Origin of the sequence: Mesorhizobium sp. LNHC229A00, from assembly GCF_000502415.1 — a bacterium.
Lineage (GTDB): Bacteria > Pseudomonadota > Alphaproteobacteria > Rhizobiales > Rhizobiaceae > Mesorhizobium.
The window spans coordinates 1-53,947 of record NZ_AYWQ01000028.1 but is presented as its reverse complement, the minus strand read 5'-3'; the positions used below and the strand labels follow the sequence as shown (position 1 = coordinate 53,947).

At 62.8% G+C, this 53,947-nt stretch carries 51 protein-coding genes and 7 pseudogenes; 36 read left to right on the top strand and 22 right to left on the bottom strand.

Annotated features, from left to right (window positions below; translation table 11 throughout):
- Window positions 1–73: 73 nt before the first annotated feature.
- Window positions 74–435 (bottom strand): annotated as a pseudogene (locus X742_RS01000000170880) (transposase); the annotation flags it as partial.
- Window positions 436–683: 248 nt separating this feature from the next.
- Between X742_RS01000000170880 and X742_RS0138775 the strand changes: the two are divergent.
- Window positions 684–998 (top strand): hypothetical protein, encoded by a 315-nt coding sequence (locus X742_RS0138775; protein ID WP_031248629.1) that lies wholly within the window; start codon window positions 684–686, stop codon window positions 996–998.
- 109 nt (window positions 999–1,107) lie between these two features.
- Here X742_RS0138775 and X742_RS0138770 read toward each other — a convergent pair whose 3' ends face one another.
- Window positions 1,108–1,311, bottom strand: coding sequence for a hypothetical protein (locus X742_RS0138770; RefSeq protein ID WP_031248627.1), 204 nt, complete (start codon window positions 1,309–1,311; stop codon window positions 1,108–1,110).
- Window positions 1,312–2,431: 1,120 nt separating this feature from the next.
- Here X742_RS0138770 and X742_RS142080 point away from each other — a divergent pair.
- The 6 genes and pseudogenes from X742_RS142080 to X742_RS1000000176210 form a co-directional block, all read left to right on the top strand.
- Window positions 2,432–3,202 (top strand): amino acid ABC transporter ATP-binding protein, encoded by a 771-nt coding sequence (locus tag X742_RS142080; RefSeq protein WP_023775161.1) that lies wholly within the window; start codon window positions 2,432–2,434, stop codon window positions 3,200–3,202.
- Between the two features lie 40 nt (window positions 3,203–3,242).
- Window positions 3,243–4,055, top strand: coding sequence for a transporter substrate-binding domain-containing protein (locus X742_RS142085; RefSeq protein WP_031241470.1), 813 nt, complete (start codon window positions 3,243–3,245; stop codon window positions 4,053–4,055).
- A 77-nt stretch (window positions 4,056–4,132) separates the two neighbouring features.
- Complete coding sequence (locus X742_RS142090; protein ID WP_023775159.1) at window positions 4,133–4,873, top strand: amino acid ABC transporter permease; 741 nt, start codon at window positions 4,133–4,135, stop codon at window positions 4,871–4,873.
- A gap of 1 nt (window position 4,874) precedes the next feature.
- Window positions 4,875–5,558, top strand: a complete 684-nt coding sequence (locus X742_RS142095; protein WP_023775158.1) for an amino acid ABC transporter permease — start codon at window positions 4,875–4,877, stop codon at window positions 5,556–5,558.
- Between the two features lie 197 nt (window positions 5,559–5,755).
- A pseudogene (locus X742_RS1000000173335) lies at window positions 5,756–6,320 on the top strand (IS630 family transposase); the annotation flags it as partial.
- Window positions 6,297–6,574, top strand: a pseudogene (locus X742_RS1000000176210) (FAD-dependent oxidoreductase); the annotation flags it as partial. The pseudogenes X742_RS1000000173335 and X742_RS1000000176210, both read left to right, overlap by 24 nt.
- A gap of 181 nt (window positions 6,575–6,755) precedes the next feature.
- Here the strand turns inward: X742_RS1000000176210 and X742_RS142105 are convergent.
- The 3 genes from X742_RS142105 to X742_RS142115 all read right to left on the bottom strand — a co-directional run bounded on the left by X742_RS142105 (window position 6,756) and on the right by X742_RS142115 (window position 10,502).
- Window positions 6,756–8,003 (bottom strand): FAD-dependent oxidoreductase, encoded by a 1,248-nt coding sequence (locus X742_RS142105; protein ID WP_031241465.1) that lies wholly within the window; start codon window positions 8,001–8,003, stop codon window positions 6,756–6,758.
- Window positions 8,004–8,217: 214 nt separating this feature from the next.
- Window positions 8,218–9,000, bottom strand: a complete 783-nt coding sequence (locus X742_RS142110) for a GGDEF domain-containing protein (protein ID WP_023775154.1) — start codon at window positions 8,998–9,000, stop codon at window positions 8,218–8,220.
- 521 nt (window positions 9,001–9,521) lie between these two features.
- Window positions 9,522–10,502: a LysR substrate-binding domain-containing protein gene (locus X742_RS142115; protein WP_245275644.1), complete on the bottom strand. Its 981-nt coding sequence runs from the start codon at window positions 10,500–10,502 to the stop codon at window positions 9,522–9,524.
- Window positions 10,503–10,688: 186 nt separating this feature from the next.
- Between X742_RS142115 and X742_RS02145 the strand changes: the two genes are divergently transcribed.
- The 7 genes and pseudogenes from X742_RS02145 (at window position 10,689) to X742_RS1000000174385 (ending at window position 14,961) form a co-directional block, all read left to right on the top strand.
- Window positions 10,689–11,951: an FAD-dependent oxidoreductase gene (locus tag X742_RS02145; RefSeq protein ID WP_023775151.1), complete on the top strand. Its 1,263-nt coding sequence runs from the start codon at window positions 10,689–10,691 to the stop codon at window positions 11,949–11,951.
- A gap of 56 nt (window positions 11,952–12,007) precedes the next feature.
- Window positions 12,008–12,614, top strand: a pseudogene (locus tag X742_RS1000000176200) (IS110 family transposase); the annotation flags it as partial.
- Window positions 12,615–12,778: 164 nt separating this feature from the next.
- A complete protein-coding gene (locus X742_RS142125) occupies window positions 12,779–13,222 on the top strand; it encodes an antitoxin Xre/MbcA/ParS toxin-binding domain-containing protein (RefSeq protein ID WP_023775149.1) in 444 nt (147 codons plus the stop codon).
- The gene (locus tag X742_RS142130) at window positions 13,222–13,683 is read left to right on the top strand and encodes an RES family NAD+ phosphorylase (protein ID WP_023775148.1); all 462 of its coding nucleotides are present in this window, start codon (window positions 13,222–13,224) and stop codon (window positions 13,681–13,683) included. Before X742_RS142125 ends, X742_RS142130 begins: the two co-directional genes overlap by 1 nt.
- A gap of 206 nt (window positions 13,684–13,889) precedes the next feature.
- Window positions 13,890–14,363: pseudogene (locus X742_RS0138760) on the top strand (helix-turn-helix domain-containing protein); the annotation flags it as partial.
- 80 nt (window positions 14,364–14,443) lie between these two features.
- Complete coding sequence (locus tag X742_RS1000000174390; RefSeq protein ID WP_023775146.1) at window positions 14,444–14,614, top strand: hypothetical protein; 171 nt, start codon at window positions 14,444–14,446, stop codon at window positions 14,612–14,614.
- A gap of 74 nt (window positions 14,615–14,688) precedes the next feature.
- On the top strand, window positions 14,689–14,961 hold the full coding sequence (locus X742_RS1000000174385; RefSeq protein WP_156939473.1) for a hypothetical protein: 273 nt from the start codon (window positions 14,689–14,691) through the stop codon (window positions 14,959–14,961).
- Window positions 14,962–15,082: 121 nt separating this feature from the next.
- Here X742_RS1000000174385 and X742_RS1000000174380 read toward each other — a convergent pair whose 3' ends face one another.
- Together X742_RS1000000174380 and X742_RS142135 are read right to left on the bottom strand one after the other, a co-directional pair.
- Window positions 15,083–15,247 carry a hypothetical protein gene (locus X742_RS1000000174380; protein ID WP_023775143.1) on the bottom strand — a complete coding sequence of 55 codons (165 nt, stop codon included), beginning with the start codon at window positions 15,245–15,247 and terminating at the stop codon, window positions 15,083–15,085.
- A gap of 122 nt (window positions 15,248–15,369) precedes the next feature.
- Complete coding sequence (locus X742_RS142135; protein ID WP_023775142.1) at window positions 15,370–16,272, bottom strand: GNAT family N-acetyltransferase; 903 nt, start codon at window positions 16,270–16,272, stop codon at window positions 15,370–15,372.
- A 239-nt stretch (window positions 16,273–16,511) separates the two neighbouring features.
- Between X742_RS142135 and argE the strand changes: the two are divergent.
- The 6 genes and pseudogenes from argE to X742_RS142160 all read left to right on the top strand — a co-directional run bounded on the left by argE (window position 16,512) and on the right by X742_RS142160 (window position 23,030).
- A pseudogene (gene argE / locus X742_RS02170) lies at window positions 16,512–17,575 on the top strand (acetylornithine deacetylase).
- A gap of 12 nt (window positions 17,576–17,587) precedes the next feature.
- A complete protein-coding gene (locus X742_RS142140; RefSeq protein WP_023775139.1) occupies window positions 17,588–18,511 on the top strand; it encodes a glyoxylate/hydroxypyruvate reductase A in 924 nt (307 codons plus the stop codon).
- A gap of 23 nt (window positions 18,512–18,534) precedes the next feature.
- A complete protein-coding gene (locus tag X742_RS142145; RefSeq protein WP_023775138.1) occupies window positions 18,535–18,888 on the top strand; it encodes a cupin domain-containing protein in 354 nt (117 codons plus the stop codon).
- Window positions 18,889–19,037: 149 nt separating this feature from the next.
- The gene (locus X742_RS142150; protein WP_023775137.1) at window positions 19,038–20,501 is read left to right on the top strand and encodes an aldehyde dehydrogenase family protein; all 1,464 of its coding nucleotides are present in this window, start codon (window positions 19,038–19,040) and stop codon (window positions 20,499–20,501) included.
- A gap of 10 nt (window positions 20,502–20,511) precedes the next feature.
- Window positions 20,512–21,555, top strand: a complete 1,044-nt coding sequence (locus X742_RS142155) for a tartrate dehydrogenase (RefSeq protein WP_023775136.1) — start codon at window positions 20,512–20,514, stop codon at window positions 21,553–21,555.
- Between the two features lie 17 nt (window positions 21,556–21,572).
- Window positions 21,573–23,030 (top strand): NAD-dependent succinate-semialdehyde dehydrogenase, encoded by a 1,458-nt coding sequence (locus X742_RS142160; protein WP_023775135.1) that lies wholly within the window; start codon window positions 21,573–21,575, stop codon window positions 23,028–23,030.
- Between the two features lie 27 nt (window positions 23,031–23,057).
- Here X742_RS142160 and X742_RS142165 read toward each other — a convergent pair whose 3' ends face one another.
- Together X742_RS142165 and X742_RS142170 are read right to left on the bottom strand one after the other, a co-directional pair.
- Window positions 23,058–24,332 (bottom strand): FAD-binding oxidoreductase, encoded by a 1,275-nt coding sequence (locus tag X742_RS142165; protein ID WP_023775134.1) that lies wholly within the window; start codon window positions 24,330–24,332, stop codon window positions 23,058–23,060.
- Window positions 24,333–24,348: 16 nt separating this feature from the next.
- Window positions 24,349–25,017, bottom strand: a complete 669-nt coding sequence (locus tag X742_RS142170) for a haloacid dehalogenase type II (protein WP_023775133.1) — start codon at window positions 25,015–25,017, stop codon at window positions 24,349–24,351.
- A 320-nt stretch (window positions 25,018–25,337) separates the two neighbouring features.
- Between X742_RS142170 and X742_RS142175 the strand changes: the two genes are divergently transcribed.
- The 7 genes from X742_RS142175 to X742_RS142205 all read left to right on the top strand — a co-directional run bounded on the left by X742_RS142175 (window position 25,338) and on the right by X742_RS142205 (window position 33,733).
- Window positions 25,338–26,177, top strand: coding sequence for a GNAT family N-acetyltransferase (locus X742_RS142175; protein WP_023775130.1), 840 nt, complete (start codon window positions 25,338–25,340; stop codon window positions 26,175–26,177).
- A 13-nt stretch (window positions 26,178–26,190) separates the two neighbouring features.
- Complete coding sequence (locus tag X742_RS142180; RefSeq protein ID WP_023775129.1) at window positions 26,191–27,564, top strand: aspartate aminotransferase family protein; 1,374 nt, start codon at window positions 26,191–26,193, stop codon at window positions 27,562–27,564.
- Between the two features lie 232 nt (window positions 27,565–27,796).
- Window positions 27,797–28,519 carry an HAD-IA family hydrolase gene (locus X742_RS142185; RefSeq protein ID WP_031248624.1) on the top strand — a complete coding sequence of 241 codons (723 nt, stop codon included), beginning with the start codon at window positions 27,797–27,799 and terminating at the stop codon, window positions 28,517–28,519.
- Window positions 28,520–28,583: 64 nt separating this feature from the next.
- A complete protein-coding gene (locus X742_RS142190; RefSeq protein ID WP_023775127.1) occupies window positions 28,584–30,194 on the top strand; it encodes an ABC transporter substrate-binding protein in 1,611 nt (536 codons plus the stop codon).
- 88 nt (window positions 30,195–30,282) lie between these two features.
- A complete protein-coding gene (locus X742_RS142195) occupies window positions 30,283–31,233 on the top strand; it encodes an ABC transporter permease (RefSeq protein WP_031248622.1) in 951 nt (316 codons plus the stop codon).
- A gap of 2 nt (window positions 31,234–31,235) precedes the next feature.
- Complete coding sequence (locus tag X742_RS142200) at window positions 31,236–32,081, top strand: ABC transporter permease (protein ID WP_023775125.1); 846 nt, start codon at window positions 31,236–31,238, stop codon at window positions 32,079–32,081.
- The gene (locus X742_RS142205; RefSeq protein WP_023775124.1) at window positions 32,078–33,733 is read left to right on the top strand and encodes an ABC transporter ATP-binding protein; all 1,656 of its coding nucleotides are present in this window, start codon (window positions 32,078–32,080) and stop codon (window positions 33,731–33,733) included. Before X742_RS142200 ends, X742_RS142205 begins: the two co-directional genes overlap by 4 nt.
- Window positions 33,734–33,748: 15 nt before the next feature.
- Here the strand turns inward: X742_RS142205 and X742_RS142210 are convergent, their stop codons facing one another.
- Entirely contained in the window at window positions 33,749–34,225 is a 477-nt protein-coding gene (locus X742_RS142210) for an Lrp/AsnC family transcriptional regulator (protein ID WP_031248621.1), read from the bottom strand.
- Between the two features lie 219 nt (window positions 34,226–34,444).
- Between X742_RS142210 and X742_RS142215 the strand changes: the two genes are divergently transcribed.
- Window positions 34,445–35,770: an FAD-binding oxidoreductase gene (locus X742_RS142215; protein WP_023775122.1), complete on the top strand. Its 1,326-nt coding sequence runs from the start codon at window positions 34,445–34,447 to the stop codon at window positions 35,768–35,770.
- 44 nt (window positions 35,771–35,814) lie between these two features.
- Here X742_RS142215 and X742_RS142220 read toward each other — a convergent pair whose 3' ends face one another.
- The 5 genes from X742_RS142220 to X742_RS142240 all read right to left on the bottom strand — a co-directional run bounded on the left by X742_RS142220 (window position 35,815) and on the right by X742_RS142240 (window position 42,542).
- Complete coding sequence (locus X742_RS142220; RefSeq protein WP_023775121.1) at window positions 35,815–37,182, bottom strand: NAD(P)/FAD-dependent oxidoreductase; 1,368 nt, start codon at window positions 37,180–37,182, stop codon at window positions 35,815–35,817.
- Complete coding sequence (locus X742_RS142225) at window positions 37,179–37,481, bottom strand: (2Fe-2S)-binding protein (RefSeq protein WP_023775120.1); 303 nt, start codon at window positions 37,479–37,481, stop codon at window positions 37,179–37,181. The genes X742_RS142220 and X742_RS142225 overlap by 4 nt, the downstream gene beginning before the upstream one ends.
- Entirely contained in the window at window positions 37,478–39,463 is a 1,986-nt protein-coding gene (locus X742_RS142230) for a hydantoinase B/oxoprolinase family protein (RefSeq protein WP_032925075.1), read from the bottom strand. The genes X742_RS142225 and X742_RS142230 overlap by 4 nt, the downstream gene beginning before the upstream one ends.
- Before the next feature lie 5 nt (window positions 39,464–39,468).
- The gene (locus X742_RS142235) at window positions 39,469–41,547 is read right to left on the bottom strand and encodes a hydantoinase/oxoprolinase family protein (protein ID WP_023775118.1); all 2,079 of its coding nucleotides are present in this window, start codon (window positions 41,545–41,547) and stop codon (window positions 39,469–39,471) included.
- Window positions 41,548–41,636: 89 nt separating this feature from the next.
- Window positions 41,637–42,542: a LysR family transcriptional regulator gene (locus tag X742_RS142240; RefSeq protein ID WP_023775117.1), complete on the bottom strand. Its 906-nt coding sequence runs from the start codon at window positions 42,540–42,542 to the stop codon at window positions 41,637–41,639.
- A 96-nt stretch (window positions 42,543–42,638) separates the two neighbouring features.
- Here X742_RS142240 and X742_RS142245 point away from each other — a divergent pair, with 96 nt between their 5' ends.
- On the top strand, window positions 42,639–43,760 hold the full coding sequence (locus tag X742_RS142245; RefSeq protein WP_023775116.1) for an FAD-dependent oxidoreductase: 1,122 nt from the start codon (window positions 42,639–42,641) through the stop codon (window positions 43,758–43,760).
- A gap of 502 nt (window positions 43,761–44,262) precedes the next feature.
- On the opposite strand, the gene X742_RS142250 is transcribed toward X742_RS142245, so the two are convergent.
- A complete protein-coding gene (locus tag X742_RS142250; RefSeq protein ID WP_031248620.1) occupies window positions 44,263–44,613 on the bottom strand; it encodes a RidA family protein in 351 nt (116 codons plus the stop codon).
- 153 nt (window positions 44,614–44,766) lie between these two features.
- Here X742_RS142250 and X742_RS01000000170865 point away from each other — a divergent pair, with 153 nt between their 5' ends.
- Window positions 44,767–44,970 (top strand): flavoprotein, encoded by a 204-nt coding sequence (locus tag X742_RS01000000170865; RefSeq protein ID WP_023775113.1) that lies wholly within the window; start codon window positions 44,767–44,769, stop codon window positions 44,968–44,970.
- 94 nt (window positions 44,971–45,064) lie between these two features.
- Here the strand turns inward: X742_RS01000000170865 and X742_RS1000000174375 are convergent, their stop codons facing one another.
- From X742_RS1000000174375 to X742_RS142270, 5 genes are all read right to left on the bottom strand, one after another.
- The gene (locus tag X742_RS1000000174375) at window positions 45,065–45,223 is read right to left on the bottom strand and encodes a hypothetical protein (protein ID WP_156939471.1); all 159 of its coding nucleotides are present in this window, start codon (window positions 45,221–45,223) and stop codon (window positions 45,065–45,067) included.
- 395 nt (window positions 45,224–45,618) lie between these two features.
- Window positions 45,619–46,083, bottom strand: a complete 465-nt coding sequence (locus X742_RS142255) for a recombinase family protein (protein WP_023775110.1) — start codon at window positions 46,081–46,083, stop codon at window positions 45,619–45,621.
- Window positions 46,084–46,092: 9 nt separating this feature from the next.
- On the bottom strand, window positions 46,093–47,814 hold the full coding sequence (locus X742_RS142260; RefSeq protein WP_051407787.1) for a SulP family inorganic anion transporter: 1,722 nt from the start codon (window positions 47,812–47,814) through the stop codon (window positions 46,093–46,095).
- A gap of 74 nt (window positions 47,815–47,888) precedes the next feature.
- A complete protein-coding gene (locus X742_RS142265) occupies window positions 47,889–48,161 on the bottom strand; it encodes a helix-turn-helix transcriptional regulator (protein WP_023775108.1) in 273 nt (90 codons plus the stop codon).
- Between the two features lie 382 nt (window positions 48,162–48,543).
- Entirely contained in the window at window positions 48,544–49,344 is an 801-nt protein-coding gene (locus X742_RS142270) for a fused MFS/spermidine synthase (RefSeq protein WP_156939470.1), read from the bottom strand.
- A 125-nt stretch (window positions 49,345–49,469) separates the two neighbouring features.
- On the opposite strand from X742_RS142270, the gene X742_RS142275 reads away from it, so the two are divergent.
- The 5 genes and pseudogenes from X742_RS142275 (at window position 49,470) to X742_RS142285 (ending at window position 51,458) form a co-directional block, all read left to right on the top strand.
- Complete coding sequence (locus X742_RS142275) at window positions 49,470–49,781, top strand: helix-turn-helix transcriptional regulator (RefSeq protein WP_023775106.1); 312 nt, start codon at window positions 49,470–49,472, stop codon at window positions 49,779–49,781.
- A gap of 18 nt (window positions 49,782–49,799) precedes the next feature.
- A pseudogene (locus tag X742_RS1000000176825) lies at window positions 49,800–50,074 on the top strand (hypothetical protein); the annotation flags it as partial.
- Between the two features lie 26 nt (window positions 50,075–50,100).
- Window positions 50,101–50,328: a DUF983 domain-containing protein gene (locus X742_RS1000000173320; RefSeq protein ID WP_023775105.1), complete on the top strand. Its 228-nt coding sequence runs from the start codon at window positions 50,101–50,103 to the stop codon at window positions 50,326–50,328.
- Complete coding sequence (locus tag X742_RS142280; protein WP_023775104.1) at window positions 50,315–50,713, top strand: DUF983 domain-containing protein; 399 nt, start codon at window positions 50,315–50,317, stop codon at window positions 50,711–50,713. The genes X742_RS1000000173320 and X742_RS142280 overlap by 14 nt, the downstream gene beginning before the upstream one ends.
- Before the next feature lie 4 nt (window positions 50,714–50,717).
- A complete protein-coding gene (locus X742_RS142285; RefSeq protein WP_023775103.1) occupies window positions 50,718–51,458 on the top strand; it encodes an arginyltransferase in 741 nt (246 codons plus the stop codon).
- A 288-nt stretch (window positions 51,459–51,746) separates the two neighbouring features.
- Here the strand turns inward: X742_RS142285 and X742_RS142290 are convergent, their stop codons facing one another.
- Window positions 51,747–53,429, bottom strand: coding sequence for a relaxase/mobilization nuclease domain-containing protein (locus X742_RS142290; protein WP_023775102.1), 1,683 nt, complete (start codon window positions 53,427–53,429; stop codon window positions 51,747–51,749).
- Between the two features lie 270 nt (window positions 53,430–53,699).
- Between X742_RS142290 and X742_RS1000000175255 the strand changes: the two genes are divergently transcribed.
- Window positions 53,700–53,947, top strand: a 248-nt coding sequence (locus tag X742_RS1000000175255) for a hypothetical protein (RefSeq protein ID WP_032925070.1), incomplete at its 3' end; no start/stop codon positions are given.

Here is a 53,947-nt window from a genome sequence, read left to right as displayed (position 1 = left end):
GTATACATGGCCGCAACCGACCTGTTCACCAAACCCGATCCGATACCCTTGACCCGCAGGAGCCATCCATACACGGGTTAAATTCAGGACTGTATGGCGGTAACAAGCTGAATCTCGCGCCGTCCAGCTCCGTCGCGTCGCGCACTCCTGCCGCCTTATGCGCCGGTAAGTTGTCCATGATGACGGCGTCGCCCGGCTTCAGGTTGGGAGCGAGGACCTGCTCGACATAGGCTCGGAAGACGGTGCCGTTCTTGGTGCCGTCATAGACGAACGGCGCAGTCATGCCGGTCAGCCGCAGAGCCCCGTGAAGGTGGCGGTCTTCCAGTGGCATGACGCACGCCAGCCCGGCAACGCTCGCAGCGTGGCGCACGGCCGCGCAGCCGCGCCATCTTGGTCGAGAGGGGTTTCATCGATGAAGACGAGCCGGGTGGGATCCGCGGCGAAAACTGCTCAACCAAATCGCGTGCAGGCTTCGTCCCGCAGGAACTAGCCAATTGGGCAGCTCTTAAACTTCCTCTTTGCCGGCCTGTCGCTCTCGACATCCGGCAGCTGGGCCAATGCCGTGGCGTCATGCGCGGGCGCGCGCCGGCTGCTGGCGTCGCATTGACGCGGAGGGCTTTGGCTATAAGGATGTTAACCACCTGTTTACCACGGGTCAGTCAGCGCGCTGGCGAAGGGAGGGAATGTGGAACCTTTTCTGGGTGCGAACCGCCTTTAATTGGGATGATAGGGCTGAACTGCATTCGACGGACACGACCGGCAGCTACCAGATCGAGAATGTGTCGGCCGGCGGATCCAACCTCTTCCAGCTGGAAGCAGGCGAGGTTGGCGATATCGTCGGCAAGGATATTGTCCATTTGCAATGTCATATCGTGCTTGACACGATTAGCTTGAAGAATCTCGGCGCGGGGGCGTTACTGACCTCGACTTTTCACCGACGGCGATCGCAGCTGCGCGGGATTTTGCTGCAAAGGCAGGGGCCGATGTGCGCTTCGTAGAAGCGCGATTGGCGCCACTGATGTCCGGCGGCTGCAAGGGTAAGCGCCCGCGCACGGGTCAACCGGCTGTTCATGGATGCTATTTCTGTGGCTGCGCGACCACCGCACCCTAGCCAGAGACAAAAATCCTGCGAACCTTTTTCACGACGCGCGGTTTGGGCTTGGGCGGAAGGGCAGTGCTCGCTTCTTGAGCGAGACGCGCCTCTTTCAACCGCGCTTTTTTCGCGGCGCGCCTGGCGCGTTCCTCGTCGACAATAAGGGCCGCCGCTGATGTGGCCTGGTCGTTGCGCCCGTCGTCACTGGTCCACGGCATATTGGGGCCTCGCGTTGGCCCGTAGGTTTGGGCGTTCGATTTTGTATCTGCATTCGATCGAGACTAGGTCGATCGCCCCGAACTTCGGCGTCCCGCATGTGTTCCCGACAGGCATGCGGATGCAACGTCTCAGGATTGGTTTTGAACGAAGGCGCCAAAGTATCCCTGCGCTCTCGCTCGGACGTCAATGAGTTCACCGGGTGCGAGCGCGTCGAAGCTGCCCTATTTGATCGGATCGTCAGGAAGCACGCGTCAGCCACAGGCCCGGAACGAATGATATGGAGTAGGCTCGGCGGCTGAGGGAGCTAATCGCCGGCCTGACTGGCGGCGTCCACCACCTTGGAGAATTGGGGATCGTTGCCAGCTTGCCAGACAGCTCTCATAGGGGCTGCCCGGCTCGCGTCATTCGAAAAGACGAGCCGAGAACCCGACAGACAGACAAACGCTAGGCGCTATTTCCGTTGTAGGGCCCCCATGCCGGACGCCGGGTTAAGCCGCGGCTGATTCGCCTCGTGGGAAAGAAGGCGAAGCATGCGAACGAACGCCCGCTCGATAGCCAGCGGGCGCGAGAAGCTGAGTACAACGCCACAAGGTCGGCATCACCAGAGACGAAGCGCGCAGCATGACCCTTGAAGCCCAAATGCCGAAGCTTGTCATAGCACGCAAGGACGGCAGAATGGGAACTAGGTCTCAAACCGGCCTTTTTCCCACCGGGCTTCGAAGGGCAAGGGCCACGCCGTCACGCCTGATGTCGCATACGCATGCCACTCGATGATTTTTGACGCGCCGTCCCTCTGCCACGTTACGGCAGGCGCGTCTCAAGCAAAGCTTTCATCGACGTGGGAAGGAGCGACGAACGGCCGGCAACAAATCGGGTCTAGTTCGGGCAAACCCCACAAGCCTCTCGAAGAAACTGCTTGTTTTGGTCAGTTCGATCGGATTTCATGACGACGTTTCCGAGAGATCAGAGGCATTGGGTGATAAATGACCGCCGGCTCTCGAACCAGACGATCCGACGGCAAAATTGATACGCCCGAATGGGGGCACTGAATGTCTACTGGGGGAACCCTTGGCCTAACACAGAACCTCAATCACGACGCTAACCTGTGCTCGTGATGTCGTGAAAATTACGCCTGGTCAGGATCGCAAGCCGATCATCGTCGCTGAAGACGTCCGCAAGACCTATCGGTCCGATGATGGCCGTTCACACCTAGCGCTGGCCGGGGTCACCACTGCAATCGGGCATGGCGAGGTGCTCGTTGTCTTCGGACCTTCAGGCTCCGGCAAGAGCACATTCCTCCGCACCATGAACGCACTGGAGACGATCGATTCCGGGCGGATCGTCATTGATGGCGTCTCGCTTTCTGAACCCGGGGCTGACCTCAACAGGTTACGCGCCGAGGTTGGAATGGTCTTCCAGTCATTTAATCTGTTCCAGCATCGAACGGCGCTCGACAATGTCGCATTGCCGCAAACTGTGGTGCGTCGCCGCTCACGGACGGAAGCATTGCGTCGAGCACATGAATTGCTCGAAAAGGTGGGCATAGATGACCGCGCGGGGCACTACCCGAGCCAACTGTCCGGTGGACAGCAGCAGCGCGTGGCCATTGCCCGTGCTCTTGCCATGGACCCCAAGGCGATGTTGTTCGACGAACCGACCTCGGCGCTGGATCCGGAAACCGTCACGGGCATTCTCGACCTGATGAAGGTTTTGGCATCTGAAGGGATGACGATGGCGGTGGTTACCCACGAGATGGGCTTTGCGCGTGAAATCGCGGACCGGATGCTGTTCATGGACGGCGGATTGATTGTCGAGGAAGGCACCCCTCAGCAGATTTTCCACTCGCCAAAGCAGGAACGAACAAAGCAGTTCCTCAATCAGATACTGTGATTTTGGAATGTCAGAGCGCAATCAACAAGGGAGAGAGAAAATGAACAGCAGTTTAAAAACCAGATTGACCGGCGCGGCAGCGAGCTTGGCCGTGATCGTGGCAGCCTGGTTCACGCTAGCGAGCGGCGCGCGAGCCGACGAAATGGACGATATTCTGAAGCGGGGGGAACTGGTCGTCGCAGTCCAGACACAGGGCCCGCCTGTCAGCTTCGTCGACAAAAACGGCGAGCGCACCGGTCTCGCCGTCGAGTTCGCCAAGCAGATGGCGGCCGATCTCGGCGTTAAGGTTGTGTTCCAGGATTACGACTGGAAGGGCCTCATTCCGGCGCTTCTGGCCGGCAAGGCGGACATGATTGCCGGCGACATGACCCCCACGCCGCAACGCGCGGCGCAGCTTTTATTTTCCCGGCCGATGTTCTTCAACGATACGCTGGCCTTTGCCGCAAAGGATTCACAGTACAAGTCGTGGCAGGACCTCAACAAGGAAGGCGTGACGGTGGCGGCGCTGCAAGGCAGTACTTATGCCGATGCGGTGACCAAATATCTTCCGAAAGCGACGCTGAAGGTGTTCGCAGGCGGCGGCCCCGCGGTAGCGCAGACGTTGACGATGGGGCGGGTCGACGCGATGGTCGGCGGGCAGGATTATAATTCCTACGTGCGTCAGTTCGAAAACCTCAAGCCGCTCGAAGGCACAATGACGCGGGAGCCACTGGCCTTTGCCACCCGCCCCAACGCTTTCCACCTCAAAATGTGGCTGGACAACTATGTCGAGCTGAAGACCGCCGACAATTCGCTGCAGACACTCCTGGCTTATTGGTGGACCACCGACGCCTGGGAGAAGGATCACAAATAGCGCCTGGAACCGATCGACGCGGCGATCCTGCGCCGCCTCGATCGGACGCCCCTTCTGCGCATAACCGGCGATCTGGCTTGGTCGCCTCGGCTGCCAATGCCTGGCCCCAACGCGGAAACCGGATGAACTTCGTCCTCGAGTTTTACAACTATCGCATCGTCGAGCAGTATCTCGGGCGCTTCGCCGAGGGTCTTGAAAACACCCTTGTCGCGGCGGCTGTCAGCCTCATTGCCGCCGTCATACTTGGCACAGCGTTGGCCCTTTGCCGCATGTCGAGCCGCGCAATTCTATGGCGCCCGGTAGCGGGCTATGTCGCGTTCATTATGGCGACCCCGCTGCTGGTTCAAATCTACCTTATCTACTACGGTCTGCCGATCCTGGTCCCCGAAACGGGCCGCTGGAGCGAGATGACGCTCGGTATCATGGCGCTCTCGTTGCACAATGCCGCTTATATAAGCGAGATCGTGCGCGGCGGCATCGCGTCGGTCTCGCGGGGACAGATCGAAGGCGGCAAGGCGGTTGGCATGACCTACCTGCAGCGGCTGCGATACATCGTCCTGCCGCAGGCATTCGCCAATACGCTGCCACCCCTTCTTGGCCAGACCGCAGTGCTGATAAAGGACACCTCGCTCCTTTCGATCATTGCAGTGTTTGATTTCCTCAGTGCCGGCCTGTTGCTGAATAGCGAAAGGGTGCGGCCCAACGAGAGTTTCCTCACCATAGCCGCCGGCTATCTCGCCATCTACGCCGTGATGATGGGCTTGTCATGGATCGTCAAACGCTGGCTCGCGGGCCCCGAATGGAACGGCGGAAAGTAGAATGCAACATTATGTCGAGATAGTCGTCGCGATCCTGCCGTTCTTGTGGACCGGTTTCGTGCAGACGTTTTGGGTCTCGCTCATCGCAATCGTCGTCGGCTCCGTGCTGGGCTTCCTGATCGGCGTCGTGCGAAGCCAACGAGTGCCGGTGTTTCACCAGCTTTTCGCCCTCTATATCCACGTGCTGCGCGGGACACCGTTCCTGGTGCAACTCTACGTCTTCTATTTTGTGCTGCCCAACACTGGCATTGCCGCACTGCAATGGAGTTCCGAGATGGCGGCGTTCGTGTCGCTCTCCGTCTATACGTCCAGCTATGTCGCCGAGATAGTGATGGGGGCTATCGACGCTGTTCCGAAGGGGCAGTGGGAGGCTGCCACCTCGCTGGGTCTCAGGCGCCTCCCGATACTCGCCTTGGTCGTCCTGCCGCAGGCCCTGAAGCTGACAGTGCCGCCAATGAGCGGCGTCTATGTCAACATCATCAAGAACACAGCCATTCTTTCGGTGATCGGCATCTCGGAGCTGACGCGCCAGGGTGAGATTTCGATCATGCGGTTTCCGCGCGACGTGCTTTTCGTGTACGGCGTGATCGCACTGATCTACTTCGCCTACTGCTACCCGGTCCTGCGTTTCACCCGTTGGGCGGAGCGTAAGGTCGGCGGCACCCGTTTCATCAACCTCGATTGAGCCAGCGTGGCCGGCGGGTCCAATGACGCCCTATGTCGATACCTACTACACACGCACGCTCACATCAGAGGCTTCCTACCCCGTGCTGTCTGGCCGGCATGACACTAGAGCAGTTCAGATTTTGACTGAATCTGCGGGAGTCCCGTGAGAGTGGTTTTGTGATTCAAGATGCTGGCTGGATCGGAGGCCAGCATCAGATGACGGCTCCCCTTTCGAACGATCTACGTGAGCGTGTTGTTGGCGCGATCGAGGCTGGCGAGAGCTGCCGCTCGGTGGCGGCTCGTTTTGGCGTGGCGGTTTCGTCGGCGGTGAAGTGGTCGCAGCGCTATCGGGCGAATGGGTCTGTGGCACCGGGTAAGATGGGCGGCCACCGCAAGCGCGTTCTGGAGCCGCACCGGGCGTTCATCGTGGAACGGATCAACCAGACGTCGCATCTGTCGCTGCATGGGCTGAAGGACGAACTTGCGGCGCGCGGTGTGAAGGTCTCGCACGACACGGTATGGCATTTCCTGCGGCGCGAAGGATTGCGGTTCAAGAAAACGCTATTCGCCCTTGAGCAAGCTCGCGCCGATGTTGCCCGCCGACGACAACGCTGGCGTTCCTGGCAGGCGGGTCTCGATCCGGAACGGCTGGTTCATCGACGAAACCTGGATCAAGACCAACATGGCACCGCTGCGCGGCTGGGGACCATGCGGCAAACGCCTGCGCGGCTTTGCTCCGCACGGCCACTGGCGCACGCTGACCTTCCTCGGCGCCCTGCAACGCTTCTGTCAAAATCTGAAACGCTCTAGCGTGTGCATCGTCGGCGGCGGCCTCGCCGGACTGACGGCTGCGCTCGAGCTTGCCCGCGCGGCATTTCGGTGACTGTTCTTGAGGCACGCCGAATCGCTTGGGGTGCGTCCGGCCGCAATGGCGGTTTCGTATCTCCGGGCTGGGCGGCGCGCGGCGACCAGATCCGTAAGCGCGTCGGTACCGACGATGCCAAGATGCTGTTTCGCCTTTCCATGGAGGGTGTCGCCATGGTCTCCGACGCGATCCGCGACCGGGCGAGAGCGACCGCTATCGCGCGTTTGCGCCTTTCGGTTTTTTGTGGAACGGCGGCCCGTTCGGCACTGCCGCTGTTCAAATGACTTACTGGGCCTATTAAGGTATGGACCTCGTACGTGAACGCCGCTCAGTGCGCGTTGCTTAGGCGTTTCAGAAGCGGTCAGGCGAATATGGCGCGGGGTCGATATGGGTCCGATTGGCGGTGACGAGTTCGGCGATCAGCCGTCCTGTCGAGCCGCCGCCAATCATGCCCGTATGACCGTGTCCCGTCGCGACAAAGAGGGAGCGATGTCCCCGCACCTGGCCAATCGCCGGCACACTGTCAGGCAGGGAGGGTCGAAAGCCCATCCAGATCGTAGGCTCTCCGCCCTTCAGATCGGGAAACAACGCTCGAGCATGGGTGAGCAGGATCTCGGAACGCCGTTCGTCAGGTGGGGCTTCCAGGCCGGCAATCTCGACCGTGCCGGCAAGCCGGAGGCCATGTTCCATCGGCGACAGCGCAAAACCCCGATTTTTCATCTGGACCGGCATCGGCAGTTCGATCGACGGGGAAGGGATCATCAGGTGGTAACCACGTTCAGTCTCGAGCGGCAATTCGGCACCGAGCGGCTTGAGCAAGCGGTTCGACCAGGCGCCAGCGGCGATAATCACCGCGTCCGCCCTTCGGTTGGCTGTGTTCGTCATAAGCGTGTAGCCACCGGCTGCGCGAGGGATAATCTTCAGCACGCGTTCCGCTTCGAACACGCCGCCGGCTTGCCGCACCCCGTCAGCAATGGCCATGACCAAGCGATGTGGATCGATCGTGTGGGCGTTGTGGGGATAGAGGAGCCCGCGTTTTGCAATCTTTGAAATACCCGGCAGCAAGCGCTCCAAATCCGAGCGAGCCAACGGTTCGGTGACGACGCCTTGCCGCTCGTTGATTTCCGCAGTGATGCGGTCGGAGACGTCAACGGCGTCACTTTCCCAGACCTGGATACCGCCTACCTCACGGATCAGGGCTGCGAATGTTGGACCGCCGATCAAATCACGATAGCATTCGAGGTTGCCCCTATGAAGGTTTAATAGCGCATCTGCTGCCCTATTGACGCTGTCCATCCGTCCGGCGCGAATCCATCTGAGCAGCCAAGGCGCTGCCTTCAATGCATAGTGAGGCTTCAAAACTAGCGGCCCCAGCGGATCGGTGAGCCAGCCTGGCACTTTCCGCAGCATTCCAGGCATGGCCACAGGCACGTTGCAGTCGTGTCTGACCATTCCGGCATTGCCGAAGGACGTCGCGGTGCCTGGCGACAACGGGTCGATGACCGTGACGTTCAGGCCTGCCCGCTTCAAGTAAAGGGCTGCGCTGACGCCGACGATGCCCGCTCCAATAATTACCACTTCCTTGCCCAATTCCGGCACGTGGACGGTCACCTAATTCAATTGATTTAAAGTCCACGAACATAAATTCGGGCACCGTTGTCAAGCTTGGACGACAGGGCCGCGGTCTCGTGAAACTGCAACGGCAGCGGACAAGCAGGGCGCCTCGCAAAGGGCGGGAGGTGATTGGACATGTCCGGGACTCCCAGCGATTTGGGGTGGCGAAGGATAATCGCACTCCGCGTGTCGCGCACGATCAGTGAATGCGGGCCTGATCCTCACGCGACGAAGCGTGAATGATCTCAACTCGGTTGCGACCGTTGCGTTTGGCCGCATACAGTCGCTGGTCGGCAAAGCGGTAGAGTTCGCTGAACGAGGCGTCACGCTCAAATACCACCCCGCCAACGCTCACCGACAAACGGCAGCTCTCTCCTTCCAGCTTGAGTTCGGTGTCGTAGACCGCGGCCCGGATCCGCTCAGCGACTTTGCCAACCGTGTCTGGGCTAACACCAGGAAGCAGGACGCTGAACTCTTCACCGCCGATCCGGCCGACGACGTCGTATTCTCGCACGCTGCCTTTGATGATTTGCACGATGAGCTTTAGGGCCTCATCACCTCCGTCGTGACCAAACCTATCATTGACCAGCTTGAAATGGTCGACATCGATGACCAGGAGGGCGCCCGTCCGTTCGGTCTTTCGATTGGCGACCCGGTCCAGGAAGCCATCCACCATCGCCATGAACGCCCGCCGGTTCAGACACAAGGTAAGCGCGTCGGTCGAGGCGACTATCATTAGCTCACGATGAGCGATGGCAAGTTCACGCTGTTTGCCAAGAAGGTAGCCGAAGAAAGGTGGGGCAAGCACAAGGGGGATGATCACATTGTTCAGGGGGCTCTCGCCCCAACGCCAAGCGCCTGTTGTCAGTGAATAGCTGTCAATCGCGAACGCCACAGCAATGCAGCACAGTGTGCCAATCGAGCTGAGCACGATGACGCGACCCCAGCCAAAGGTAGAGAGATCCATGATCTGCTTGGCCATTTTCCTTCGCCTCATGGCCTAATAGAGATGGAGCAACATAGGTCCAGATCGTAAACCCTTTCACAAATCGTCGGTTCGTCACCCCTTTGATGGAATGATGGTCAACAAAGGGTTATCGAATGCCAAAGCCGTTTTCGCAGCCAGCGACGCCTGAAATCGCGACAGTCTCCCCTTGGTGGCGGACAGACGCGAAGACAAGCAAATCGGCTCACAGCCCCTTATCCGCGGCCGATTGCGCCGACAGCCGACATGGCGATCTCATCCTGAAGCGCGAAGATATCGTCGGAGCTGCGGTCATACCGCTCGGCTCGTGCGGAGGAAGCGAGGACAGCTGCTGCCCGGGTGCTCGAACTGCACCCAACTTTTCGCTACAGCCGCCAGTTTGCGGGCGTGAACTGTGCTCCAGCGCTGGCGGAATGCCTTGGTGATGCTTTGCAGACCGCCGGGCTGTCAGAGTAGCGCGATGCTCGATAGATATATTCGACACGGGCTGGCCCCGGCTTCACGAGCGACGGCAAGCGTTACACCATAGATCTCATCCAAGCGGAGAAGGCCTCGATATTGGATTGCTGGGGGTGGTCGGGGATATACACAAGATAGAAGCCGTAGCCCGGAAGAGAGAGGCCGTGTGCCTTGACCAGCGCTCCGCCCTTGAGTTCGTGGCTGACCACTACGTCGCTGCAGATAGCGATACCCTGGCCCGCAGCGACTGCGTCGACCGCATGCAGTTCCTCGCGAAAACTCAGATCCCACGCCTTGTTGGTATCCGGAATGTCGGGATTGATAGAGCGGGCCATCGCCAGCCATCGCGACCAGGTTGGCGCCTCGCGATCACGGTTCATCCAATCAAAATGGATGAGCGGATAGTGCAGCAAATCGGCGGCCCGCTCGATCCGTCTGGCGCCCTTCGCCAGCAATTGCGGGCTGCATACCGGAAAGAACGTGTCCCGAAAGAGTTCCTGCGCAACAAGATTCGAAGGCATCCTGCGCGCGTAGCGGATTGCAACATCGGCGCTACCGGCGCCCAGATCCAGAACCAGGTCTGTTCCGATAATCTCCAGCGGAATATCCGGATGCTGTTCCCGCCATTGTGGCAGATGCGGCACGAGCCACCGGCTGGCAAATGCGTTCGGGCTCGTTACCCGCAGCGGACGTTGGCCAACGCTGGCCGAAGCGGCGGCAATTGCTGTGGCAAAGGCGTCGAAGCCGTTGCGAATTATCGGGAACAGCCGTTCCCCCGCGCCGGCAAGCACGAGCGGCCGGGGGCGGCGTCGAAACAAAGGTTGCCCACAAATGACCTCGATCATTCGAATCTGATGACTGATGGCTGTGGGCGTCACACCGAGCTCGTTCGCAGCCTCCCTGAAGCTCATGCGCCTGGCAGCAGCCTCGAAGGCGCGAAGGGATCCGAGCGGCGGAAGCTTTCTCATGAAAGCCAATCTAGATGAATCCAGCTCATCTAGCGACTGAGATATTCGACTTTGCGGCGAATAAAGGCCCATGAGATCATCATATCCGGGCAGTCCTGCGACAACGAAGGGATCCTCTCGATGAGCATGCTGGAGGTTATGGACAATTCCAGTGCGGGGCCAGTCCTGCAGGCGACGGACATCTTACGGCTCAGGCACGCAATTCGCGGAGATCTGGTCCTTCCCGGACGATGCTGGTTATGACCCGGCACGCAAGGTTTGGAATGGAATGGTCGACAAGCGACCAGCAGCGGTCATGTACTCGCCGACGCCGATGACGTCGTCACGGCCGTCAACTTCGCCCGATCGCAAGGCTTCCTCCTCGCCGTTCGCGGCGGTGGCCACAACGTCGCCGGCAGTTCGGTGTGCGACGGTGGCGTGGTGATCGATGTGTCACGCATGAAGTGCATCGAGGTCGACCCGGTCCGCCGGATTGCACGCGCGCAGGCCGGCCTGAGCCTGGGAGAGTTCGACACGGCCACGCAAGCCCATGGCCTCGCGACGACCATGGGCGTCAATGGCGATACCGGCATAGCAGGACTGACGCTCGGCGGCGGGTTTGGCAAGCTTGGCCGCAAACATGGCCTGAGCTGCGACAATGTTGTAGCCGTCGAAATCGTGACGGCGGACGGGCGGTTGCTCCGGGCAGACGCAACCGAAAACTCGGATCTGTTCTGGGGCATTCGGGGCGGCGGCGGCAACTTCGGAATCGTTACGAGCTTCGAATACAGGCTTCATCCCGTGGGTCCGCTGCTCATCGCGGGGTCCGTGCTGCACCGCTACGAAGAAGCCCGCGAGGCGATGAGATTCTACCGCGCGTTCTCAAGCAATGCCCCAGATGAGCTGAGCCTGGACGCGGCCCTTGTAACGGCGCCCTCTGGCGAACGGTTCTTCAGCATCTCGGCGTGTTACATCGGCCCGCTCGTCGAGGGCGAACAAATCGTCCGACCATTGAAAGAATATGGTACGCCGGTAGAAGACCGAATTGGCCAGGTAAAGTATCTTCAAATCCAGTCGGCCGGGGACGCCATCTTTCCACGCGGTAGGCGCTATTACTGGAAGGCGCAGTTCATGCGCGAAATCACAGACCAGGCGATCGACACGCTCCTTGCGGGCTATACGACTGCACCCAGCGAGTCGCTTCTTGTCTTTCAGCAGGTTGGCGGCGCTATCTCGCGTGTACCGATTGCCGAAACCCCCTACGCAAACAGAGATGCGCTGTACGATTGCTTCCCGATCTCGATCTGGGACAATCCGGCCGATGACGAGACCCACATCCGTTGGGCGCGTGATTTATGGGATGCGATGAGACCGTTCTCGACTGGCGGCGTCTATGCAAACAATCTTGGCGAGGAGGGCATGGACAGGGTTCTGGCGGCTTACGGCGAGAACTATCCAAGGTTGGCCGCTTTGAAATATAAGTATGATCCTACCAATTTCTTTCGCCTGAATCAGAACGTCAGGCCGGCGGCATGCGTCTGAAGCGCTCCGGACGCCCGTGCTGATGCCGGGCGCCAGCGCGAGGACCGGCTGACCGGAGCCTTTCGCCAGGTGGGGGCGAGAGAATGTCGAGACACCTCGTGTCTGGGGGCGACATTCCGGGTTTGCTCGATCACGTAGCAGAGCTGCAACGAAAGGCTGAAGTCCGGACAGCGCAGCGTTTCCGGGTCACATCAATCCAGGAAGCTGGTCTGGATGGATTCTGGATACATCGGCTCCTCGAACGCGAAGGATCGAGAGTTATGTCGTAGACCCGGCATCCATTGCCGCGTTGCGTTGCCGCCGGCGGGCCAAGACCGACAGGATTAATGGGGAAGCACTGGTTCGAGCGTTGTTGGCCTACAACCGCGGCGAGCCTCGGGTTTGCGCGATTTTGCGATCGCCAACGCCGGAGGAGGAAGACCGTCGCCGGTTGGTGCGGGAGCGGAAGGCATCAGGCACGTCAACAGGATAAAGGGCCTTTTGTTCAGCCAAGGTGTGTCCGGATACGAACCGTTGAAAGTCGATCCACGCAAATGCCTCGACGTGCTCACTACCGGAGATGGGCGTCCACTGTCGTCAGCGCTCATGGCGCAGATCAGCCGCGAGCTTGATCGCATCGAGTTGCTGATCCAGCAGATCAAGGAATTGAAGAGGCACGCGACGCCTTGCTCGTCGCGAGAGATATGCCAACACCGGCCCTGCTGCTCAGCCTCCACACGCAAGGGCAGGGCGTCGCATTTCGTCGCCTCGGCGTGCGCCGGCAAGCCGTGCTATTGCATTTCCGGCAAGATGTCCTAATTTCTGTGGCAGATTGCCGGAGTAAGAAAATGGCCACATCCAACGCAGTGATTGAGGAAGTCGCCCGCAAGCTGGGCGGCGTGACCGTGCTTGGAGCGGACGTTCGCTCGCAGGCCGATCTTGCGACCGTAGTGCGGCGCCGGCTTCCACTCGCCACGCTGAAAGGGCTTGCTCTCGCCGGCATGAGTGAACAGGAGATCGAGCGTTTTGTCATTCCGCAGCGCACGCGCAGACACCGCGCCGAGAAGAACCAGCCGCTGACGATAGACGAGTCCGATCGGGCCGTGCGCCTTGTCCGCATCCAGTCGCTTGCGGAAGAGACGTTTGGTGATGCCGGCAAGGCGAACCGTTGGCTGCGTAAAGAGTTGGCTGAGCTGGGCCGTGAGACGCCGCTAACTGTAGCCCAGACCGAGGCCGGCGCGCGCGTTATCGAAACCATTCTCGGCAAGATTGCCTGGGGTGCCGCTGCTTGATGCGGCTTTGGCGACTTTCGAGCGTGCAATTCGCGGACGCCTTCGACGGGGGCTACGGTCTGCGGCTCGACGGCCGGTGGAACACGGTGGGCCGTCCTCTGACATACGCCGCGACATCGCCATCGCTCTGCGTTCTCGAAAAGCTCGTTCATGTTGAGGACCCGGAGCTGCTGCCGGCGCTCGCGATGGTGGTTTATGAGGTGTCAAATGAGATTCCCGTTGAACACATCACTCTGGCGGATCTTCCCGAGGATTGGCGTCGGCGGGAGGCGGAAACGCAGAGAATCGGAGATGAGTGGCTCGCGAGCAATCGAGCGGCAATACTGTTCATTCCGTCTGCGATCGTTTCGATTGCGGACAGCCCCGACCAGAACGTGATCATCAATCATCGCCATCCCGCGACCTCTGGGATTCGGATAGAGCGGATTGAAGCCTTTGACCTGGATGTGCGGTTGCTGTAGTGCGTAAATTAGCCTGTCGTCTCAATAGTTTACAAAGTTCCCAGTTACGCGACTTTCATCTGTAGCAGCTATTTAGTAATGCGACAGTTGCCCCAGTTAGAGATGCGACACTTCCTGCTTCCGAGGCTGGTCAACACGAAGCTGGAAAGGAAGGCTGGCGACTTCACAGAGCCTGGCGTGAGGGCGGGCTTATTGCGGGAGCCGTCATGCCTTTGGTCACCTTGTCGCAAAGAGAGCTGCATCGTCTCGAAGCCATCCAGAAGATCCGTGACCGGCGGCTGAGCGTCGTCAAGGCGGCGGAGCTTCTTCATCTCAGCCGCAGTCAGGTTCACCGGCTGTTGCAAGCCTATGACCAGGACGGCGCCGGCGGCCTGGCCTCGAAGAAGCGCGGCCGGCCGAGCAATCGACGCCATGATGAGGACTTCCGCAACGCCGCATTGGATCTGGTGCGCGATCACTACCGGGACTTCGGCCCGACGCTTGCCCGAGAGAAGCTGCTTGAGTGGCACCAGATCGCCGTCAGCACCGAGACGCTACGCAAATGGATGACGGAAGCCGGCATCTGGACATCGCGCCGGGAGCGCAAGAAGCAGCTTCACCAGCCACGGGGTCGGCGCGACTGCCTCGGCGAGTTGGTTCAGATCGACGGCTCGCACCATTGGTGGTTCGAGAGCCGCGGCNGGGTCGGCGCGACTGCCTCGGCGAGTTGGTTCAGATCGACGGCTCGCACCATTGGTGGTTCGAGAGCCGCGGCAACGGCATGTTAATCGTGAATGAGCGGCAAATCGATCAAACGTGGCCGCTGCTCGCGCCATTCGACCCGCCGCCGTTGCGCATCGACAAATTCGACCACTGGAATCTTGGCACGTACAACTCTGCAATACTGGCCGGGATCGCGCAGCGATCGGCTTTCATCGAGAAATTGGGTTAGAGAACATCCTGGAGCGCCTTCAGGAACTAACCCGCTACTGAATCAGCCTCGCCCGCGACATACCTGGTTTCCGATTGCACCCGCTGCTGGACACGCCGGAACTTGGCGCTGTGAGTCTGTTCTCTATTGAAGGCCTGGATATGAAAATCCTCGAGCGAAAACTGAGGGACGACCATAAAATTCATGTCAAATATAGAATGGTCGAGCATTTGGAAGGACTTCGAGTGTCGCCGCACATCTATATGCTAAAAAGCGAAATGGATGATTTTGTTACAGCGCTTGCGGATGCCACACATCTGCTAAGGACAAGGTATCCGCGATCCGCGATGGCAGTTGCGGTAAGCTGACCGCCAAACGATAGCGGCTCCTGCGGGCGGAGCATCTCCATCTCCTCATGGATCTTGCCGCGCACGACTTCGTCGGCGACCACCTTGCCCAAATGCGGCGCGATCGTCACGCCACTATGCGTCACAGCCAGTGGCCGGAGATGTCCGGCATGGCGCCGGCGCAGGTGTAGCCATCCTCCAGGAACGGCCGGACAGTCGTGCGGATTGCTTCCACACCTGCGGAGCGAAGCGAAGGCAGGATCTTGCTCGCTGCCTCCAGAAGAGTCACCGCCTCAGGCAACTTCAAAGGCAGAGACAATTCCACTTTGGCCTGCTGTGTTTAATCCAGCATAGCTTGCAGAAAACTGTACGTGGCTTCGATGTCTTCCCAGGCGGCGCGCGTGGTGCGGAGCCGCGTCCTCGGCTGACTTATCCGAGGGTTTGACTGGCAAGAGCATAGGTTACCGATGTAGCTGCACCGTCGGCGGCAAAATCGGTGAGGCGTTTGCCCATCGACATCGTCAGCACAGTGTCGAAGACCGGTATTCCGCTGCGCGACAGAAAGGCGGCGAAATCGCCATTCCCCATGTGAGTGTCGACCCTGAGGAAAGACCCCGAATGGTCGGCTACATGCGGTCCGACGATCGCCACGGCGTCTGCGTCGCTTTCCGCCACGACCGGCCCCACGACATGGCCTCGCCCGAACGGCCGGCAGAGCGCGAAAGCGCTCAGCGTGTCAGCCTTGAAAAGACCATAACCGGCCGAGTGCGCGAAAAGCTTCTCGATGAGGGCCGCCCGCCTCACACCGAACCCTGCCGCGTCGAGCGCGATCACGGCGGGAATATCATTCTCGATCAAACTCCGGACATCGCCTCGGGTATTTTCCCACTCAACGATCGTCTGCGCACGGGCGATGCCCTGGCATTGATAGACAGTCTTCTCTGGCTGGAAGTCGAGCGAGAGATAGAGACGCCTTGCCGCGCGTGTTGCATTAAGGCGCAGATCGCAACCGGCGACCTTGTCGAAGACCCGCTTCATCAGCCATTGCCCAGCACCCAGCGTCTGGAGTCGCGGCGAGGTGATAACCATGCCCACGGTCGCGAAATTGGTGCTATGCGCGAACCACATCGCCGAAGCGAGAACCCGGCCGATCTCGTCAAGCGCCACGAACCCCTGTCCTTGCTCGCGCAGGAACTGCCAGTCCTCGGCCCGGTGTGGCCATCCCACGGACAGAGAGAGCGCGTGCAACCGCTCCAGTTCGATGTCTTCGATGTCGCCGATGCGCACCGAGAAGGTGTCGATTTTCAAGCGTCCGGACGGCTTCAATTCCATGCCCCTGCAAGATTTCCGCACCAGAGCGCCACGCACTGATGGCCACCCACTGCAGCCAACGCTAAACGAGCAGACCGATACGATTTGCTCGAATGCCGCGCAACAACGCAAGATTCAACTGAAACATTTCAGCTTTCGGCACGCAATCGCGAAAGAACGCACGCATCCTCTTTGGAAATCTGGCAGCATATGGTCGACGGCACCGAACCCGGCGAACCTAACACGCTTTGAGGGCTGGAATGGACGTCTTCGACATTCTCGATCGTCTCGTCGCCTTTCCATCGGTCGCCGGCAAGCCAAACGCCGATATTGCCGGCTGGATCGAGGCCTATCTCGCGGAGCACAGCACGCGGGTCACCTTGCTGCCGGGACCGGAAGGCGATCGTTCCAATCTTTTCGCGACGATCGGCCCCGCCAATGTCCCGGGCTACATACTGTCCGGCCACATGGACGTTGTTCCAGCCAGCGAGCCGCAATGGAGTTCGAGCCCTTTCGCGCTACGCCGGGAGGGCGAACGGCTCTACGGACGCGGCACTACCGACATGAAAGGGTTTCTTGCTGCGGCACTCGCGGCCGTGCCCATGCTGGCTCCACTGCGCCTCGCCAAACCGATCCATCTCGCCTTCTCCTACGACGAGGAAGTGGGATGCCGCGGCGTGCCACATTTGATGGCCCGGCTTCCCGAGCTTTGCGCAAAACCGCTCGGCGTCATCGTCGGCGAGCCGAGCGGCATGCGCGCCGTGCGCGGCCACAAGGGCAAGGCGGCCGCCCGCGTAACCATCAAAGGGCGCTCGGGCCATTCCTCGCGGCCTGATCTCGGGCTCAACGCCATCCATGCCATGGCCGGTGCGCTGAGCGCGGCCGTGAGCGAAGCCGAGCGGCTGACGCACGGTCCGTTCGACCCTGCCTTCGAGCCGCCCTACTCCTCGCTGCAAGCGGGCTTGGTGGCAGGCGGACATCAGGTCAACATCATCCCCGACACCTGCACGCTGGACGTGGAGGCACGCGCCATACCTGGCGTCGACCCGGCGATCCTGCTGGCGCCCATCAAGGCAAGGGCAGNTCGCTGCCGCCAGACGCGCCTCTTGCGGGACTGCTGCGCGAATTGACCGGCGAGGTGCCGCTAGCCGCCGTCAGCTACGGCACCGAAGCCGGGCTCTACCAGGCCGCCGGCTTCGATGCGATCATCTGCGGCCCAGGCGACATCGGTCGTGCCCACAAGCCAGACGAATATATTCTCGCCAGCGAACTCGCTGCCTGCCAGCGATTGATCGAGACGCTCGGCGCCCGCTGCGCGGCTTGAAGGGGAACCGGAATGACATTCCTGTTCAATTCCGATGCGCGGCGCGGAGCGGTCTTTGCCGACGCCTTCGCTAGAGAATTGCCGGACGTCCCTTTTATGATGGATGCCGCAACGGTCGATCCCGACGCGGTGCGATATCTCATCACCTGGACCGCGCCAGAAGACCTCGCGCGCTACTGCAACCTGGAGATCCTGTTTTCCATCGGTGCCGGTGTGGACCAGTTCCGCCTCGCCACCATACCGGAACAGGTGAAGATCGTGCGTACGGTCGAGGAAGGCATCGTGCGCATGATGCAGGAGTATGTGACGCTTGCCGTGCTCGCTTTGCATCGCAACCTGCCGGAATATCTGGCACAGCAACGCGCTGGCGATTGGCACGACATCCCGCAACTCCAGGCCGGGTCGCGCCGGATCGGCGTGCTCGGCCTCGGGCAGCTTGGGCAAGCCGTCCTCGACCGGCTAAAGCCCTTCGGCTTCCCGCTTGCAGGATGGAGCCGCTCGCCACGGCAGATCGAGGGCGTGACCTGTCATCATGACGAGGCCGGGCTGAACGAGATGCTCGCGGCCAGCAACATTTTGATCTGCCTGCTGCCGCTGACCGAGGAGACACGCGGTTTCCTCGATGCCGACCTGTTTGCGAAGCTGCCCAAGGGCGCAACGCTTGTCCATACGGGCCGGGGGCCGCAGCTCGACCACGAAGCGCTTCTCGCCGCGCTCGACAGCGGACAACTCTCGGCCGCCATGATCGACGTGACCGATCCTGAACCGCTGCCCGCGGGCCATCCGTTCTGGTCGCATCAGAAGATCATTGTCACCCCGCATGTCGCCAGCGTCACCCAGCCAGCGACCGCTGCTCGGGCCGTTATCCAAAACATCCGACGCCACCGCGCCGGGCTCGACCCCATCGGGCTCGTCGACCGCTCGCGCGGCTATTGAAGTCCAACCAGAGAGGTCATCCTTTGCCCCTGCTCAAAACCGTCGATACCGATCCAGCCTTCCCGCCACGCGTATCCAGGGCGCTGCCCGAACGGCTGATTGCCGGCGAGCCCGCCTTCAAGACCTGGGCGCAGGATGCCGCCAAGAGCGACCTTGTCCATACCGGCGTCTGGGAGGCGACGCCCGGGGAAACGCGCTCGATCAAGGGAGAGACCTTCGAGTTCTGCCACATTCTCACCGGCGTGATTGAAATCACGCCCGATGGCGGCGAGGCGGTGACCTACCGCGCCGGCGACAGCTTCGTGATGAAGCCTGGCTTCACCGGTGTCTGGAAGACCATCGAAACAGTGCGCAAGATCTACGTGACCGTCGGATAACGGAACCCGCGTGAGATGCCGGCCTGCGCGGAAGATTTTGCCGTCTCTCACGCCTAGCACGCAACATTCGTCGGCGGCGGATCGCCGAACAGCGCATGCTGCGTGCCAGCACGCGCTAAGCTCCGGGCGATGCCGCAGAGTGATTGTCGATGAGCCTGAGCTTCGATCCCGATAGAATCCCCCTTCCCGTCGGCCACTTCATCGGCGGGGACCTAATCTCGGCCGAGGGCGGGATCGAAATGCGCCGCCCCTCGGACAGCAAGTCATATACCGCCTGCCCAGTGGCCGGAACAGACATCGTTGACCGTGCAGTGGAAAGCGCCAAGGCGGCGCTGAAGACCAGCAACTGGGGCGGCGTCCGGCCACGCGAGCGCACCAGGGCGCTCCAAGCCTGGGCTGACCTGATCGAAGCGGAAGCCGAAACGCTGGCCAGGATCGAGGCGCTGTGCTCCACCCGGCCTGTCGGCCAGCTCGTTGCCGGCGACATCGCCATCACCGCCGAGCAGATCCGCTTCTTCGCCGAGTTCGCCGACAAGGAAGGCAGCGAACTTGTGCCGACCGACGACGCCACTCTCGGCATGATCATGAGCGAGCCCTATGGCGTGGTCGGCGCGATCACGCCTTGGAATTTTCCGATCTCGATGGCCGGATGGAAGCTTGGTCCGGCATTGGCCGCGGGTAATGCGGTCGTGCTGAAGCCATCGGAAATGACGCCCTTTTCGGCAGTCTATATGGCGCAACTAGCCGTTAGGGCAGGCCTGCCGGCAGGGCTCGTAAACGTGGTGCTGGGAGACGGCCCGACGACCGGCACGGCGCTGACCGGCCATGCCGAGATCGCCAAAGTCAGCTTCACCGGCTCGACCCGCGCCGGATCGGCGATCATGGAGAATGTCGCTCGCACCGGCGTCAAGCCGATGACGCTGGAACTCGGCGGCAAGAGCCCGCAGATCGTCTTTGCCGATGCCGATCTCGAGAAGGCCGCAATGGCCATTGCCGGCAGCGTCACCTTCAATGCCGGCCAGGCCTGTGTAGCCGGCACACGCCTGATCGTCGAGAGGAGCGTGGCCGACAGGCTGACGGCCGCTATCCTGCAACGGATGAAGATGGTGCAGCCCGGCCCGACCTGGGACGACGCGACCCAATATTCGCCTGTTATCTCGGAACGGCAGAGGGCGCGCATCGACGGCATCGTGCGGGCCGCGATCGAGGCTGGCGGCGAATGCCTGACCGGAGGCGGAGTCATGGACAGCCCAGGCTATTTCTACGAACCGACGCTGATCGCAAATGTCGACCAGGCCAATCCGGCGATCGTCGAGGAAATCTTCGGCCCGGTCCTGACCGTGCAGACCTTCGAGACCGAGGAAGAGGCGCTGGCGCTGGCCAGCCATCCGACCTACGGGCTGGCTTCCGGCCTGTTCACCACTGACATCTCCCGCACCATCCGCTTTGCACGCAAGCTCGAAGCAGGCACCGTCTGGGTCAACCGCTACAGCCGCTCGCGCGACCATATCCTGCCGACCGGCGGCTACAAGCGCTCCGGCATCGGCAAGGATCTCGGCCGCGATGCCTATCTCGCCAACCGCAGGACCAAGAGCGTCCTGATCAGCCTGTAAAGAGATGCCGATGAGCTCCTATTCGATCGCCCTGATCCCCGGTGACGGCATCGGAAGCGATGTGACCGCCGCCGCCTGGACGGTGCTGGAGACCGCGGCCAAACACGCAGGCTTTGCCTTGACCGGAACCGAATTCCCGTGGTCCTGCAAATTCTACAAGGATACCGGCCACATGATGCCCGAGGACGGCATCGAGACCTTGCGCGGCTTCGACGCCATCCTCCTCGGCGCCGTCGGCTGGCCGGCGGAGGTGCCGGATTCCGTTTCGCTGCACGGTCTGCTGCTACCGATCCGCAAGGCATTCGTGCAATATGCCAACATCCGGCCGCACCGCCTGCTGCCGGGCGTGATAGGCCCGCTGCGGGCGGAAAACTTCGACATATTGTGCATCCGCGAGAACACCGAAGGCGAATATTCGGGCGCCGGCGGGCGCGTGCATCAAGGCACGCTGGACGAGGTCGCCGTGGAGACCTCGATCTTCACCCGCGCCGGCGTCGAGCGCATCCTGCGCTTTGGCTTCGAGCAGGCGCGGTCGCGTCGGGGCAAGCTGGCCTCCGTCACCAAATCCAATGCGCAGAAATACTCGATGGTGTTCTGGGACGAGATCACGCGAAAGTTGGAGGCGGATTATCCTGATGTCGCCGTGACCAGCTATCATGTCGACGCGCTCGCCGCGCGCATGATCATGGCGCCGGAGAGCCTCGATGTGGTCGTCGCTTCGAACCTGTTTGGCGACATCCTGACCGACATCGGCGCTGCGATCCAGGGCGGGCTCGGCTATGCCGCCTCCGCCAACATCAATCCCGACCGCTCGGCGCCGTCGATGTTCGAGCCGGTGCATGGCTCGGCGCCCGACATCGCCCATCTGGGCATCGCCAACCCGATCGCCACCATACGGTCCGGCGCGATGATGCTCGAACATCTCGGGGAAAAAGACGCAGCTGGTCGCGTCATTAAAGCGCTCGAAGCCACAACCGCGCGAGGCGTTGGAACCGTCGCCGGCAAGGACAGCACGAAAGCCATCACGGCCGCCATCGTCGCGGCGCTCACTTGATTGCAAGGTCGTATCCGATGAAAAACCTGAAAGACAAAAACCTCTTCCGCGAAGCTGGCCTGATCGGCGGCAACTGGATCGCTTCCGGCTCCGGCAAGACGGTCGATGTCATGGATCCGGCGACCCAGGCAGCGATCGGCACAGTGCCCGACATGGCCGGTCCGGAGACCCGCGCGGCGATAGAGGCCGCGGCTTCCGCCTATGGCGACTGGAGGAAGAAAACCAACGCCGAACGCGCTACTCTTCTGGAAGCATGGCATGGCCTGATGCTGGCACATCTGGACGATCTGGCACTCATCCTGACGACCGAACAGGGCAAGCCATTGGACGAGGCCAAAGGCGAGATCCGTTACGGCGCGTCCTTCGTCAAATGGTTCGCCGAGGAAGCGCGCCGCATAAACGGCCACACCATCCCCTCGCCCACGCCAGATCGGCGCATCATCGTGCTTAAGGAACCCGTCGGGGTTTGCGGGATCATCACGCCGTGGAATTTTCCCAACGCGATGATCACCCGCAAGGTCGCGCCGGCGCTGGCCGCCGGCTGCACCGTGGTCATCAAGCCGTCCGAGTTCACGCCCTATTCGGCGCTGGCGCTTGGTGTGCTCGCTGAACGCGCGGGCATTCCCGCCGGCGTCATCAACATCGTCATCGGCATGCCGGCCGAGATCGGCACCGAGATCATGGCGAACGAGACGGTGCGCAAGATCTCCTTCACTGGCTCGACGCGGGTCGGTTCGCTGCTGATGCGCGGCGCCGCCGACAGCGTGAAGCGGCTCAGCCTCGAACTGGGCGGCAACGCCCCCTTCATCGTTTTCGACGACGCCGATCTCGATCTCGCCATCGAGGGCGCGCTTGTCTCGAAGTTCCGCAATGGCGGCCAGACCTGCGTCTGCGCCAATCGCATCCTCGTCCAGGCCGGTGTCTACGACACCTTCGCCAGGAAGCTCACCGCCCGCGTCAACGCCATGACGGTCGGGCCCGGCACACAGCCCGGCGTCGCCATCGGGCCGATGATCAATATGGCGGCGGTCGAGAAAATCAATCGCCACGTCGAGGACGCTCTCGCCAAAGGTGCCAAGATCATTACGGACAGGCCGGCCTTGCCGAACGGTCCTCAGTATGTCGCACCGCTGGTGCTGACCGGCGCCACCGAAGAAATGCAACTCGCCAGCGAGGAAACGTTTGGCCCGGTTGCGCCGCTTTTCCGGTTCGAGACGGAAGAGGAGGCGATCGCGCTGGCCAATGGTACGCCCTACGGTCTTGCCTCCTACTTCTACACCGAGAACCTGAAACGCGCCTGGCGCGTCGGCGAGGCACTGGAATTCGGCATGGTAGGGCTCAACACCGGCTCGGTCTCGATCGAGGTGGCCCCCTTCGGAGGTGTCAAGCAGTCCGGTCTGGGGCGCGAAGGCGCGCAGGCCGGCATCGAGGAATATCTCGAGATGAAGAGTTTTCATATGGGCGGGCTCAGCTGAGACTGAGGCCCGGCCAGGCCGAAAAGATCACTGAATTCGATCGAGCGCCTTGTAGTAGAGGCCGATCATCGGCAGGAACCAGGGCTTGCCGGAATAGCCGGGAATGGCAGGCCACTCGAACCCCTTCATAGGATTGCGATCCTCGCGGCCGAGCATGGCATCGGCCATGATCATGCCGAGATGCGTGGAAAGCTGGGCGCCATGGCCGGAATAGCCCATCGCGTACCAGACCCCATCATGGTAGCCGGCCCGCGGGAAGCGGTCCTTGGTCATGTCGACCAGCCCGCCCCAGCAATAGTCGATCTCGACCTTGGCGAGTTGCGGGAAGATTGTGGCAAGGCTTGCCTGCAATATTCGTCCGCTCCTGGCGTCGGAGCGCTGGTCCGACGTCGCCGAGAAGCGTGCGCGGCCGCCGAAGATCAGGCGGTTGTCAGGAGAGAGCCGGAAGTAGTTGCCGATGTTCATCGAGGTCACGCATGTCCGGTTGCCAGGCATGGTCGCGGCGAGCTCGGTGTCGCCCAACGGCCGCGTGGCGATGATGAAGCTGCCGACAGAGATGATCCGGCGGCGGAAATAACCGAAATTCGCCGTGGTATAGGCGCCGGTCGCCATCAGCACATTATCGGCGCTGATCCGACCGCGCGAGGTGGTGATCTCATGCTTGCTGCCGACCTGCTTGCGATCCGTCACCGCCGCGTTCTCATGGATGACGGCACCGTGGCGGGCAGCGGCAGTGGCCAGGCCGGCGACATAGCGGCCCATATGCATCATGGCGCTTTTGTTCGACAGCATCGCGCCATGAAAGGGCGAGACGATCTCGGATCTGAGATCGTCCGCCGACAGCAGCGCCGTATCCGGATCGACCTCGGCATGGAGAGCTTCGAAGTTGCGGGCGATTGATTCAAAATGCTGCGGCTTGGAGGCGAGCTTCAGCTTGCCGGCGCGGCGGAAATTGCAGTCGATGCCTTCCTCGGCGACCAGCGTCTCGATAGTGTCGACCGAGTCGTCCAGCGCCCGGTAGAGCGCGATCGCGCGTTCCTTGCCAAGCTCCGCCTTGGCAGAGAGGTAGCTGTGGGCGAGGCCGTTGTTCAGGTGCCCGCCATTGCGTCCGGATGCACCCCACCCCACCCGCTCCGCTTCCAGCACCGCCACCTTGGCGCCGGCCTTCGCCAGGCGGTGCGCCGCGGCAAGGCCGGTGAAGCCGCCGCCTATGATGGCGGCATCGTAGTGCCCCTCGACCGGGCCCTGCGCGCCGCAGGAAAAGACCGGGGCGGTGTCGTGCCAGTAGGAGACGAACTTCATCGGCAATCCGCCTGTTTCAGAGCCCAACGACGCCTGGAAGACCCGAAATGTCCGATATTTCGACATAGCCGTAGTGCGGGTTGGCCGGTTCGTGGCCGCGATTGACCCAGACCTTGTTCTTGATGCCGAGATCGTGCGCCGACATCAGGTCGTAGCGGAACGAAGACGAGCAGTGAAGAACATCCTCCGGGCCGCAACCCAACCTGTCGAACATGTATTCGAAGGCCTTGAAGCGTGGCTTGTATGCCTGCGCCTGCTCGGCCGTGTAGACGGCATGGAACGGCGCACCGAGCTTCTCGACATTGGACATGATCTGCGCGTTCATGGCGTTGGACAGGATGACCAGCGGAATTTCCTTGGCGACCTTCGCCAGGCCGGCCGGAACATCGGCGTGCGGCCCCCAGGTCGGAACGCGCTCGTAGATCATCCCAGCGTCTTCGGCGCTGAAGGCGATACCGTTGCGCTTGCAGGTGCGCTCGAGCGCGTTGTGGACGACGTCGGCATAGGGCTTCCAGTCGCCCATGATCTCGTCGAGCCGATACGCCGCGAAATTCTTGATGAACTCCTGCATGCGCGGCTCGTCGAGCCGGCTGCCATAAAGATCGCGCGCCGCTTCCGCCATCTGGAAAAAGGTCAACGTGCCGTAGCAGTCGAAGGTGATGTATTTGGGCCTGAAGGAAGCCATGTCCGTCGATCTCCGGTGGAAGCACATCCATGCTGGGATGTATTTCATCATAGGACGGCAGGCAGCGACCCACCTGACCGAAATCGCCCTCGCGAAAGCAGAAAGTTCCGTATCCGCCATCCGGTTTGGCACGCTGTAGCATCTGGCGCGCCGATTGCGGCGCCGCGATCGGCGTGAAACGCATCCGCCGCGGACAGCGCCAGCACAAGATGCGGCGCACCGCTTGCGCTACGGCGAAAGATACCGCCGAAGCCAATGCCTTCAGATGATCTGCTGCGCGCCGATGGCCGAGACTTGGGCACTAGACGGAAGGAGGCCTCATGCAGCAGGGCGAGATCGAACTCCAGGCCTTCGGGCCGGACCATATTGAGGGCGCCGTGGCGCTTTCTCGCCAGGAGAATTGGCCGCATCGGCGGCAGGACTGGCAGATGGCGCTGCAGCTCTCGACCGGTGCGGTCGCGCTCGACAACCAGGGCCGCGTCACCGGAACCATCCTGGTCACGCCCTACGGCGCGGATTGCGCCATGATCAACATGGTGATCGTCGACAGGAACGCGCGCGGCAAGGGGCTTGGGCGCCGGCTGATGGATCAGGCCTTCGCCCTTGCCGGCGACCGTCCGCTGCGGCTCGTCGCGACAACTGACGGCATGCCTCTCTATGAAAAGCTCGGCTTCGTGCCGTCCGGTACAATCCGGCAACATCAGGGCAGCGTCGCCAAACTTGGTGCGCCCGACGGCGTGGAAGCCGCAGACACCGCCGATCTCTTGGAAATCAAGGCGCTGGACCGCGACGCTTACGGCGCCGACCGTGAAGCCCTGATCGACGCACTGGCGGAACGCGGCCAATTCGCCGTCATCCGCCGCAATGGCGCCATCGAGGCCTATGCCGCGATCCGCCCGTTCGGGCGCGGCGAGGTGATCGGTCCCGTCATCGCGGCAAGCGCCGACGAGGCGAAGGCCCTGATCGGCTTCTTCGCCGCACCGCGTCCCGGCGCCTTCCTGCGCGTGGATACCGGCAGCGGGACCGGCATGGCCGGCTGGCTCGAAGAAATCGGTCTCGCCCATGTCGGCGGCGGCGTGGCCATGGACCGTCCGCCCAAGACGGTCGCGGAACAGGCCAGGCCCAGAGTTTACGCCCTCGCCAACCAGGCGCTCGGCTAGTCCGGAGGATAGAATGCTCGCCAATTCCCTAATCGAACTCGACCGCGCCCATCTCATCCACCCGGTCTCTTCATACCGTGGTCACGAGGCGCAAGGCGTCCGTGTGTTGAAATCGGCGAAGGGGGCGACCGTGACCGATGCGTCCGGCCGGCAGCTTCTCGACGGCTTCGCCGGGCTGTGGTGCGTTAATGCCGGCTACGGCCTCGACAGCATCGTCGAAGCGGCGGCCCGGCAGATGCGCGAGCTTCCCTATGCCACCGCCTATTTCGACCTCGGCTCTGAGCCGGCCATCCGCCTCGCCTCGGAACTGGCCGAGCGCGCGCCAGGCGACCTCAACCACGTCTTCTTCACGCTTGGCGGGTCGGACGCGGTCGACAGCACGATCCGTTTCGTCCGCTACTACTGGAATGCCAAAGGCGAACCGAAGCGCGACCAGTTCATTTCCATCGAGCAGGGTTATCACGGCTCGTCTGTGGTCGGCGCGGGCCTGACCGCCCTGCCCGCCTTTCACGCCGGCTTCGGCATTCCCTTCGAATGGCAGCACAAGATCCCCTCCCCCTATCCCTATCGCAACCCGGTAGGCGAGGACGGCAACGCGATCATCGCCGCATCACTCGCCGCGTTAAAGGCCAAGATCGAGGAGATTGGACCGGAGCGGGTCGCTGCCTTCTATGCCGAGCCGATCCAGGGCTCGGGCGGTGTCATTGTCCCGCCGAAGGGCTGGATCAAGGCACTGCGCGAACTTTGCCGGGAGTACGGCATCCTGTTCATCGCCGACGAGGTGATCACCGGCTTCGGCCGCACGGGACCTCTGTTCGCCTGCACGGAGGAGGACATCGTTCCAGACTTCATGACGACCGCGAAGGGGCTGACTTCCGGCTATGTTCCTATGGGCGCCGTGTTCATGGCCGATCATGTCTATAACGTCATCGCCGACGGCGCGGGCGCTTCGGCGGTCGGCCACGGCTACACCTATTCCGCCCATCCCGTCAGCGCCGCCGTCGCGCTCGAGGTGTTGAAGCTCTATGAAGGCGGCCTCCTGGAGAATGGCATCAAGGCCGGCGCTCGGCTGATGGCGGGCTTGGAGGGTCTGAGGAACCATCCGCTCGTCGGCGATGTTCGCGGTCGCGGGATGCTTGCCGCGATGGAACTTGTAGTCGACAAACAGAAGAAGACACCGCTTCCCGTATCGGCCATGCCGGCGCGGCGCCTCTTCGACAGGGCGTGGGGCAATGGCCTGATCATCCGTGCCTTTGCCAACGGGGTTGTCGGCTACGCTCCCCCGCTCTGCTGCACCGACGACGATATCGACGCGATCGTCGAGCGCACGCGCCTGACGCTCGACCAGACGCTGGACGATGCCGACGTCCGCCAGGCCCTGGCATGACGGGCGACAACGTGTTTCGAAATAGCGCCGGGGCAGACGATTTCGCAATTTTGTGCCGCAGCCCAGCGCCTTTTCGGCGAATCCAGCGCGGGGGAAGTGCCAGACTGCTTATAAGACAAGGCCAGAAGCCCCGAACTTCCGGGTTTTTGAAAAAGGCCGACGCCCCGGACAGCACGGAATTTTGTTCTGTTCAGCACGATGCAATTCGGCCGCGAGCAGAGGAGAGCCAGTCTTGGCCAGAGGCTTTAGCAAATTCAAATACATGACCTTCGATGTCGTCGGCACGCTGATTGACTTCGAAGGTGGCATCACGACCTGCCTGGCCGAGATTGCCGCCGACGCTGGCGTTTCCGTCGATGGCGAAGCCGCGCTGAGCCTTTACCGGCAGGCCCGCTACATGCCCGATGCGAGCCTGTTTCCCGACGATCTCGTGCGTGTCTACATGGTCATCGCGCCGCAGCTCGGCCTGCCGGCCGAGGAGAAATACGGCGTGCGCCTGCGGGAGTCCGCCAGCCTCTGGCAAGGCTTCCCGGACAGCGCGGCGGCATTGGCCGAGCTTGCGAAATCGCACCGGCTGATTGCCATGACCAACGCCCGGCGCTGGGCGCTCGACCATTTCGAGAAGCAGCTCGGATCGCCCTTCTTCGCCACCTTCACGACCGACGACACCGGCACGGAGAAACCAGATCCGGCGTTCTTCCAGAAGGTCTTCGATTTCGTCGCCGCAAGGGGCGACAGCAAGGACGACATCCTGCACGTCGCGCAAAGCCAGTATCACGATATCGGCATATCCCAGGCGCTTGGCTTGACCAATTGCTGGATCGAGCGCCGGCATGCCCAGAAGGGCTATGGCGGCACGATCGAACCCGACCGCTTCACCGTGCCGGACCACCACTTCACCTCAATGGCCGCGATGGCGTCGGCCGTGCGGGAAAGCCTGAAGGAACGAACCTGAGCCCAAGCCCGGAAAGCCGCGTCAAGACGAGCAAGCCGGAAAACAAACAGAAAGGGGAATGATTATGACCGACAAGATCACGAACTGGACCAGCGCAGACGATGCCATGGTCGAAAATGCCATTCGGCGGGGCGCGAGCCGCCGCGAACTCCTCAAGATGCTGTTGGCCGGCGGCGCCGCGGTTGCCGCGGGCAGCATGGTGCTTGGCCGCGCCACCAATGCCGTCGCCGCCACGCCGGTTTCCGGCGGGAGCTTCAAGGCCGCCGGCTGGTCGTCCTCGACCGCCGACACGCTCGATCCGGCAAAGGCGTCGCTGTCGACCGACTATGTCCGCTGCTGCTCGCTCTACAACCGCCTGACTTTCCTCGACAAGGATGGCGTCACGCAGATGGAGCTGGCTGAAAGCTTCGACAGCAAGGACGCCAAGACCTGGACGGTGAAGCTGCGCAAGGGCGTCACCTTCCACGACGGCAAGGCCCTCACCGCCGACGACGTCGTCTTCTCGATGAAGCGCCATCTCGATCCGGCGGTCGGTTCCAAAGTCGCCAAGATCGCCGCGCAGATGACCGGCTTCAAGGCAGTCGACAAGTCGACCGTGGAAATCACGCTGGCCGACCCGAATGCCGACCTTCCGACCATCCTGGCCCTGCATCACTTCATGATCGTGGCGGACGGCACCACCGACTTTTCCAAGGGTAATGGCACCGGCGCCTTCGTGCTGGAAGCGTTCGAACCGGGCGTGCGGTCGGTCGTCACCAAGAACAAGAACTACTGGAAATCCGGCAAGCCCTACCTCGACTCGTTCGAATTCATCGCCATCAGCGACGACAGCGCCCGCGTCAACGCCCTGCTTTCCGGCGACATCAACTTCGCCGCCTCGATCAATCCGCGCGCGATGAAGCTCATCGGCGGCCAGCAGGGCTTCGAATTGTCGAAGACGACCTCGGGCAACTACACGGACCTCAACATCCGGCTCGACATGGATCCGGGCAACAAGGCCGACTTCGTGGCCGGCATGAAATACCTCGTCAATCGCGAGCAGATCGTCAAATCGGCATTGCGCGGCCTTGGAGAAGTCGGCAACGACCAGCCCGTCTCGCCGGCAAACATCTTCCACAATGCCGACCTGAAGCCGAAGGCTTTCGATCCGGACAAGGCCAAGTTCCATTTCCAGAAGTCAGGTTTGCTCGGCCAATCCATCCCCGTGATCGCCTCCGACGCGGCGACATCGTCGATCGACATGGCGACGATCATCCAGGCCGCCGGCGCGGACATCGGCATGAAGCTCGATGTCCAGCGCGTCCCGTCCGACGGCTATTGGGACAATTACTGGCTCAAGGCGCCGATCCATTTCGGCAACATCAATCCACGCCCGACGCCGGACATTCTGTTCTCGCTCCTTTACGCCTCCAACGCGCCTTGGAACGAAAGCCAGTACAAGTCGGAGAAGTTCGACAAGCTAATGATCGAGGCGCGCGGCTCGCTTGACCAAGCCAAGCGTAAGGAAATCTACGGCCAGATGCAGACCATGGTCTCCGAGGAGGCCGGCACCATCATCCCGGCCTACATTTCCAACGTTGATGCCCTCTCCAGCAAGGTGAAGGGTTTGGAGGCGAACCCACTCGGTGGCATGATGGGCTACGCAATGGCGGAATATCTCTGGCTCGAAGCCTGAGAGGCGCCTGCCAGGGACCGGACAGCCAGTCCCTGGCACCTTAATTGCGCAACATGGCTTGGCCGAACGCAACCGCAGGAGCGCTTCCATGACGTCTGGGGTTCTAAACCTCGTGTTGAAGCGGCTGGCAATCGCGGTCATCACGCTTCTGATCGTCCTGTTCGCCGTTTTTTTCGCCACCAGCATGCTACCCGGCGACACCGCGTCGATCCTGCTCGGCCAAGCGGCGACACCCGAAGCCGTCGCCGGCCTGCGCGAGGCTATGCATCTCAACGAGCCGGCAATTCTGCGCTTCCTGCGCTGGCTTATCGGCCTGCTCCACGGCGATCTCGGCACGTCCTATGCCAACGAGATGCCGGTCGCGGCGCTGATCGGCGGGCGCTTCGTCAACACCATGGAGCTCGCCGGCATCACCACGCTGCTCTCTGTGCCGCTGGCGCTGACGCTGGGCATCACCTCCGCCATGTTGCGCGGTTCCCTCTACGACCGCGCCGTCACCATTCTTTCGATCGGCGTCATCTCCGTGCCGGAATTCATGGTCGCGACCCTCGCGGTCCTGCTTTTCGCCGTCTATCTCAAATGGCTGCCGGCGCTGTCCTCGGTCAATGAGGCGCATACGCTGACTGACCTCGTGCGCATTTACGCGATGCCGGTGATCACGCTCACCTTCGTCATCTCCGCCCAGATGATCCGCATGACCCGCGCTGCGGTGATCGAAACACTCTCCACGCCTTATGTCGAGATGGCGCTTCTCAAAGGCGCCTCACGCGGGCGCATGGTGCTCAAGCACGCACTTCCCAATGCGCTCGGGCCGATCGTCAACGCGGTCGCGCTGTCGCTGTCCTATCTGGTCGGCGGCGTCATCATCGTGGAGACGATCTTCAATTATCCCGGCATCGCCAAGCTGATGGTCGATGCGGTCGCGACCCGCGACCTGCCGCTGATCCAGAGCTGCGCGATGATCTTCTGCCTCGGCTATCTCTTGCTTATCACCGTCGCAGACATCATCGCCATCATGTCCAACCCGAGGCTCAGGTGACGATGGCGCGCGTGGCAGCTTCCCGACGGTCCTTCCTGGGCCACAGCTACAATCTGGTGGGCGTGGTGGCCTCGCTGGTCATCGTGGCGTGGACGCTGATCGCCATCTTCGCGCCCACGATCATTCCCCATTCGATCGGCGATATCGTCGACGACGATTATTTCGGCCCGATGCGTCAGGGGCTGTGGCTCGGCTCGGACTATCTGGGGCGCGACATGCTCTCGCGGGTGCTGATGGGCGCGCGTTACACCGTCGGCATATCGCTCGCTGCCGTCGGCATCGCCTGCTTCTCGGGCGTCGTGCTAGGGATGGTCGCGGCCGTCACCGGCGGCTGGCTCGACAGCTGCCTCAGCCGCTTCCTCGATGCCATGAATTCCATTCCTAGCAAGCTGTTCGGCCTTGTGGTCGTCGCCGCGGTCGGCTCGTCGATCCCGGCGCTGATCCTGACGCTCGCCGTCATCTATATACCCGGCGCCTATCGCTTCGCGCGGGCGCTCGCCGTCAACATCAACAGCATGGACTTCATGACCGTCGCCCGCGTCCGCGGCGAAAGCACCGCGTACCTCATCGGATCCGAGATCCTGCCCAACATCATACGCCCGGTGCTGGCCGACTTCGGCCTGCGCTTCGTCTTCATCGTGCTCTTGCTCTCCGGCCTGTCCTTCCTCGGCCTCGGCCTCCAGCCGCCGCTCGCCGACTGGGGCGCGCTGGTGCGCGAGAACATCGGCGGCCTGCCCTTCGCGGCACCGGCCGTCATTGTGCCCTCGCTGGCGATCGCCAGCCTCACCATCAGCGTCAACCTGCTGATCGACAACCTGCCGCGGAAGATCAGGGACAGGGACGCATGAGCAATCTCGTCGAGGTCAGGAACCTGAGGATCGAGGCTACGACGGACTCGGGTCGTGTTGTCGAAATCATCAAGGGCGTCAGCTTCGATATCGCCGATGGCGAGATCGTCGCCCTGATCGGCGAGAGTGGTTCCGGCAAGACGACGATCGCGCTCTCGCTGATGGGCTATGCGCGGCCTGGCTGCCGGATCACCGGCGGCGAGATCAATGTCAACGGCAAGAACATGGCGGCACTTTCCGAACAGCAGCGCGCCAAGTTGCGCGGCACCGACATTGCCTATGTTCCGCAAAGTGCCGCGGCCTCCTTCAACCCCTCGTCCACCATCATGGAGCAGGTGATCGAGGTTACGCGCATCCACGGGCTGATGCCGCCCGAGCAGGCGCGAAAGCGAGCGGTCGACCTGTTCCGGGCCTTGTCGCTGCCGGATCCGGAAGGGATCGGCGCGCGCTACCCGCACCAGGTTTCGGGGGGGCAATTGCAGCGGCTGTCGGCGGCCATGGCGCTCATCGGCGATCCCAAGCTGATGATCTTCGACGAGCCGACGACGGCACTCGACGTGACGACGCAGATCGACGTGCTGAAGGCATTCAAGTCGGTCATGCGGGCGGGCGGGATAGCGGGGGTCTACGTCTCCCACGACCTCGCCGTCGTCGCCCAGATCGCCGACCACATCGTTGTGCTGAAGAGCGGCGAAGTGCAGGAGACCGGCACTACGGCTCAGATACTTTCGGCTGCCCAGCACCCCTATTCGCGCGAACTGCTGGCTGCCTTCGAGCCGAAACCGCGGCAAGCACATGCGGACGCGGATGCGCGGACGAAAGAGCTGCTGCGTATCGATAATGTGACTGCCGGCTATGGTGCGGTGCGGGCTGACGGACTGCCGCTGATCCGCGCTGTCAATTCCGTCAGCCTGGTCGTCGAGAAGGGGCGCAATCTCGGCGTCATCGGCGAATCCGGCTGCGGAAAATCGACGCTCGCACGCGTCATCGCCGGCATCCATCCGGCAGCGGCCGGCGACATCATCTTCGACGGCAAGCAACTGGAGCGTACCGCTGGGAAACGCAGTCAGGACGACCTGCGTGAGATGCAGATCGTGTTCCAGTATGCCGATACCGCGCTCAATCCGGCCAAGCCTGTGGAGGACATCATCTCCCGGCCGTTGGCCTTCTATCACGGGCTCGACAGGCAGGCGCGCTCCAAGCGCGTCGATGAACTGCTCGACATGGTGCGCCTGCCTAGGACGCTACGCTACCGTCGCCCGTCGGAGCTCTCGGGCGGCCAGAAGCAGCGGGTGAACTTCGCGCGCGCTCTGGCGGCCGACCCCAAGCTGATCATCTGCGACGAAATCACTTCGGCGCTCGACACGGTGGTGGCGGCCGCCGTGATCGAACTGCTCAAGGAGTTGCAGCGCGAGTTGGGCCTTTCCTACATTTTCATCAGCCACGACCTCTCCGTCGTCGAGGCCATCTGCGACGAGATCATGGTCATGTACAACGGCGAGCGGGTGGAGCAGATCACGCCCGACAAGCTGAAGGTGCCCACCCACCCCTATTCCAAGCTTCTGTTCTCCTCAGTGCCGAAGCTTGATCCGACCTGGCTCGACGGCCTTGTCCGCGACCCCGAGCTCGTCAGCCGGTACGGCCACCGTTGAAGAAGCGGCAAAGCCTCACCTCGGAAACAGGCTGGGCAGCGGCATGTGCGCCTTGACGATGGGAGACTTCAGCACCACGAAGCTGAAATACTTGTCGATGCCGATGTCCATGTCGGTCAGGCGCTCCATGATCGTCTGGTACTCGCCAATGCCCGCGGTCACGAATTTCATCAAATAGTCGTAGCCGCCCGACACGAGGTGGCATTCGATGACCTGGTCGATCTTCTCCACGACGGCGAGAAAGCGGGCGAAGTCCACCTGGCGGTGGTTCCTCAAGGTGATTTCGGTAAATACGGTCAGCATCTGGCCGAGCTTGCCGATATTGACCTGCGCCGAATAGCCTTCGATGTAGCCTTCCGACTGCAATTTCTTGACCCGCATCAGGCACGGGCTCGGCGACAGATGCACCAGTTCGGCCAGTTCCACATTGGTGATGCGACCGTTCTTCTGCAATTCGTGAAGAATTTTGATGTCGATCCGATCCAGTTTCACGGCCGTCTCCGAAGAACGCATGCCACAGCACAAAATGCTGCCGTACCAACATTGACACTACCACAGCCCACCGGCCTGTCCATCCAAGCGGACACCGCTTTAAAACGCAGCGACTCCCGTTTTTAACCGAGCTGGCGGAATAAAATTCCGCAGCGGCCTCAACTGCAGCAGCGGCTGCCTGCGCAACGAGCTAGATTGGCGCTTCAAGGTAGAGAGACAATGCCCGCGCCGCTGCAGCAAATCGAGACATCTGGCGAACTGCCCCAATCCGCGGACGCTGTGGTGATCGGCGGTGGAATCGTCGGTATATTCGCCGCCTACTATCTGGCCGGGCGCGGCATGCAGGTCGTCCTTGTCGAAAAGGGACGCATCGGCGCCGAGCAATCCAGCAGGAACTGGGGATGGTGTCGCCAGCAGAACCGCGACGCCCGCGAGCTGCCGATGGCGACGCGAAGCCTCGATCTTTGGGAGCGCTTTGCAGCGGAAACTGGCGAGGACACCGGCTTCCGCCGCTGCGGGCTGCTCTATCTCAGCAATGACGAGGCGGAACTGGCCGGCTGGGCGCGCTGGCGTGACTTCGCCAAAACGGCCGGCGTCACCACGCACATGCTTGACAGCGCCGAGGCCAGCGAGCGGGGCCGCGCCACGGGCCGGACCTGGAAGGGCGGCGTCTTCTCGCCGACGGATGGCACCGCCGATCCGTCGCGGGCCGCGCCCTCGGTCGCCCGCGCCATCCTCAAGCTCGGGGGCTCCGTACACCAGAATTGCGCCGCCCGCGGCATCGAGACGGAGGGCGGGCGCCTGAGCGGCGTGGTCACGGAAAACGGAACGATCCGGACCAAGGTGGCGGTGCTGGCCGGCGGCGCCTGGGCTTCCTCCTTCTGCCATCAGTTCGGTTTCCGCTTTCCGCAGGCGTCGGTCCGCTCCTCAATCCTGTCCGTCTCGCCCGGTGCGGAGGGCCTGCCGGATGCAGTGCATACGGCCGGGATCTCGGCCACCCGGCGCAGCGACGGCGGCTATACGCTCGCCATAACCGGGCGTGGACGCGTGGACGTAACGCCCCAGCAGCTGCGTTTCTCCACGCAGTTCCTGCCCATGTTCCTGAAGCGGTGGCGAAGCCTCGGGCCCGGCGGGCTGCAAGGCATGCGTTCGGGCCACGAAACGCTGCGGCGCTGGCGGCTCGACCGGCCAACGCCGATGGAGCGGATGCGCATCCTCGATCCGGTTCCGGATCAGGCGACCATCCGCCTGACCCACGCTCGGGCGCTCGCGCTGCTGCCGGCACTGCGCCAAACAAAGATCAGCGCGACCTGGGCCGGCTACATCGACAGCACGCCGGACGGCGTGCCCGCCATCGGCGAGATCGATACCGTTCCGGGTTTCTTCCTGGCTGCCGGGTTTTCGGGACACGGCTTCGGCATCGGACCCGGCGCCGGGCATCTCGTCGCCGATCTGATGACCGGGTCGGAACCGATCGTCGACGCGACATCCTATGATCCGCGGCGCTTCGATGGTTCGGCCTGGGGCAAGGTCGCCGACTTCTGAGACGTGGTCCATGCCAATATCCAGGCGTGGCTTTCGCAAGCGCATCAGCCCTCACGAAGAAAGGCGCCGACAGGAGCCGGCCGGACAGGAGCCTGTCCGCGAAACCGGCCGACAGCATCGGGCGCGCAGCCGGACTGCGCCGCGACGAGTTCGACGGCGGCCAACTGACAATAGCGTCCCTGGCATCGCCCCATGCCGACGCGTGAGAGCGATTTCACTCTATTGGCCTCGCCGCCGCCGAAACCCGCGCCCTCGCGTAAGGCTCCGGCATTCACGTTTTCGCAACGGCAGACGATCGCCTCGTCTAGGAGCGCCCGCACCATCGCGGCGGGCCAGGGAAAGGCGCAAGCCAGACCACTGGCAAAGCGCTCGAGCCGCGCGAGTTTGCGCAGATCGGCGCTGGCGGAAGGCGCCGGACCTCCGAGATCGGCAAGGCATGCCGCCACCGCAAGACGCCCAGCGATCTCCGCGCCGTCCGCTCCCAGAAGACGAACCCCGTCGCCTGCAAGATAGACGCCGTTGCCGGCACGACCCATCCGGTCGGTCTTTGGCAGCCATTGCCGCCACTGCTCGTCATAGGTGAAGTCGCATCCCGCGAGGTCGGCCAGATGGGTCTCCGCCCGCAGGTGCCAGCCCATGCCGATCATGTCGCATGCAGTGAGACGCTGCCTTCCGCCGGCGTCGCGCCAGCGCATCGCTGTGACACCCGTCCCGTCGGCCTCGATCCGCTCGAGCGCAACGCCCGTATGGTAGCGGCCGCCGAGCCTCGCCCGCAGGGCCAGACCGCGCAGCGCGACAACCGGCCGGGCGGCCAGTCCCCAAAACCCCCGCGTCTGCTGATGCCAGGGAGAGGTGTCCAGCACCGCTGCCACATCCGCTCCGGCCTTGACGAGCTGCGCGCCGACCAGCGTCAGCAGAGGCCCCGATCCGATCAGGACGATGCGCCGGCCAAGCGCCACGCCCTGCGCCTTGAGCGCGATCTGCGCCGCGCCAAGACTGTAGACGCCGGCACTCTGCCAGCCCGGGACTGGAGCGACGCGGTCGGACGCGCCGGTGGCAATGATCAGGCGGTCATAGGAGATCACCTGCACGCCGACCTCCCCCATCACGTGCAGCCGACCCTTCTGCACAGCGATGACCGAGCTCGCCGCGCAATGGGTGAGTCGTCCCTCCTTGGCCAGCCGGTCGAAGAGCGTATGCAGCGCGCGCGCCTTCGCAGCCTCCGACCCGTAGAGTTGCTCCGCTGTGCGGGTAAAACCGGCAGGCGGCCGCCTATAGATCTGGCCACCAGCGCGCTGCCCTTCGTCGATCACCGCCGGGTGGAGCCCTGCCTCAACCAGCGTAGCCGCCGCCCTTATGCCGGCGGGACCGGCGCCCACGATCACGATCCGCGGCGGCAAGGTCTCGCTCACGGCCAGCTCTCCGGCTCTGTCGTGCGCAACCGCATGCCTTCGCTGACAAATGCCGAGCACGCCCGCACACGCGGCCCCTCGTCCTGCCATACCCAGCAATCCTGGCAGGCTCCCATCAGGCAGAACCCGGCCCGCGGCTCGGGTCCGAACTCGGACTTTCGCAAGGCGTGCCCTGATGCCAGCATGGCGGTCAGAACGGTGTCCCCCGCAAGTGCGTCGCGCATCTCACCGTCGAGAAAGAAATGCAGCTGCGTGCGGTCGCGCTCTGCCAGGCGGACGATACGGCCGGCGGTGATCATTCCGCGGCCTCTTGCACCGGAAGAGGACGGGGCAGTTCGGGGAACCGTTCGCAGACTGCATCGAACGCCGCCTGGACGCCTTCAGGCCCGGAGCGCCCCTTCATGCGACGGAAGATCTCCGTCTTGGCGAAGAACCGCCAATGGATCGGCAAGTCCCTTAATATGGCGGTGAGCCGGTCATAGGCCGCCGGAGTCCACTGCGCTTCGTAGCCTTCCCGCTCCGGGCCGAAATCAAAATGGCCGGCGGACGGCTTGTGCCCCGCGCGCAGCCTCGCGGTTGCCTGCTCGTCGACCTCGCCATCGCGAATGACGACGCTATAGTCGCGCTCGGCAACAATAGGTGAGACATAGCCGTGCCGTACATCCTGCGCGACCCGCCAGGGCTCGCGTTGATGCGGATCGCCGCGCCCGCCACCTCCGGCGGAGCGGATATCGAGCACGTCGCCAGGCTGCAGCACCGCCGTGTCGATGTTGCCCAGCCGCCGATCGTGCCCGGTCCCCGGATTGACGACCATGTCCGACAGGCCGGCCGCCTTGCCGCCCAGCACGCCCCAGGGACGAAAGAAGCTGCGGTCGCGGTTGCGCGCCGTAATTCTGGAATCGGGGGCAAAGACGCGGAACGCCATCTCGGTCGCCAGCCCGCCGCGCCAGCGACCCGCCCCGCCGCTGTCCCTGGCGAGCCCGTATTTCACGAATTCGACCGGGGTCTCGGTCTCGGTGATCTCGATCGGCGTGTTCTTGAGATAGGCAGCATCGGCGCCCGATCCGTTGGTCCCGTCGCGATGCGGCATCGCGCCGCCGCCGCCTACCACGGGGTTCACCGCCGCGATGACGGTCCGGCTGGTGCGCTCGTCCGTGGTCATGACATTGACGATGCAGTTGTTGCCGGCAGGAGCCGCGGGCAGGCGCTCCGGCACGGCTTGCGAGAAGGCGCCGAAGATGACCGACCGCAACCGGGCGCAGGTGAGCGAGCGCATGCCCACGGCAGCGGGGAATACCGGGTTCAGCACCGAACCCGTGGGTGCGATGCAGGTAAACGGCCGGGTGAGGCCCGTATTGAGCAGGATCTTCGGATTGAGCGTGTAGAGCACGTAGTAGACGCCGACCAGTAGCATGGTGTGTCGCGGGTCGCCGCCTGATGGCACGTTGAGTGAGGAGCCGAGCTGCGGATCGGAGCCGGTGAAATCGAGCACTGCCTCGTCGCCCTTGATCGTCAGCGTCAGCTTCAGCCGGCAGGGATTGGCCTCGACCGAATCCTCGTCGGCATAGTCTGCGAATTCCCATATGCCGTCGGGCATGGAGTGCAGCACGTCGCGCGCCTGCGCTTCGGCATGGTCAAGAAGAGCTGAAACGCCTTCGATGAAGCCGGCCTTGCCGAACTTCCTCACCATTGCCTGGATCTTGCGCTCGCCGGTGTTGAGCGCGCCGACCAGCGCCTTGATGTCGCCGATGTTGAGGTCGGGCTTGCGCACATTGGTGCTCATGATCCGCAGGATCATCTCGTCGAAGACACCCTCGTTCACCAGCTTCATGGGCGGAAAGCGGATGCCTTCCTGATGGATTTCGGTCAACGCTCGGCTGAGCGAAGCCGGCACCGCCCCGCCCATGTCGGTGTTGTGGATATGCCCGCCGGTCCAGGCGACGATCTCGTCGTCGACGAAGACCGGCTTCCACAAATGCGTGTCGGGCGCGTGCGTAGCGACGTAGCCGGAATAGGGATCGTTGGTGAACGCCACATCTCCCGGCCGGTAGTCGTCGACCATAGCGATCGCGCGGTGATAGGACAGCCCCGGATACCAGGTGGCGCCGAGTTCCATCGGCACGGCGAAGGTCCCCCCTGAACGGTCCATCAGCATCACGGTAAAGTCCTGCGTCTCCTTGACGAAGGCGGAGTGCGCGGTGCGGTGCAGCGTGTGGGCCATGTTCTCGGCCGCCGCGCGGGCATGGTTAGCCAGAACCTGAAGGTTTGTGCGGTCAAACAAAGGCATCACTCCGGGAAGGTGAGCAGAAGGTTGAGATGGCGGTCGACGCTTGCCTGCGCGCCCGCGGGAATAGCGAACGTGGTGTCTTCCTGAACGACTACGGCAGGCCCGCTGAACGTGCTGCCCGGGGCGAGGCTCTGCCGGTCGTACAGGTCGATGGTCTCGACGCTTACGCCTGTGTAGACCGGGATCCGGCGCGTCGGAATGGCCGGGGCGTCGATCACGTCGACCTTCGGGAAAGAGAGTTTCGGCCCCGCGCCTACGGCGGAGAGCCGGACATTCACAAGTTCGATCTCGCCGTCCGGATCGTGAAAATCGTAGAGCCGCTCATGGGTGCGGTGGAAGGCCTGCGCGATGGCTGCTGTGTTACCGTCCGCCAGCCATTCCGGCGACAACACAACCTCGATTTCATAGCTCTGGCCGATGTAGCGCATGTCGCAGGAGAGATTGAGTTGCGCGGACGCGTCGTGCCCCTGCGCTGCGAGCCAATCGCTGCCCTCTTGCGCGAGGGTCTCGAACGCCTCGCGGATTGTGGGGAGCGATGTGCCCGACAGCGGGCTGAAGATGGTGCGAATGAAATCACCGCGCAGGTCCGCCACCAGCCCGCCCAGCGCCGACACCACGCCGGGGCGGCGGGGCGCCATGACGCGCTTCATGCCGAGTTCGCGGGCAAGAAAGGCGCCGAGCATCGGACCGCCGCCGCCGAAGGGCATCAGCGTGAAATCGCGCAAATCGATGCCGGCGCGCGAGGCGAGTTTCTCGACCTCGACGAACATTTCCGACACCGCTATGTCGAGGATCGCCTGCGCTGTCTGCTCGACCGGACGGCCAAGCCGGGCAGCGAGGTTTCCGATCGCCCGCTGCGCCAGTCCGGTATCGATGCTGAGCTGGCCATAGGCCATTTCGCTGTGACCGAGCCATCCGCACACCACCATGGCGTCGGTCACCGTCGCCCGCTCGCCACCCCGGCCGTAGCACGCCGGTCCTGGCGTCGAACCGGCCGACTCGGGCCCCACCCGCAGCACACCCTGCGCGTCGACACTGGCGATCGAACCGCCGCCGACGCCGATCGAGCTCACCGAAACGGAGGGGATATGGAGCGGAAATTCGCCGATCAGCTCACCGGTGCCGAACTTCGGCTCGCCGTCGATGATGAGCGCGAAGTCGGCCGAGGTACCGCCGATGTCGAGGGTAAGGATCCTGTCTTCGCCTGCCTGACGGGCCAGCCACGAGGCGCCGATGACGCCGGAGGCCGTTCCCGAAAGCAGCATGTTGACGCAGGCGTGCTTGCCTTCCGCAGCTTTCATCAGCCCGCCGTTCGATTTCGTCAGCATGGGGCGGGCCGGCACGCCTCGGTCCTTCAGCCGCTCTTCCAGCGCCGTCAGATAGCCAGAGACACGCGGATGGACATAGCCGTTGAGAATGGCGGTGGAGCTGCGCTCGTATTCGCGAATGACCGGCCACACCTCGGCCGAGCAAAAGACGAAGAGTTCGGGCGCAAGACGCGCTATCGCCGCCTTCACGGATGCTTCCTGCGCGGCGTTGCGCCAGGAATGGAGGAAGGAGACGATGATCCCCTGCGCCCCATTGGCCTTTGCCGCCGCCACCGCCCTCTCTACCGCCGCCATGTCGGGCGCCAAGGATTCGCTGCCATCGGCACGCATGCGGACCGGAATGCCGAAAACCATGTCGCGCGAGATCAGCGGGTCCGGCCGCGAGCAGAACAGCGAATACATCTCCGGCATTCGCAGCCTTGCGAGTTCGATCACATCCTCGAAGCCGGCATTGGTAAACAGCGCGACCGGCGCGCCCTTGCGTTGGATGATCGTGTTGATGCCGACGGTCGTGCCGTGCACGAAACGCGTCATATGGGTAGGGTCAAAGCCTTCGCGTTCGGCCAGCAGGGTGAGACCGGTCATCAGTTCCGCGCCCGGATCTTCTGGCGTCGTCAGCACCTTTAGCGATGCGAGGCGGCCGGAATTTGCTTCGAGCGCACAGAAATCGATGAATGTTCCGCCAATATCGACGCCGACCTTCCAGTCGGCTCCGTTCTGCGCTGCATCCGCCGCGATGACACCGTCCATGATGCGTCCCTTCCTGTCTGCCAGGCAAAACTGGCACGACCGGATGGTGCGGGTCCAAGACGCATGATGGGCAAGGATATAAGTCCTGCTTATGCTTTCGCGCGATGCTCATTCAGGACGGCGGCAGAGGCAGCGCGGATCTCATCGCGCATCATCTCATCGGCCAGTGAAAGGGCCCGCGTCCGGGAGGTGAGAAGCGCGATCGGAAATTCCGGTCCTGCCGTCAGCGGCCTGACCGCAAGCCCGGCAAATTGGTGCCACGGCAGCAGCGCGTCGACCAAGGCGATGCCCAGACCGGCCTGGACGAAACCGACCGCGGAGATGGATACGTCGATTTCGAGCGACGGCGAAAGCGTCACACCTTGCGCGCGGGCAGCGTGGGCCAGTTCGTCGGCGGGGCGGGTGTTGCCGCGATACGATATCAACTCCTCCCCGACGAGGTCGGCGAGCCTCAGCTCGGCCTTCTTTTGCAGCGCGTGTCTGGCGGGCAGCAGGCACGCGAAGCCGACGCTGCCGATCACCTCCGCCTCGATATCCGGAGGAAGCCGGTCGTCCATGGCCACGCCCAGGCTGGCGTCGCCCGCACGCAGCATGTCGACGATGGCAGCGATCGGCGCGCTATGAGCACGCAACATCATGTTGGGATGCTGGGCCCGGAATTTTGTGAACGCACGCGGCAAGATAGCCATGGCCGGCGGCGGTGAAGCGGCGACCCGTACCAGACCGGTTCGACCCAGACGCAGGTCGGTGGTCTTGCGGCGCAAGCCTTCAAGCCCCGCCGACAACCTCTCGGCATCAGGGAATATCTCGAGCGCCTCCGGGGTCGGTCGCAACCGGCCCTTCACCCGCTCGAACAGGGTGAAGCCGAGTTCGTCCTCGGCGTGCAGCAGGATCTGGCTCAAAGCAGGTTGGGAGATGTTCAGCATCCGCGCCGCGGCGGTCACGGTGCCCGCGCGCATGACGGCGATGAACACTTCGAGCTGCCGGGCCCGCATTGCCACTCCATAGGTAAAGCTTATGGCTTCTGTCCAAACCCATCTTTGACGCAAGTCCGCGGTGCGGACAAGATTGGCTCATTGCATGAGGGCGCCATGGATGTGATCGTGCTGGGCGGCGGACTGATGGGAACGGCTTCGGCCTATTTCCTGGCGCGGCGCGGCGCGCGCGTGACGCTAATCGAGCGCAACCGGATCGGCACGGGAGCAACGGTTGCCTCCTTCGGCAACATCCGGCGCACGGGGCGTCACCTGTCCCAGCTTCCGCTGGCCCATCGCTCGCTCAGGCTGTGGGGCGAGGCCGAAAAAATGCTTGGCCGCGACGTGGAATTCCGCGCTACAGGCCATGTCCGGCTGATCTTCGATGAAGATAGCCTCGCCGACATGCGGGCCTACGCCAAGGCGGCGCTGCCCTGGGGGCTTGAGCTGGAGGAGCTCAGCCCGCGCGAGATTCGCGCCCGTTTTCCCGGTCTCGGTCCTGATGCTGTTGCGGCGTCGTTCTCGCCGCATGATGGCAGCGGCAATCCGCGGCTGATCGCGCCGGCTTTTGCCGAGGCGGCCCGCAAACTGGGGGCGCAAATCATCGAGGAAGCCGAGGTCGAGAACATCACCTATACGGGCACCGGTTTCCTTGTCGCCAGTTCGAAGGGTGCATTCGCCGCCGACTGCTTGCTCAACACCGCCGGAGCCTGGGGCGCGCGCATTGCCGAGCAGTTCGGCGAAGCGGTCCCGCTCGACGCCTACGGCCCCCAGATGGGCGTGACCGAGCCGCTGCCGCATCGAATTCTGCCCGTGGTCGGCATCTGGACGCGCGACAAGCACCATGGCGCCTATCTGCGCCAGGTCGAGCGGGGCAACATCGTTTTCGGCGGCGCCGCCGAGAGGGTATCGGTGGACCTGGACCCGGGCCATGCCGCCGCCGGCCCGATGCGACTGCCGTCGCAATTGCGCGCCGTCGCGCGGCTGTTGCCGGCAATCGCGCGGGTCGCCGTCATTCGCACATGGTCGGGCTGCGAGGGGTATTTGCGGGATATGCTGCCGGTCATGGGACACTCGGCGACGACGCCAGGCCTGTTCCACGCCTTCGGCTTCAGCGGACACGGCTTCCAGCTTGGTCCTGGCGTGGGCGACGCCATGGCCGAACTCATCACGACCGACCGTTGCGAAACGCCGCTCGACGACTTCAGGATCAACCGCTTCAGCCGCGCTGCTGCCTGATGGTTCCAGAGGCGAAACTGGGTCGAAACGGTTGTAACGCGCAACGGGAGAAGTTCGTTCGAACTGATCTGCTCTGTGGCTTTCTTGCGGCCGGACTGATCGTCGCCGCGCCGTCATCCAGGAATGACTTCATCAGCCGTTGAACTTGCCGAGCAGCAATGCGCAAAACGCTTGCGGCGGCAAAAGTTGCTTGCTGCCCTTGAGATGGTTCTCAAAGCTGAGGATCATGACGACAAGCTACTGGACGCTTGCTGCATCTCAAGAAACCATGAAGTCGCCGGAATGTTCGCGTGATACTCGAGGCTTATCTTGCGCCACCGCCGGTGGCCCCCAGAGAGACCTTGATTTCGGGAAGTCGGAGCTAGTTGTCGCCAAGCTCTGTTTCGAACGAGGATCAACCGATGACCGGTTTCGGGATCAGTGCTTTGGCGCCGTGAACGGATAAGATCATGCGCAAAGCCGACGTTGATCGGACTCGCTGGCCTAGAGTAGCGCGCAGAAGTTAAATCGCTGCTGTGAACTGAATTTCGATGCGGATCTCTGGCAGCGCGAAGCTCGCGCCGACTGTCGCGCGCGCCGGTGGTGCGGCGCCGTCGAGCCAACCGACCCAAGCCTTGTTCATCGCGTCGAAGTCCTCGACGTCGCGCAACCAAATCTGTGCGAACAGCAGCTTCGACCTGTCCGCGCCAACGCTCTCCAGAAGGGTATCCGCCTTTGCCAATATTTGCTGCGTCTGGCCGCAGGTACCAGCTTTCTTGTCATCGGCCGTAAGCCCCGAAAGATAGACCGTGCCGTTGTGAACGACGATCCGGCCAAGCCGCTCGTTCTTGTCAAATCGTTCGATTTTCGTCATGGCGCAGGATCCCAGATGCATTGGTCAAAAGCAGGCTGCCGGACGTATTCCGGAGCCAAGGAAACGTGTGCAACCGCGGAGCGCTGAGCGCCGGCTTGAAAGAAGCGTTGCGGGCGAAACATCTCCATCTCATCATGGATCTTGCCGCGCAGAATGCCCAAACGGCTGATAGTCGGTGTCACCGGTGCATCCGGCTCCGTGCTCGCGCTGGAGACCATTCGTCAACTGGTCAGAGCCGGGGTGGAGACGCATCTCGTCGTTTCCAAGGGCGCGCGATTGACCGTCGCGCATGAGCTCGGCGTCGACGGCCTTGCCCAACTGACGTCTGTCGCCAACCACTTCCTATGCTTTGCCTGATCTGGTCGATTAATTCAGCCTAGCAATCAACGACGATCGCCGACAGCGCATTTCTCACCCACCCGACGAGCATGAAGCGATGTTATGGTCGGCGTCAAATGAGCCCAATGTCCCATTGCTTGATCTCCGTGCGGCAGGAGAGCGCAAACAGGACGGCTGACGTTGCGGACACACCCATGGTCGCGTCGAGAGCAACGCCGGCGCCGACCATCAGCACGCCAGACACCAAGGCCCTGACCAGGATTCTGCGCAACGGCATTCCTTCAGGATAGGCGGAGCCTATCTATCGCGCCAAGGGCAGTCCAGGTTCATGGGTGAGCGGTCTAGCATTGCGGCTGCACTACACAGCGCCCGCAGCGCTTGCACCTGTGGCAAAGCCACGGCATGCACACATAAAAGAAGTCACGAAAGGCAAGTCGCATGTGCGCGCTCCGCCCTGAAGATTTGAAGATGCTTGGCGAGGTCGTCGACGCCTACTGCCGCGGCACAACCTAACCACCAAACTGGACCGCGAGCACATCGCCCTGACCGGAAGCAGCGGCATCCTATTTCAACTGCAACCACGAATAAGCAGCTGCGCGGCAAAGGCTTTCGGCCCGAGACTATCCAGCAGCATGCCTGTGGTGACGTCGAGCTCGGCCGCAGCCGTCAGGGGCATCGCCTGTGAGGCGAGCATGGCCCGCGCGGCCTGAATCTCATGCTCATCCAGCGCGCCTTGCGGCGGGCCGCGCCGCCGCGGGGGAACCGCTCAAACGCCGCGAACACTTCAAAGACCTGGTTTGAAGGTCCTTGCACGGTGTCAATGCCGTCCGCCAGCGAGACAAACCCCGCCTCGAGGATCCGCAGCGACGCGAGTGCGGCGCAGGCCTTGCCAGCGGTGTGGGTCAGCCGCGTCAGATCATCAACCACCAGCACGTCCTGCGCCTTGAGGCTGCCAAGCAGACGAGCCAGCCGCGGCTGGCGCTGCTGATGGACCGGCGACATGCCGCACATTCGCGGACGACGCGCAATCCGCTCGAGATAGACGCGGTCACAACCGGCCTTGAGCAGGCGGGCAGTTTGCGCCGCGCCGTCTTCTTCCGAAGGCTTGAGGAGCGCATACCCCAGCCGCATTCCGAAGGCCTACGCGCCCAGCAACAGCTTCCGAAGCTGCTGCTGGGCTTCGGCAACCGACGACGCGAACTGGACTTGCGGCGACAGCACCCCGCGCAGCGCCAGAGCCTGCTTAACCCCCGGAGACGCGCCGGCGATGAAATAGCGCAGGCCGGCCTTCACGGTCTTGCGCACCGAGGTTTCCACAATGGTCGCCGCCGTGGAATCGAGAAACGGCACGGCTGCGAAGTCGAGGATGATGTTCTTGCGCTCGAGGGCGAGCTGGTCGAGCACAGTACCAACGGCTGACGCTGCCCCGAAGAAGAACGCCCCGGTAATGCGATACACGGCCGTGTGCGGGTCAGTCGCGGCGCTTGGGTCATAGGGCGGGCGCACATCGGCGTCGTCGGCCTGGTCCTCCGGCACCAGGACCGCGCCGTGCTGCTCGATACCGGTGGCCTGCGACATACGGTGGATGAACAGCAATGCACCCATGGCGAATCCCACCACAATCGCTTCGGAGAGGCTGCGAAACACGGTCAGGCCGAAGGTGGTGAGCAGCACCAGCGCGTCGCCCCACGACGTGCGGATAAGTGTCGCAAACTCGTGCTTCTCCGCCATGCCCCAGGCGACTACGGCGAGCACCCCGGCGAGGCAGGCCAGCGGGATGTAACTGGCAAGTGGCGCCGCGACTAGCATGAACAGCAGCACGAAGGCCGAGTGGAACGCACCAGCCAGTGGGCTGCGGGCGCCGGCGCGGACGTTTGTTGCGGTTCGCGCCACGGTGCCGGTGACACAGATGCCGCCAAACAGCGCCGAGGCGATGTTGGCGCACCCCTGCCCCACCAGTTCCATGTTCGAGCGGTGTCGGCGGCCGGTCATGCCGTCCGCCACCATGGCGGAGAGCAGCGATTCAATCGCGCCGAGCAGCGTAAACGACAGCGCGTCCGGCAGGACCGCCTGCATTTTCGCGAGGGACAGCGGCGGCAGCGCCGGCAGTGGCAGCGAGCTGGGAATTCCGCCGAAGCGCGTGCCGATGGTTTCCACCGGCAGCTTGAGGACATAGACCAGCAGGGAGCCCGCGACCACTGCGACGAGGATGGCTGGCCATGTCGGCCTGACCTTTCTCACGCCGACGATGAGGGCGATGGTCAGGACGGCAACGCCGACGGCGGCAGGATTGATGGTCGCGATGGAGCCGGCCAGGACCTGGATCTTGGAGACAAAATCGGCAGGCTCTTTCACCGCGAGGGTCAGACCAAGCAGGTCGTGCAATTGACCGGCAAACAGGATCACGGCGATGCCGGAGATGAACCCGACCGTGACCGGATAGGGAATGAACTTGATGTAGCTGCCCAGCCTCAGGAAACCGAGGAGCATGAGCATGACGCCGGCCATGATAGTGGCCAGCAGCAGGCCGTCGAAGCCGTGATTGGCGATGGTGGTGGCGACAACCACCGTAAAGGCGGCGGCAGGCCCGCCGATCTGGAACCTGCTCCCGCCGAGCAGGGACACCAGGCAGCCGCCTACGACGGCCGTAAACAGGCCGCGCTCGGGCGTGGTGCCCGACGCAATGGCAATCGCCATCGACAGCGGCAGGGCGACGATGGCGACGGTCAGGCCCGCAATCAGATCCGCGCGCAGGTTCGCCCACCCGTAGCCTTCGCGAAGCACGGTAATTGTCTTGGGCGTGAACAGCTCGACGAAGCTTGGGCGGGCGGCAGGCCTCACGGCCGAGACTGAATTATCCACAAAGTGAGCCTTCCTTAGTTGAAAGGCGGCGGGATCGTCGGCGTCAACGTCGGCGGTCGCGTCGCGACGGGCGGTTAATGTGCTTTCCCCAGCAGAACGTCAGGGTGGCGGAGGCGAACCCCGCGCCCGCCCCGGTCGCTGCGCTCATGGTCGCTAATTACGTCGACGCCGGCGCTATTGAGCGCCTGCACAACCTTGGTCAACGAGTCGACCACGCCACGGACGTTGCCGTCGCTGGCTTCCATCCGCTGGATGGTGGCGATCGACACGCCGGACAGTTCGGCCAGTTTGACTTGGTCGATGCCGAGCATGGCGCGTGCGGCACGCATTTGAGCCGAGGTGATCAAGGGTAGGTGCGCTCCTTTCGCGACGGGGTAAGCAATATCGAAGCGACGTAGTAATGTGTCATACCTCAGTCAAGCAATAAGGAACAGCACTTCTAAGGCGTCACGGCGGTATCTGCACATATGCCCGGCGCCTGTGCGGAACTGTCGCGCACGGATGGCACAAAGGGACCGATCACTAGCCCCGGAGATCGGCTGGCCGCTCTGGATTGATTACTTTCACTGTTGCGCCAAACCGAGCGGTGCTTTCGTCAAGCTCCAGCTTTTCGGCATCCGCAGCCGGCCGAAAGGGAATGTCACCCCGTGATTTCCGCGCATTGTGGGGGGCGGGTTTAAGCCGGTTGCCCTGGTCTGGATGTGGGCGCTCATGCCATCTGAGGCTTAGTCAGCCATTCTCATTCTCCAGTGTTGGGCCGCGCGTGTTCAACGCGCGGTCCTGTTGCGCGGCCTGGCGCGATGGGAGCCAGCCTCTGAACGAAAGCCTAATGAGATCCCATTCAATGTCGTCGGCGCCCACCGCAGGTGACATCAGAAGCCGCGGCGGGGCGAGATCGCGCACGTGTCCCGCGATCACAATCGCGTTGCGGTTGGGCACGCCACGACTGTCGAGTATCAGCACGTTGCTCCACACCGCGTTGAGCCTCGCCGCGATGTGGTCGGGCATGGGGTCCAGGTCGTGCAGCGCATGCACGTTGGCGATCAAGCAACCCGAAGCATTTTTCAGCCGGCGGTGCGCGAGCCTGAAGAACGGCTCGGACTGCAGGTTGTCGGGTATCCGGGCGCCGGCGTAAGCGTCCATGACGATGGCGTCATAGCGCTTGGTCTCGGCGCGCAAGAAGTCTTCCCCATCGGCGACGCGACAAGCGACATGCCAGGGAAGGCCAAAATGGCGCCGTGCGACCTGGAAGGCTTTCGGATCGATATCGACGACGGTGACACGCACCCCGACTTGGTCGAGCATAGTAGCCAGGCTGCCGCCACCACCGCCAATCATCAGCACCTCGCGCGACTGCTTTTGGATCAGCAGCCCGAAAATGGCGTGCACATATGGCACGACGCTGACGCCGCTGTGGTCGCACTCACTTTGAAAGCAACCGCCCTGCCGGCAGATAAAGGAGCCCATATCGCGGGCCTGTAGAACCTCGATGTGACCGAACTCCGAATGGTATTTGGCGATCCTGATCATGATCCTGCCGGAATGCCGGACCGCGTCCGGCAGATGCGAGCCGCGGGTGCGGCGCACGCAATCCTTTAGTATATATTGAACGTTTAGATCTGATGTCTGACACACCAGTGCGCGAGTTTCCTCACATGATCACGGCTCCCCAACTGCGTGCCGCCAGGGCGCTCCTCGGCATCGACCAGCGCACGCTCGCCGACCTCTCCGGCCTGTCCGTGCCGACAATTCAGCGTATGGAGGCCAGTGAGGCCATGATCAGAGGCAACGTTGATTCGCTTATGAAGCTGATCGGCGCCCTGGAATTCGCCGGCGTTGAACTGATCAGCGACAGCGTGCCAAGCCAGGCCGGCGGGCGTGGCGTAAGATTGAAGGCTGATTTCGATCCGTCCAAGCTCTCGGCTCTGGGTCCAAAAGCCAAAGGCATACTGTCGGCGGTGTCGTGACGCGGCCTTCGCGCATCCATGGCGGCCGGCGCGCCGCCCACAGCACCATTCAAGTGCGGCCTCCGTGCCCCTTCACATGCGCGACACGGGACCTGCGGGGGCACCATGGACGAACTCACGCCTGATCCCTTGGACACGTTCTGGTCGCCGACTGCTGGGGTTCATCTGGCGCAAGACCGGCCCACGCTTGCCATGGCTGACCTGCGCGGGATGCTCGGGCGGTGTCCCCGATGCGGACAAGGCAAGCTGTTCAGGTCCTACCTGAAGCAGGTTGACCGCTGTCGCGTGTGTAGCGAGGCCTACGGCCACATCCGATCGGATGACGCGGCGTCCCTGGCTCACGATCCTGGTGGTCGGCCATCTGGTTGTGCCTCTCGCCCTAGCGGTCGAAACCAAGGTGATGACGGTATGGCCCATGCTGGCACTTGGCGCCGCGCTGGTAGTTGTGCCACGCGCCAAGGGCCTGCTGCTGAGCGTGATCTTAGTGACACGGGCACCCGGATCGGAACGCGAAGGTGAGCTGGAGGCGGAACATGACGGAGCTTGAAGGCGCGCAAAGCAAGCGCCCGACCTTGCAGGTCGCCCTCACCAGAGGACTCAACGGACGCTGCCCGAACTGCGGCCGCGGCCACCTGTTCCGGGCTTACCTAAAACAGGTTGAAACCTGTGCCAGCTGCGGCGAACGTTACGGCGACATCGAGTCGGATGATGCCGCGCCGTGGTTCACGATCCTGCTCGCCAGCGTCGCCGCGGCGCCCCTATATTTCGTTTTCCAGAGACTGCTCGACTCGCACTTCATCCTGGCGATGATCCTGCTCGTGATGATGGTCGTTGCGCTGATCCTGGTCCTGTTGCCCCGGGTCAAGGGTGTGCTGCTCAGTGCGTTCTGGCTCTCGCGGCAGGCGAGTGACAGCGAGCGCGCGGGCGAATGACGCCATGACCCACCAGCCGCCATCTTCGCCGCAGTTTTTTCTCACGGCGCCGACGTCCTGCCCGTACCTGGACAGCCACGTCGAGCGGAAAGTGTTCGTGCATCTGTCGGATGGCAAGGCTGTCGCCTTGAACGACCAGCTCTCGGAGCGCGGGTTCAGGCGTTCCCAGAACATTGCCTACCGGCCAGCGTGCGATGGCTGCCGGGCATGTGTGTCCGTCCGGATCGTGGTCAAGGACTTTGTGCGGACGCGCTCCCTGCAGAAAGTCTGGTTGCGCCATGCGGACCTGCGCCACTCCCGCCACCGGGCCGAGGCCTCGCGGGAGCAATTCGCCCTGTTCCTGCGCTACATCGAGGCACGGCACAGCACAGGCGGCATGGCGGACATGGACGCGCTCGACTACGCGCGAATGATTGAAGACACGCACGTCAACACCAAGCTCGTCGAATACCGGCGACCTGGTGGTGCAGGCGTTGCCGCCGGCAGTTCGGGCGTCCTGGTCGCGGCAGCGCTCACCGACGTGCTGGCCGACGGCTTGTCGATGGTCTACTCCTTCTACGATCCTTCCGACCAAGGGGGATCCCTCGGCACATTCATGATCCTTGAGCACATCGAACGGGCACGGGCGCTGGGGCTGCCGTACCTGTATCTCGGCTACTGGATCAGGGGTTCGCGCAAAATGCAGTACAAGACCCGGTTCATGCCGCAGGAGCATCTCGGACCCTCCGGCTGGAAGCGGTATTGAGTAACAAAGGAATGTCCGCAAAACGCCCGTTTTTCGGCCAGTCGGGCCGAGGTGCTCATGAGTGACAGAAATCGAAGCCGCAAATGTCCGGAAATCATGTGCGGAACTCTGTTCAGCCTGCCGCCTGAACGCACAGACTCCCCCCATATTTCTGTCATCGAGCCGAAACCGTTCTTGGCATTGTAATTGTTCAGCGCTCGTAGTCGTTATCATTTGAGCGCTGGGTCTTGCGGTCCTGTTCTTCAGCCTGCTGAGCCTTCTGCTTGTTGGGGTCCTTCTGCTTGGCTCTCACCTTCTCCTGCTCGGTGCCTGTGCGCGGCTGCTCCGGCTCGCGGGGATTGTCCCGAGTTGGAACGTCTCGTGCTCGCGCCTCGCGCTCGTGGATCGGCTCGCCACCGCCACCACCACGACGCTGCTGCTGCCGCTCGAATNGCGGTCGTGCATCTTGTCGTTGACCTCTTCACGATACTGTTCGAACTGTCCTTGATGCGCCGGCGGCAGCGTCTCGCGCATATTGTCGAGAGCCTGATTGACACGGGCCATCTGACGCCGCATTTCCAAGGGGGTTTGCACCATGTTCAAATCTCCTATCAGTGCATTCAATTCTCTCATACCGGGATGGGACAGGAAAGACTTCTGCCCCGATTGATCAGCCCCGCGAGCCACGTCAGGACCTGGTTGCCCATCCCCTGTTCGATCGCGACGGAACTGCAGAAAATTGTTGCCGATCGACTCGGCCGCCGTGAGCGCTTGACCCACCACACCGACTGCGCGCATCGTCGTCACTGTCCTTTGCCATGCGGCGGCGATTGCATCGCCGTTCACGACAAGGGATTGGACATCGAAGCGGCGTTGCCGCTTGGCCTCCACTCGCTCTATCGTCCTTGCGCTGACCTGGTAGCGCGGATCGCTCTGGGCGCGGCTATAAGCCCCGGCATGCTCCTTGGTGAACGGCCGCGTCATCGCATGATCCATTCGCCGCGTCGCCACCATCGCAATGCCGTTCTCGCGTGCTTTTTCCGCAAAGGTCTCGCGCCAGGCGGCCAGATCCGGCTTGTAGAATTTCAGGCGCTCGCCGTCGGCAGAGCGCGCCTGCACCATCGCATGGATATGGACGTGCTTGGTGTCGTTGTGATGCGCCAGGACGAACTTGTATCCTGGCGCTCGCTCCTCCATCACGGCGCGCGCCGCGGCCATGACGGCGTTGGCATCGGTGCCGGCCCTTGCCGAGAAAAGCAGGTGATAGGCATTGCGGCGCTCACGCCCCGAAAACTTCGGGCGCCATTGTTCATAGACTGAAGCCGCAGCCTTCGTGGAGTTCTTCACCCCGGGCACAGACTCGCCATTTGCATGGCGGACGTCGCTGTGGGTGCGGATGAACTTCTGCAGGAAGTATTTCGCTTTGGGTTCACGGCTCACGGCCGCCGTTACCTCTGCCTTGGCGACCACCCCCGCCACGCCCATAGTTTCGGACAAACGCGCCTCGATCTTGTCGAGCGCCTTGCTGCGCGAATTCTCCCGACCGCCGGCCAGAATTCTCGCAAGCGGTCCAGCCCGCTCATCGGTGTGCGCGTAAACCTGCACCGTCTGTCCGTCCTGCGCATAGATGAACGGTTTCGCACCGAGCGCCTTGTTCAAGGCCTCGCTCAAAGCGGCACCGTTGACCTCGCCGGCAAGCTCGAAACGAACCTCGATAAAATTGGTGTTCTCCAGGGGCGGTTCGAACGTCTCGCAAAACGTCTCCAGAAACGCTTTCCGTGCGCCGCCTGTCGCAAGGACCTGCCCATCCTCGTCAAAAATCTCGATGTCGTGTTTCTCGCCTTTTTCGTCCTCGCGCTTGCCGATGTAATTGAGCAGCCGAGCAGCGGCTTCCCTGGTCGACGGAGGATTGGGCATGACCTTGAACACGGCAGGCTGGGCGCCCGCCGCATAGCCTGCCCGTGCCGCCACGGCCCGCGCCTGATAGCCCACCCGCGCCGCTCGTCCTCTACCGCCAGAGCGGTCAGCACTACGACCGCCACCCCCGCCCCGCCGCGTCCACTCTTCCTCCTCCTCTTCCGGCCGGAAACCGGCGAGCGTGGCGCCATAGACCAGGATCGGCGCGCTAGTGGCCTTGTGCGAGCTCGTAGCAGTAGTGGCCTTTGGAGCCCTGCTCGACATAGAACTCCCAGAAGCCCCCAATCCTCCCGGCGACGAACGAGGGGGGTTGCTGCCGCCACCTAGCGTCGAGCCGGCCTGTCCTTGCCCGAGGCGCCCGCCGCCACCGGTCCGCTCATAACTCTTCATCGCCTGGAATTCACCGGCCGCGCGTCGGCCCCCCGTCAGAGAATTGTCGTCGTCCAGCTCCTCACGCTGAACGCCGGACCCACCCCGCAGATAGCGTTCGATTTCGGCCGCGTAGCCAGCAAGACGACCGCTCATGGCCTGGCCTCCCTCGCCTTGCGTGACCCGCCAGTCATCGCCTTCAGTTCCTCGCGAAACTGCCGCAC

Bases quoted from the DNA above. Each gene is read 5' to 3' on its own strand.
- X742_RS142135 (WP_023775142.1), bottom strand. From the start codon at position 16,272: ATGGAATTGAAGCCGTCCGGACGCTTGAAAATCGACACCTTCTCGGTG.
- X742_RS142110 (WP_023775154.1), bottom strand. From the start codon at position 9,000: ATGGCCAAGCAGATCATGGATCTCTCTACCTTTGGCTGGGGTCGCGTC.
- X742_RS142085 (WP_031241470.1), top strand. From the start codon at position 3,243: ATGAACAGCAGTTTAAAAACCAGATTGACCGGCGCGGCAGCGAGCTTG.
- X742_RS142240 (WP_023775117.1), bottom strand. From the start codon at position 42,542: ATGCGGGCCCGGCAGCTCGAAGTGTTCATCGCCGTCATGCGCGCGGGC.
- X742_RS142270 (WP_156939470.1), bottom strand. From the start codon at position 49,344: ATGATCAGGATCGCCAAATACCATTCGGAGTTCGGTCACATCGAGGTT.
- X742_RS142175 (WP_023775130.1), top strand. From the start codon at position 25,338: ATGCAGCAGGGCGAGATCGAACTCCAGGCCTTCGGGCCGGACCATATT.
- X742_RS0138775 (WP_031248629.1), top strand. From the start codon at position 684: ATGTGGAACCTTTTCTGGGTGCGAACCGCCTTTAATTGGGATGATAGG.
- X742_RS142115 (WP_245275644.1), bottom strand. From the start codon at position 10,502: ATGGGCCTTTATTCGCCGCAAAGTCGAATATCTCAGTCGCTAGATGAG.
- X742_RS142255 (WP_023775110.1), bottom strand. From the start codon at position 46,083: ATGCGGCTGGGGTATGCGCTCCTCAAGCCTTCGGAAGAAGACGGCGCG.
- X742_RS142215 (WP_023775122.1), top strand. From the start codon at position 34,445: ATGCCCGCGCCGCTGCAGCAAATCGAGACATCTGGCGAACTGCCCCAA.
- X742_RS142160 (WP_023775135.1), top strand. From the start codon at position 21,573: ATGAAAAACCTGAAAGACAAAAACCTCTTCCGCGAAGCTGGCCTGATC.
- X742_RS142140 (WP_023775139.1), top strand. From the start codon at position 17,588: ATGACATTCCTGTTCAATTCCGATGCGCGGCGCGGAGCGGTCTTTGCC.
- X742_RS142150 (WP_023775137.1), top strand. From the start codon at position 19,038: ATGAGCCTGAGCTTCGATCCCGATAGAATCCCCCTTCCCGTCGGCCAC.
- X742_RS142285 (WP_023775103.1), top strand. From the start codon at position 50,718: ATGACCCACCAGCCGCCATCTTCGCCGCAGTTTTTTCTCACGGCGCCG.
- X742_RS142275 (WP_023775106.1), top strand. From the start codon at position 49,470: ATGATCACGGCTCCCCAACTGCGTGCCGCCAGGGCGCTCCTCGGCATC.
- X742_RS142125 (WP_023775149.1), top strand. From the start codon at position 12,779: ATGGCCACATCCAACGCAGTGATTGAGGAAGTCGCCCGCAAGCTGGGC.
- X742_RS1000000174390 (WP_023775146.1), top strand. From the start codon at position 14,444: ATGTTAATCGTGAATGAGCGGCAAATCGATCAAACGTGGCCGCTGCTC.
- X742_RS142225 (WP_023775120.1), bottom strand. From the start codon at position 37,481: ATGATCACCGCCGGCCGTATCGTCCGCCTGGCAGAGCGCGACCGCACG.
- X742_RS142245 (WP_023775116.1), top strand. From the start codon at position 42,639: ATGGATGTGATCGTGCTGGGCGGCGGACTGATGGGAACGGCTTCGGCC.
- X742_RS142095 (WP_023775158.1), top strand. From the start codon at position 4,875: ATGCAACATTATGTCGAGATAGTCGTCGCGATCCTGCCGTTCTTGTGG.
- X742_RS1000000173320 (WP_023775105.1), top strand. From the start codon at position 50,101: ATGACGCGGCGTCCCTGGCTCACGATCCTGGTGGTCGGCCATCTGGTT.
- X742_RS142170 (WP_023775133.1), bottom strand. From the start codon at position 25,017: ATGGCTTCCTTCAGGCCCAAATACATCACCTTCGACTGCTACGGCACG.
- X742_RS01000000170865 (WP_023775113.1), top strand. From the start codon at position 44,767: ATGCCCAAACGGCTGATAGTCGGTGTCACCGGTGCATCCGGCTCCGTG.
- X742_RS142195 (WP_031248622.1), top strand. From the start codon at position 30,283: ATGACGTCTGGGGTTCTAAACCTCGTGTTGAAGCGGCTGGCAATCGCG.
- X742_RS0138770 (WP_031248627.1), bottom strand. From the start codon at position 1,311: ATGCCGTGGACCAGTGACGACGGGCGCAACGACCAGGCCACATCAGCG.
- X742_RS142280 (WP_023775104.1), top strand. From the start codon at position 50,315: ATGACGGAGCTTGAAGGCGCGCAAAGCAAGCGCCCGACCTTGCAGGTC.
- X742_RS142165 (WP_023775134.1), bottom strand. From the start codon at position 24,332: ATGAAGTTCGTCTCCTACTGGCACGACACCGCCCCGGTCTTTTCCTGC.
- X742_RS142200 (WP_023775125.1), top strand. From the start codon at position 31,236: ATGGCGCGCGTGGCAGCTTCCCGACGGTCCTTCCTGGGCCACAGCTAC.
- X742_RS142130 (WP_023775148.1), top strand. From the start codon at position 13,222: ATGCGGCTTTGGCGACTTTCGAGCGTGCAATTCGCGGACGCCTTCGAC.
- X742_RS142235 (WP_023775118.1), bottom strand. From the start codon at position 41,547: ATGGACGGTGTCATCGCGGCGGATGCAGCGCAGAACGGAGCCGACTGG.
- X742_RS142250 (WP_031248620.1), bottom strand. From the start codon at position 44,613: ATGACGAAAATCGAACGATTTGACAAGAACGAGCGGCTTGGCCGGATC.
- X742_RS142205 (WP_023775124.1), top strand. From the start codon at position 32,078: ATGAGCAATCTCGTCGAGGTCAGGAACCTGAGGATCGAGGCTACGACG.
- X742_RS142155 (WP_023775136.1), top strand. From the start codon at position 20,512: ATGAGCTCCTATTCGATCGCCCTGATCCCCGGTGACGGCATCGGAAGC.
- X742_RS142180 (WP_023775129.1), top strand. From the start codon at position 26,191: ATGCTCGCCAATTCCCTAATCGAACTCGACCGCGCCCATCTCATCCAC.
- X742_RS142190 (WP_023775127.1), top strand. From the start codon at position 28,584: ATGACCGACAAGATCACGAACTGGACCAGCGCAGACGATGCCATGGTC.